The 41,341-nt window shown below is 55.2% G+C and carries 28 protein-coding genes, 1 tRNA gene and 1 rRNA gene; 16 read left to right on the top strand and 14 right to left on the bottom strand.

Annotated features, from left to right (window positions below; all coding sequences use genetic code 11):
* Positions 1–352: ribosomal RNA gene (locus VFE46_05405) — 16S ribosomal RNA — on the bottom strand; the annotation flags it as partial.
* A gap of 780 nt (positions 353–1,132) precedes the next feature.
* Between VFE46_05405 and VFE46_05410 the strand changes: the two genes are divergently transcribed.
* Positions 1,133–1,366, top strand: coding sequence for a hypothetical protein (locus VFE46_05410; protein ID HZZ27427.1), 234 nt, complete (start codon positions 1,133–1,135; stop codon positions 1,364–1,366).
* A 222-nt stretch (positions 1,367–1,588) separates the two neighbouring features.
* Here the strand turns inward: VFE46_05410 and VFE46_05415 are convergent, their stop codons facing one another.
* On the bottom strand, positions 1,589–2,044 hold the full coding sequence (locus VFE46_05415) for a DoxX family protein (GenBank protein HZZ27428.1): 456 nt from the start codon (positions 2,042–2,044) through the stop codon (positions 1,589–1,591).
* 443 nt (positions 2,045–2,487) lie between these two features.
* Here VFE46_05415 and fusA point away from each other — a divergent pair, with 443 nt between their 5' ends.
* Positions 2,488–4,593, top strand: a complete 2,106-nt coding sequence (gene fusA, locus VFE46_05420; protein ID HZZ27429.1) for an elongation factor G — start codon at positions 2,488–2,490, stop codon at positions 4,591–4,593.
* Positions 4,594–4,698: 105 nt separating this feature from the next.
* Here fusA and VFE46_05425 read toward each other — a convergent pair whose 3' ends face one another.
* Positions 4,699–5,853 carry a DNA-binding transcriptional regulator gene (locus VFE46_05425; protein ID HZZ27430.1) on the bottom strand — a complete coding sequence of 385 codons (1,155 nt, stop codon included), beginning with the start codon at positions 5,851–5,853 and terminating at the stop codon, positions 4,699–4,701.
* A 330-nt stretch (positions 5,854–6,183) separates the two neighbouring features.
* Between VFE46_05425 and VFE46_05430 the strand changes: the two genes are divergently transcribed.
* The 5 genes from VFE46_05430 to VFE46_05450 all read left to right on the top strand — a co-directional run bounded on the left by VFE46_05430 (position 6,184) and on the right by VFE46_05450 (position 13,120).
* Positions 6,184–6,678, top strand: coding sequence for a hypothetical protein (locus VFE46_05430; GenBank protein HZZ27431.1), 495 nt, complete (start codon positions 6,184–6,186; stop codon positions 6,676–6,678).
* Positions 6,679–6,989: 311 nt separating this feature from the next.
* Positions 6,990–7,694: a hypothetical protein gene (locus VFE46_05435; GenBank protein ID HZZ27432.1), complete on the top strand. Its 705-nt coding sequence runs from the start codon at positions 6,990–6,992 to the stop codon at positions 7,692–7,694.
* 416 nt (positions 7,695–8,110) lie between these two features.
* Positions 8,111–9,166, top strand: a complete 1,056-nt coding sequence (locus tag VFE46_05440; GenBank protein HZZ27433.1) for a hypothetical protein — start codon at positions 8,111–8,113, stop codon at positions 9,164–9,166.
* 215 nt (positions 9,167–9,381) lie between these two features.
* Entirely contained in the window at positions 9,382–11,034 is a 1,653-nt protein-coding gene (locus tag VFE46_05445) for a hypothetical protein (GenBank protein HZZ27434.1), read from the top strand.
* 106 nt (positions 11,035–11,140) lie between these two features.
* A complete protein-coding gene (locus tag VFE46_05450) occupies positions 11,141–13,120 on the top strand; it encodes a HEAT repeat domain-containing protein (protein HZZ27435.1) in 1,980 nt (659 codons plus the stop codon).
* A gap of 49 nt (positions 13,121–13,169) precedes the next feature.
* On the opposite strand, the gene sdhB is transcribed toward VFE46_05450, so the two are convergent.
* From sdhB to VFE46_05465, 3 genes are all read right to left on the bottom strand, one after another.
* Positions 13,170–14,033 (bottom strand): succinate dehydrogenase iron-sulfur subunit, encoded by an 864-nt coding sequence (gene sdhB, locus VFE46_05455; GenBank protein HZZ27436.1) that lies wholly within the window; start codon positions 14,031–14,033, stop codon positions 13,170–13,172.
* A gap of 218 nt (positions 14,034–14,251) precedes the next feature.
* Complete coding sequence (gene sdhA, locus VFE46_05460; protein HZZ27437.1) at positions 14,252–16,309, bottom strand: succinate dehydrogenase flavoprotein subunit; 2,058 nt, start codon at positions 16,307–16,309, stop codon at positions 14,252–14,254.
* 14 nt (positions 16,310–16,323) lie between these two features.
* Complete coding sequence (locus VFE46_05465) at positions 16,324–17,160, bottom strand: succinate dehydrogenase (protein HZZ27438.1); 837 nt, start codon at positions 17,158–17,160, stop codon at positions 16,324–16,326.
* Between the two features lie 499 nt (positions 17,161–17,659).
* On the opposite strand from VFE46_05465, the gene VFE46_05470 reads away from it, so the two are divergent.
* The 7 genes from VFE46_05470 (at position 17,660) to VFE46_05500 (ending at position 25,411) form a co-directional block, all read left to right on the top strand.
* Positions 17,660–18,046: a response regulator gene (locus tag VFE46_05470; GenBank protein ID HZZ27439.1), complete on the top strand. Its 387-nt coding sequence runs from the start codon at positions 17,660–17,662 to the stop codon at positions 18,044–18,046.
* A gap of 587 nt (positions 18,047–18,633) precedes the next feature.
* Positions 18,634–20,337: a response regulator gene (locus tag VFE46_05475; protein HZZ27440.1), complete on the top strand. Its 1,704-nt coding sequence runs from the start codon at positions 18,634–18,636 to the stop codon at positions 20,335–20,337.
* A 94-nt stretch (positions 20,338–20,431) separates the two neighbouring features.
* Positions 20,432–21,616 (top strand): metallophosphoesterase, encoded by a 1,185-nt coding sequence (locus VFE46_05480; GenBank protein HZZ27441.1) that lies wholly within the window; start codon positions 20,432–20,434, stop codon positions 21,614–21,616.
* A 219-nt stretch (positions 21,617–21,835) separates the two neighbouring features.
* On the top strand, positions 21,836–23,464 hold the full coding sequence (lepB, locus tag VFE46_05485; GenBank protein HZZ27442.1) for a signal peptidase I: 1,629 nt from the start codon (positions 21,836–21,838) through the stop codon (positions 23,462–23,464).
* A gap of 77 nt (positions 23,465–23,541) precedes the next feature.
* Complete coding sequence (gene lptB / locus VFE46_05490) at positions 23,542–24,279, top strand: LPS export ABC transporter ATP-binding protein (protein ID HZZ27443.1); 738 nt, start codon at positions 23,542–23,544, stop codon at positions 24,277–24,279.
* Positions 24,280–24,364: 85 nt separating this feature from the next.
* Positions 24,365–24,769 (top strand): J domain-containing protein, encoded by a 405-nt coding sequence (locus tag VFE46_05495; protein HZZ27444.1) that lies wholly within the window; start codon positions 24,365–24,367, stop codon positions 24,767–24,769.
* 345 nt (positions 24,770–25,114) lie between these two features.
* Complete coding sequence (locus VFE46_05500) at positions 25,115–25,411, top strand: hypothetical protein (protein ID HZZ27445.1); 297 nt, start codon at positions 25,115–25,117, stop codon at positions 25,409–25,411.
* Between the two features lie 86 nt (positions 25,412–25,497).
* Here the strand turns inward: VFE46_05500 and VFE46_05505 are convergent, their stop codons facing one another.
* Complete coding sequence (locus VFE46_05505) at positions 25,498–26,076, bottom strand: hypothetical protein (protein HZZ27446.1); 579 nt, start codon at positions 26,074–26,076, stop codon at positions 25,498–25,500.
* Positions 26,077–26,371: 295 nt separating this feature from the next.
* On the opposite strand from VFE46_05505, the gene VFE46_05510 reads away from it, so the two are divergent.
* The gene (locus tag VFE46_05510) at positions 26,372–26,632 is read left to right on the top strand and encodes a hypothetical protein (GenBank protein ID HZZ27447.1); all 261 of its coding nucleotides are present in this window, start codon (positions 26,372–26,374) and stop codon (positions 26,630–26,632) included.
* Between the two features lie 159 nt (positions 26,633–26,791).
* Positions 26,792–26,864: transfer RNA gene (locus tag VFE46_05515), tRNA-Lys, on the top strand.
* Positions 26,865–28,528: 1,664 nt separating this feature from the next.
* On the opposite strand, the gene VFE46_05520 is transcribed toward VFE46_05515, so the two are convergent.
* The 7 genes from VFE46_05520 to VFE46_05550 all read right to left on the bottom strand — a co-directional run bounded on the left by VFE46_05520 (position 28,529) and on the right by VFE46_05550 (position 41,166).
* Entirely contained in the window at positions 28,529–31,345 is a 2,817-nt protein-coding gene (locus tag VFE46_05520; GenBank protein ID HZZ27448.1) for a DUF5906 domain-containing protein, read from the bottom strand.
* A 1,979-nt stretch (positions 31,346–33,324) separates the two neighbouring features.
* A complete protein-coding gene (locus VFE46_05525; protein HZZ27449.1) occupies positions 33,325–33,663 on the bottom strand; it encodes a hypothetical protein in 339 nt (112 codons plus the stop codon).
* Positions 33,664–34,118: 455 nt separating this feature from the next.
* Positions 34,119–35,474, bottom strand: a complete 1,356-nt coding sequence (locus tag VFE46_05530) for a hypothetical protein (GenBank protein ID HZZ27450.1) — start codon at positions 35,472–35,474, stop codon at positions 34,119–34,121.
* Positions 35,475–35,935: 461 nt separating this feature from the next.
* Positions 35,936–37,162, bottom strand: a complete 1,227-nt coding sequence (locus VFE46_05535; protein ID HZZ27451.1) for a hypothetical protein — start codon at positions 37,160–37,162, stop codon at positions 35,936–35,938.
* Positions 37,045–39,042 (bottom strand): PHP domain-containing protein, encoded by a 1,998-nt coding sequence (locus tag VFE46_05540; protein HZZ27452.1) that lies wholly within the window; start codon positions 39,040–39,042, stop codon positions 37,045–37,047. The genes VFE46_05535 and VFE46_05540 overlap by 118 nt, the downstream gene beginning before the upstream one ends.
* Positions 39,042–40,526, bottom strand: a complete 1,485-nt coding sequence (locus tag VFE46_05545; protein HZZ27453.1) for a DNA polymerase Y family protein — start codon at positions 40,524–40,526, stop codon at positions 39,042–39,044. The genes VFE46_05540 and VFE46_05545 overlap by 1 nt, the downstream gene beginning before the upstream one ends.
* Positions 40,435–41,166 (bottom strand): hypothetical protein, encoded by a 732-nt coding sequence (locus VFE46_05550; protein HZZ27454.1) that lies wholly within the window; start codon positions 41,164–41,166, stop codon positions 40,435–40,437. Before VFE46_05550 ends, VFE46_05545 begins: the two co-directional genes overlap by 92 nt.
* Positions 41,167–41,341: the final 175 nt, after the last annotated feature.

Below are 41,341 nucleotides of genomic sequence, written 5' to 3' on the forward strand. Positions count from 1 at the left end.
GTCCATTGCCGAAGATCCTCGACTGCAGCCACCCGTAGGTGTCTGGGCAGTATCTCAGTCCCAGTGACGCGGGTCGTGCTCTCACACCCGCTACCCATCATTGCCTTGGTGGGCCATTACCCCGCCAACAAGCTAATAGGATGCAGATCGCTCCACCGGTGGAATCACACCTTTGGTCCGGAGACATTATCTGGTATTACCCCACCTTTCGATGGACTATCCCAGACCGGAGGGTACGTATCTACACATTACTGTCCCTTTCGCCACTCGTGTATTGCTACACGCGTTCGACTTGCATGCCTAATCCACGCCGCCAACGTTCATTCTGAGCCAGAATCAAACCCTTCAATTTATTTGCTTTGCCGGACGCCGCGGCCGAAGCCGAAACGCCCGGGTTATTAGCCAAATAACCAAACGGTCTGAATAGAGTTTTGGCAATTGGGGCCTAGCGAACGCCCTTCCGGAAAAAATCCGCAAGGAAAAGCTCGCCCAACCTTCAATCGCCCGATCGCAACCTCTTGCGAAGCTGCGACCGACACAATCGCTTGTGCTGGCTACAAAGAAGTCAACTACTGAATTGTCAAAGATCTGTTTCCGAATACGCAGAAACCGCATTCGGCCCCAAACGCAGATCAGGCTCTGTTTCCGACGTCCGAAAACAAACTCGATCCACGAACGCAGTCGGCAAAAGCCCGACCAATAAGGGGAATAAAAAACCCGAAGCTGGCCGACGCACCAAAATGAGCCGTCCAACTGCCGGGATTTAAGATTCTAATGGTTGCCAAGCAGCTGTCAACAGCTACCAACAAATATTTCAACCTTCGATCAACTTGGCCATCTGCCGATCCTCCCAGGCGGTTCAATTTGCCCACTTGCCCACCCGCCTACCCAAATGAAGCGGTGCCGGGCATGCCATGCCCGGCTTTATGAATGGATAGGACCGCAAGCAAAATGCCACCTGCTCGGGCACAAAAGTTGCATCTTTGGGGCGCGAGGAATTTGAGATTCAGGCAATGGAATGCATGCGCGCGAAGCAGCGGCCTGAAAGAAAAACTAAGTAGGAAGTGGCTGCTCGTTAGGATTTTAATCTCAGGATGAGGTTTTCGATTACCTCAGTTCAGGAGACCGGATCATGAGACCGTATTCTACCGGCGGGTTAATTCTGATTGTGCTGGGCGTGCTGATGTTGGCCGTGCATAGCTTCACGTACTTCACGACCGATCAGGTGAGCGGACCGTTGGGCTACTTCGCATGGGATGTGTCCAGGCCGCACACGATTTTTATCAATCCGATTGCCGGGCTGGTGGCGCTGGTCATTGGCATTGTGCTAATGACGATGGCCCGGCGGCGCGGGACGAGCGGGTGAGGCGTTGAGCGGGTGATCAGGAATGTTTGCCGCAAGACGCGGGTGTGCTCATAAAGCCGGCGATGGTATCGCCGGTGGCGGACCACGGCGGACGGCAGCAAGCGCCGATGCACCGGGCATACCATGCCCGGCTTTATGAACCGGCGCGGATTTGTGAACGCATGGCGGCGCACCGGGTATACCATACCCGGCTTTATGACGACCAAATTTATTGGCGACCAATTACTTTTGCGGCGGTGGGGATTCGGTGGCTTGGCTGCGGTTGCGCCACAGGGCGTCGAAGCTGAAGCTGCCGGCGCCCAAAAACATAATCGACAGTGCGCCGAGGAAGTAGAGCGCTTGCAACTCAATCGCCCACCCGCCTCCGTCGTTCAATGTCCACAACATGTTTTGGTGCGCCAGCCATACCGCCACCGCCATGTTGATGGCAATGACAGCCGAGGCGATGCGTGTGAACAGGCCGACAATTACCAGAATCGGGGCCACTGCTTCCCCCACGTAAACGCCGTAGGCCAAAAAATCGGGAAGGTTATGGAACCGAACGGCGCCGAGAATTTTGTCAAAATCTTGCGGGTGCATAATCTTGTCGAGCCCGTGCAGTAGGAGCAGCCCGCCAATGGTTAAGCGCAACAGTAATTTGCCAACGTCGTGGCACCAGTTGGTCGTTGAGGAGTCCATGGATAAATCCGCCTTTCGTGGAATTAGGGTGTGGTGGGGTCTGGTGGTCTTGTGTCTGGTAACGTGATCTGGTGTTTGGGCAAGTTACCAGCACTAGCCAAAAGACACCTTGCTTTCGGACAGATTCTAGCGAAAAACACATGAAAAACGCACCCCAAGTGGCCGAAATCGGCCTTTTCTCGGGCAGGTCATTGGAATAACATAGATGGATACGTCGGTTCCCACCCCACACGCATGGCCGCTTGTTGGCAGTTCGGTGGCGGCTTGTGGAAGCATGTCAATCGGCCTCAGTTTTGCTGTCGCTGTTTGATGTCTGGGTGAATCGCCAGTGCCTATTGTTTCGGCGTTGGCTGCCCTGGATGGTTGTTGATCGCTCCGTTTGTCTGCTTTGAGTGTTTACCAGCTCTGGCAAGGCGGCCGGGCCCAAGAACGAGGTTTTCGTCATGGATTTGCAACATCTTCGCAATATTGGAATTTCCGCGCACATTGACTCGGGCAAAACCACCCTGAGCGAGCGGATATTGTTCTACGCCGGCCGCATTCACCGCATTCAGGAAGTGAAGGGGGGCGCAGGCGAAGGCGCCACCATGGACTACATGGACCTGGAGCGCGAACGGGGAATTACCATTACCAGCGCCGCCACTACGGTGAACTGGGACAACAACCTAGGGAACGACATTCAAATCAACCTCATCGATACGCCCGGCCACGTCGATTTCACCGTGGAAGTGGAACGCAGCCTGCGCGTATTAGATGGCGCCATTCTCGTGCTGTGTGCCGTGGGTGGCGTACAAAGCCAATCGATGACCGTCGACCGGCAAATGAAGCGCTATCATGTGCCCCGGTTGGCGTTCATCAACAAGATGGACCGCATTGGGGCCAACCCCTTGCGCGTGGTGCAGCAAGTGAAGGAAAAGCTGGAGTGCGACGCCATTTTAATGCAATTGCCCATTGGCAAAGAGGACGATTATGCTGGGGTGATTGATTTAATCAGCATGCAGGCGGTGTACTTCGACGGCGCCAACGGCGAAAAAGTCCGCCGCGAAGCCATTCCGGCCGAGCTCTTGGAAGACGCCAAAAAGCATCGCCACGCCATGTTGGAAAGCTTGTCGATGTACAGCGACCAACTAATGGAGCTATTGTTGGGCGAGCAAGAGGTGCCCGAGGATTTGATTCATGCCACGGTGAAGGATGCCGTGCAAAATCAGGATGCCACGGCGGTGTTCATGGGCTCCGCGTACAAGAACAAAGGCGTGCAGCCGCTATTGGACGCCATCGTGCGGTATTTGCCCTCGCCGCTGGCGCACAAAATTACGGCCAAGAAGTGGGACAATCCCGAAGAAAAAATTGAGTTGGCGGCCGATCCGGCCAAGCCGTTCGTGGGCATGGCGTTTAAGTTGGTGGACGATCCGTACGGCCAACTGACGTTCATGCGGATTTATCAAGGCACGGTGAAAAAGGGAGACCAAATGGTCAACCAGCGCACCAGCCAACGGCAACGGTTCAGCCGCATTGTGCGCATGCACGCCGATAAGCGGGAAGAAATGGACAGCGCCAGCGCCGGCGACATTGTGGCCATCATTGGCATTGATGCCGCCAGCGGCGACACCTACGCTCCCGAACACAAATTCTGCACGCTGGAAAGCATGTTCATTGCCGAGCCGGTCATCAAAATGGCCATTAGTGTTCCGAATCGCGAAGCTAGTGATAAGTTGGCCAAGGCTCTGCAACGTTTCAGCCGCGAAGATCCTACCTTCCGCGTAACCACCGATGAAGAAACCGGAGACAACCTCATTGCCGGCATGGGTGAATTGCACCTGGATATTTACGTGGAGCGCATTCGCCGCGAATACAAGGTGCAGGTGGAAGTGGGCGCGCCCAAGGTCAGTTACCGCGAAGCGCCCATGCAGTTGGCGCCTTTCAATTTCAAGCATAAAAAACAAACCGGGGGTTCCGGCCAGTACGCCCACATTGTGGGCAAATTGGAGCCGCTGCCCGAAGATGCTCCCGAAACCTTCGAATTTGAAAACGATGTGATTCAAGGCCGCATTCCCAAGGAATACATTCCCTCGGTGGAAAAAGGCTTTCGCGCCTCGTTGCAAAAGGGCCCCATCGCCGGCTTCCCCATTGTCGGCGTGAAAGCGACTTTGGAAGACGGCTCCTATCACGAAGTCGACAGCTCCGACATGGCCTTCCAAATTTGCGCCCAAAACTGCTTCCGCGAAACGTTCATGCAAACCAAGCCGGTGCTGTTGGAGCCGGTCATGAAGGTGGAAATTGAAGTCCCCACCACGTTCCAAGGCCCGGTGGCGGGCAATCTGACCAGCCGGCGCGGCATGATTCTTTCCTCAGAAGTCCACGGCAACACGGCGGTGATTGAAGGCGAAGTGCCGCTGGCCGAAACCTTTGGTTACTCCACCGATTTACGCAGCCTGACGCAAGGGCAGGGGACATTCACGATGGAATTTTCCAAATACCGCCGCGTGCCCAACAGCATTCAGCAGGAAATTATCGAAGAAAAGAAAAAGCAGTTGGTGGGCGCGAAGTAACCGCACAATCGCTTGGTTGAAAGACGATTCACGCAAAATTACGATTCACACAAAATTACGATTCACACCTAGCCCCGGCCTCCAGGCCGGGGTTTTTTGTTGCGGTCAGCGCCGGTGATCGTTGCGGTATTCGCCGGGCGGGCTGCCGAAGCGGCGTTTGAAGGCTACGCTCAAATATTCAGCGTGGCGGAAGCCCACGCGCTCGGCAATGGTGGAAAGCGGCAGCGAAGTTTCGGTCAGCAATTGCTTGGCGCGCTCGAATTGCAGCTTCAAAATTTCGTCGTGCGGCGTGCGGCCCAGCAGCTTTTTGAACCGGTGCTCCAGCATGCGGCGCGACAGCGGCACCACTTCCAAAATTTGGTCCACGTTGATGCCGTCGCAGGCATGGTCGCGAATGAACTGCATGGCCCGCGAAACCAAGGGATCGTTCACGGCAAACCCGTCGGACGATTGCCGCGTGACAATGCCCAAGGGATCGATTTCCATTCCCTGCTGCGGCCGCTTGCCGGCCATCCACTGCTCGAGCAAGCGGGCGGCTTCGTAACCAATGCGGTAAGTATCTTGCGCCACGCTGGACATGGGCGGAGTGGAAAGGCTGCACAAAATTTCATCGTTATCCACGCCCAGCACGGCAATTTCGTCGGGCACGGCAATTTCTACTCGTCGGCAAACTTGCAGCACTTGCAGGCCGCGCAAATCGTGGCAGGCCATCACGCCGGCCGGCTTGGGGAGTTTTTTTAGCCAGGCGGCCAATTGTTTTTCTTCTTTGTCCCAGCTCGGCTGAGAGCGGGCCAATTTTTGCGTGCCGTACAGGTCACAGGAAAATCCCCTTTCCTTCACGATCTGCTCGAATTGCTTGCCGCGCAACAACGACCAGCGGAAGCGGTTGTCGCCGCAAAAGCCAAAATGCTCCAGGCCGCGGCCGCTCAAATGTTCCACCGCCAGCCGGGCCACCGCTTCGCCCTTGGTGACCACGCTGGGAATTTCGCTCACCAACTGCGAGGAGCTGACATTGATTACCGGCAAGCCAGATTGCTTGACAACCTGCGCAATGCGCCGGTTTTCGATACGGGCAATGATGCCGTCGCCTTGCCAATTTTGGTTCAGCCAGGCCGGTGGGGCTTCGCCGCGGGCCAATTCTGGCAGGTAAGTTGACCAGGATTCATGCTCGCGAATGAATGCATGAATGCCGCGCAGCAATCCGCGCGCGTATGAATTGGAAGTTTCGATTAACAGCGCCACGCGGGGCCGATTCTTCACAACCTTGCTCCTGGACGTTGCGGGGCGGAATGCAGTTGCCACGAAAGGCTATATATTTTTACAAACCACTTAGATAATTTACACGCCTAATTTGACCTCTGCCAGCACTTCCAGCACGGTTTTGTTTGAAAATTGTTGCTCGCCGGGTCGCGGTGGATGGAAAAGTAGGGCTGGAACGGCGTTCGGCGTGCTAGCGCTGGCGGCAGGGGCAGAAATCTCTCTCGCCGCCGCAAGGAAAAATGGCTAAAAACACGCCGCGAAATTGCGCACCCCGGCGATGGTGATTATCACCTGGCCAATCTGCCGAAATTGAGTATGGAGGCTTTTTCGATGAACACAAAATGGACCGGTCGGTTAGTTGCGATCTTGGCTGTGGGCGCGCTTTTGGTCACCAACGTTCAAGCCGGCGGAGTGCGCGTCGGAATTGGCGTTGGCATCGGCGTGCCGGCGTATCGCCCATATCCTTATTACGGATACCCATATTACTATCCGTATTATGCGCCGCCGCCAGTATACGTGGTGCCGGGCCCAACCTACGTTCAAGCGCCTCCCACATACGTGCAAGGCCCAGCTTCGTATGTGCAGACAGTTCCCCCGCAGCAACCAGGCTACGCTCCCAGTTCGGCCACCTATGCCCCAAGCCCGGCCAATTATGCGCCGAATGCGGGAGGCTATGCTCCGAACTCCAATACGTACGCATATCCGAGTACGGCTACCCCGGCGGCTACGAACTCTGCGCCGCACTATTTGCCGCCGCCGCCCATGCCGAACACTTCTTCGCAACCGGGAGCTCCGCCTCCTTATCCGGTCCCTTCCGGCTCGTAAACGCTTGCCGCGCACGTAACTCCTGAATTGCGGCACAGACAGTCTTAAGCCGTGCCTTTAGGCCCTGGTTCTTTTGCGACCAACCAGCGGCGCGGGCATTCAAGTTTAGGCTCGGCCAGGACATTCGCGCTTTCCACGTGAATTTCCCCAAGCCTCGGTAGTGCTGTCGGTTAGGGCCGATCGCACCCCCATTTCTTTAGCACCTTTCGACAGTCTCTTGCGCGTATGGCATGCCGGTTGCCGTGGTTAGGTTGGCGGATCAGCGTATAACACAAACAACCGAGAAGAAGACGAAACAGAGGAGCGCGATCATGAGTAAGGCTTTAGGATCATTCGCTGTGGTGCTAAGTATGTTTATGTTTGCAACGGCGCTGCGCGCCGATGAACGAGGCGAACGCGGTGGCGGAGGCGGGGGCGGCGGGGATGGCGTGCATGTGAACGCGCCGGCTGCCCATGTGGATGCCGGGCCTGCCCATGTGAACACCGGCACGGCACATGTCGACGGCAATGCCGCGCATGTCGATGCCGGCCCGGCCCACGTCAATGCCAACGGCGGCAATGCGAACGTAAATGTCGATGGCCGTGTGAATGCGAACGTCGATCAATCTGTACGCGGCCCGAACATTGGTCGGGAAGCTTACGTGGCCCGCAATTCCCATTTAGGCGACCAGAATTTCGATCGCCGCGGCGTGGGGGCGTTGGATGCCAACCGCTTCGCCAATGCCCGAGACAACAATTGGCGCTATCGTCGCTGGGGCAATGAGTGGTGGTATTGGCTGCCAACCGGCTCCTGGATGTATTATCGGGATGGTCGGTGGAACAACTACGCTTACGATTCGTACGTTGACTATAACCAATATCAAAATCAGCCAGTCGCCGGCGCTAGTTCAAATGGCCCGTACTACGAAGATCAAAACGGTTTCTATTATTTCAATGGAAATCAGAAGGTGTACGATCCGGGCATCATTCGGCAAGGATCCAGTGTTGGAGCGGTTCCGGGTAATTCGCCACGTTGAGGATGAGTGATCTTTTAAAATTGACAAGCGGACCAACTTTCACCGGCAAGCACGCCGGAGACTAGAGGTTTGAAACGGATCAAGAAACACCAGGCCTTCGGAACAGAGACTTGGCGATTTTATAGCGACTGCCAACGCAGAAGCCTTGATTAAAGTCAAACCGATAAATTGTGGTCCGCTAAGCCGCCCGGCCGACGATCGTTGGCCGGGCGGTATTTTTTTGCGCGGTACTCGTTTTGCTTGCTGTGCTGCGACCTGTTTGTAGAAGTATTGCCTCGCGGGCGCTTGCAAATGGTAAGTGTGCGGCTTACTGTGAGACGGGAAATGCGGCGTTTTTCGAGTATCGACCCCGGCAGCGTGTGTAGGCCTTTGTGGCCCACAGTCGCCCCCCAATTTTTATTCCAGGGAGTGTCAATGTGATGAAAGCCTTAATCAGTTCGATGACAATCATGGCGGCACTCGCCATGGGCGCAAGCGCTGTGTTTGGCGCTGGCGAAGGTCGCAAGAGCGGCGGCGGCAACAACGCAACGGGAAATCAGAATCAGGGAAATCAAAATCAGGGGAACCAAGGCCTGTTCAATCAGGGACAACAAAATCAAGGAAATCAAGCACAAGGAAATCAAGCACAGGGAAATCAAGCACAGGGAAATCAATCGCAGAATAACGCGGGCAATCCCAATAAAAATCAACTCGAAAAGGGACCGGCGAAAAACAATTTGAATTCGGTTCTAAACAAGAATGCCGGAAACACGAGCGGCAACAAACTGAAATTAGGCGACGGCAATTTCGACAAAAACGGAATTGGCCCCCTGGATGAAAGCAAACACGCCGGCGACCAAGGCCTTGGCTGGCGCTACCAAAAGGTCGGAAACGAATGGTGGTTTTGGACCGCTTCCGGCCATTGGTGCTACAACCGCGGCGGGCAGTGGTGCAACTACGATCAAAATACCTTCGTCAACATGAACGGCGCCAAGGGACCCTACTACGAAGATCAACAAGGTTTCTTCACGACGCAAAACGGCCAGAAGGCTTACGATTCGACTATTCACCGCGATGCCAGCGCGACCGCCGCCACCACCGCCGCAACTACCGCGACAACAGCAACAACGACTGACGCAACCAGCACAAACAGCGGTACGCCGGCCGATGCCACAGCTGCCGGAACGACAGGGACAGGAACGACGCCAACTACCGGCGCTACAGGAACTCCGGCTGATTCCGGAGCAACGGGAACACCGGCCGATGCCGGCGCTACAGGCACGCCGGCGGATGCCTCGAAAGGGGCCAGTTCATCGGGAGGAGCAACCGGAACACCGGCCGATGCCTCGAAAGGAGCGAGTTCATCATCTGGAGCCACCGGCACCCCCGCCGACGCCTCGAAAAGCTCCAGCACACCCGCAAACACAAGCGGCGGTACTACCGGCACGCCAAGCGGTATTCCTGCCGGAGCTCCTAGTCCCCCGCCCAATTAAAAAATCTTTGTAACAACACGCCAGAAGATTCGCTCTTATTAACAACCCACAGTGACTACCGCCAAAGAGGAGCAACCCATAATAAGGGGGGATACTTGACAACTTGCATCAGCAGGGGCGATTATTTAGCCTCTTTCCCGCAGTTTATCTAAACCATTTTGAAACGACCAAATTTGCAGCCAACCTTCACTTTTTCTTGTACAAGGACCAGGACTATGAAATCGGGGAACCCAAAGCCGTTGAGTTTGTTTGTCGGTGGAATTGCGTTAGTTGCATTCATGTTTTCCGTGGTGGTGGCGCAGCAACAAAAAAAGGCTGCCGCACCTCCCAATGCCAAAGCGCCGGTCGCAAAAGCTCCTACCGCGGCAGGCCCCCAGTCGGGAACTGTCAGCTTGGCGAGCCTCAACGCGCCGCTGAAGGCTAAGATACCGGCGAACTACGTGATTAAGTTGGCCCCGCCCGTGGCGGCCCCCGCCGCGTTGACGCTGGCGGATCTGAAATCCAAAACCGGCGCGGTGCCGGCTGCGACGGACACCATTACTTTGCCCAACGGAACAAAAGTGGTTGCCCAAACTTTGCTGACGAAGTTGAACTCGTTAAATCAACAGTTCGCCGCAGCGGGTGCTCCACTGTTGCGTTCGCCGAGCGGGCAAAAGACCATCGTCCAGGAGTTGGCATTCAACAAGCCACTGCTAGATAAACAAGCGGCGGCCATTAAAGCGTTGCCCGCCGTGGACGCCAAAGCGCAATCACTTTCTGTGGCGTCGCTGCAGAAGGAGTACCAGACCGCGGTTGCCGCGCAGAAAGCAACGGCGACCGCAAATAAAGCGCCCCCGACGACGACCGCCAAGGGCGCCAAGGGGACACAGGCGGGAGGCACAAATACCGCCGGGCAAAAAAGCGCAAAAGGAGCCAAGGGGGCCGAAGGCGCTACCGCCAGCGGCACTACCGGCAGCGCCACTACCGGCAGCGGCACGAAGCAAAGCCAAAGAGCAGTCGGGAAAGTTCCCCCGGGAGAAGTCGGTCCTGTTCTAGGAACCGTCCAACCCTACACGGTCACCAAAACGTACAACGGATCTTGGGGAGATAACTCGATTTTTGGCGTCGGGGTGAACTGCTCGTTATCTTTGTCGGCCAGCGGCACGGGAGCCAGTATGACCGGTTCGGCCAAGGCCACGGGTTCTATTTTTGGAAATGCTGAAGACCTGGCGGTGGCGACGGCCTCGCTGAATGCTCCCACGAGCGGCGTCCTCACTGCGAATTTGAAGGTTACGGTCCTGGGCGTCGATGAAGTGGCTTACAACGCGAGCCAATCGGTGAACTTCGATAAGTCAGACACTTATTCCAAATCGTTGCCTGATTCGCTCAAAGTGTCCTACAATTTCTCGATTTGTGGCATCCCGATAACCGCCGTAGTGGGCGCCAAGGGAAGCATTTCGATGCCTTACTATATTGCCGAGACGCCGGGGGATACCATTGCCTACATCATTCCGGACGTGCAATCCAGCGTGTATGCCCAAGTGGGCATCGGCGGTGAATGGGACAACATTGGCGGGTCAGTCGGAGTGGAGGTTAACCTGACCCTGCTGAATAACAAGTTAACGTTGGCCGGCGGCGGCAGCGAAGGAACCGATACTACCGGAACCTTTCTTCAATACTGGTTAACTTCGCGCGACGATTTGGACGCCCTGGCGGGCACCGTGGATGTGTACTTGAACATCGATTTGGGCATTTGGTCGCACACTTACGATGAACCGTTCTACAACTACACCACCGGGTTCATCAAAACGTTCACGCCGGTGGCGGCCGACGGCAAGCAATACCTGGCGACCAGCGGCGGATTGTTACACTCTCCGGCGGCGAAATGAGTGCGGTTTACCGTGAAGGGTAAACCTGTGTAATCACCCCTATGCAACCTATTTCCGCTTGCGGCCTCATCCGGCCGCAAGCGGTTTTTTCTTGATGAAGTGATTTATGACTGCGAACGCCCCCGAGTCTGCGAGTCCGTCGTTGGGTTCCCGCCGCGCTTGGACATTGATCGTGGCGACGGTGCTGATCGTTATGGCAGCCGTCATTGCCGGACTGGCAGTGGGACATCGGTTGGCAGGGGAAACAAAGCAGGCCGGGCCGGCCAGTACAACGGTCATTCGCTTCACTGCTGACCAGCAGTTGGTTTACAGGCTCAATTTTTCCAGCGCTGGTGTTTCCAATGTCGGCGCAATTTTTTCCGATGCAAATCCGCAAGCGGCGACGCCGTCGCTATTGGAATTGGGCAATGTGTTTGAGACCACCGTGCAAGGCGAACTGGCGATCACCGTTTTGGAAGCGGATGCAAAACACACGCTGCTGGCGATTGAATTTCACAATCCTAAAGTGGAGTTTCAATCTTACGGCGTGGAAGATGCCGCTCAGTCGCAGCGCATTCAAAGCGGTTTGGCCCAGCCGTTATTTTGCGCGCTAAACGCCCAGGGCGCAGTGCAATTGGTGTGGTTCAACTCGGCGGCACATGCCGTCGCCCAACCCATGATCTGCTCGTTGCTGGCCACCATGCAAATGGTGAAGCCGGAATCGGAAGCGGCTGCTGCCGACACGTGGGAAGCCGAAGAGGAAGATCCCAACGGCAAATTGGTTGCTCATTACGAGATGCAGCCGGATGGAACCATTCACAAAACGAAGCTCCACTATTTGCCGCCCAAGCCTGCCAAGAAAACGACCACCACGCAGTTGACTCCGACAATTCAATCCACAGGAGAAGATGTGGCGGAGCTCGATGCCGAGGGCAATTTGGCAGTTTTGGCGGCCACCGAAGCCCAGTCAATCAGCTTTCAAAACAAGGACGTTGGTCATGGAATTCTCAAAATAGATTTGCGTTTGGAGCGGAAAAACGAAGCAGCAGCCAGCGACTTAACGCGGTTGCGCACCTCCGCAAACGAACTGCTGAAAACCGACCATGCGATTTCATTGTATGCTCCGCTTTCGCCGGAAGAATCGAACCGGGTGGTTCAGCGCGAGGCGTTGGGCAGCGCCACCTTGGAAAGCTTGCTGGCGGAGTTGGCAGCCGCCGAACGGGAAACCCCCAGTGAGAAACAGATCACTCAGTTGTTTTTGAAATTGAAAGCTTTGGCGGTTGTGCACCCGGAAGCATGCGATCGCTTGGGAAAACTGCTGACCGGCGCGAAAACCGGGAGCCTGCGGATGCAAATCCTGACCGATGCGTTGGAAACCGCCGGCAACGCCCCGGCGCAGGCCGCGCTGTGCGCCGCGATTCTCACTCGTTCGGCGGACGTGAACGCCATGCGGCTGTTGATTCCCGCACTGGGATCGGTCGAAACGCCCACGCCACAAACGGCAGAAACGCTGGAGCTGTTGGCCTTCGGCGATGTCGATAACATGGTTAAAGCGGCGGCGCGGCTGGCGCTTGGAGCCGTGGCGCGCAGTGTGGCCGGGGATTCGCCAGCGATTACCGTGAAAATTGTCGATCGCCTCGTCCAGGAATTAAAAACCGCGCCTCCGGCACGCGCCTGGGAGCTGCTTTTAGCCCTGGGCAATGCCGGTTCCAGCGAATCACTGCCGACATTAAAAGAGTTCCAAAAAAATCCCGAGCCGAACTTGCGCGGCACAGCCGCCTGGGCCACGCGCTGGATCGATTCGCCCGAGGTCGTTCCGCTGCTGGCAAAAGTGCTTCAGGAAGAACCTGAGGCGGCCGTGCGGTTGGAAGCGGTCCGGGCACTGCAGTACCGCCAGAAAACGCCAGCGAATATTGCCGTCGAGGAAAAATCGCTGGCTGATTCCGACGCTCAAGTGCGAATGGAATTGCTTACCAATTTGTGGACAGCGCGCGAAGCATATCCGGAAACCAAACAGCTTGTTGAGAAAGCCGCCCGAAACGATCCGTCGGAAGACGTTCGCAAAGCCGCCACTAAATTGCTGAAAGATGCGCAAGCCCAGCAGTGAACTTGCAAGCGGCTGGCGTTTCTGAAAAAACGAACGCGGCCTGATCCTCTCAAAAATCAAACAGCTTTTTGAGGGCGTGCACCGTGGTCGCCCGGCCGGCGCGGGCAATGGAGCGGGTGAGCGGAATGCTCTTGGGGCACACCGCCACGCAATTTTGGGCATTGCCGCACATTTGCAGGCCGCCTTCGGTCATCAGGGCATCGAGCCGTTCGTCAGCGTTCATTTGTCCCGTGGGGTGCAAGTTAAAGAGCATGGCCTGGCTGATGGCCGCCGCACCGATAAAGCCTTTGTTGTAGGCCGCCTGTTTGCGCGCGGCGAAATGCGCATCGGTTTCCCCGTCATGCTCCACCAGTTCAATCTTCGTATATTGCGGACAGGCTTCCAAACAGCAGCCGCAGCTCATGCACTCGCTTAATGGGTAGGCCTGCTGTTGCACTTCCGGCGAAACTTTCGGGCCCGGCCCGTGATCGAAGTAACCATCCACCGGAATCCAACCCTTGATGCGTTTCAGCGCCTGAAACATCCGGGAGCGATCGACAAACAAATCGCGAACTACAGGAAACTTGCTGGCGGGCCGCAGCTCGATTTCCGCCGGATTATCTTCCAGCAGCCGATCGACCAAGGCCGAACAGGCTTGCCGCACCCGACCGTTAATCACCATGGTGCAAGCGCCGCAGACTTCTTCCAGGCAGTTGCAATCCCAGGCGACTGGGGCCACATGCTCGCCATCGGCAGTGGTGGCCAGGGAGGCAATTCGCTGCAACGCGCTGATGACGTTCATGTCTTTTTCGTACGGCACTTCAAACCGCTGCCAATAACTGCCTTGGCCGGGGCCATCTTGCCGGAGCACGCGAACTTCGAAGGAAGTGGGTTGCGAATCGTGACCGTTATGAGAATCTTGAAGTGTTGTCATTTTATAAACCGCTGAGACGCCGAGGCGCGGAGAAGAAGTTTTTTAATGGAATGGTTAAAGGGCTAAGCAATTTCGATTGCGCGTTACTTTGATGATATTTTCAGGTGAGATTGTACTTTTCGTTTATGTTCCCGGTCGAATAGGCATCGGAGGGCTATCCATTCGCCGATTAAAGCCAGGATTTCAACAATGAGTTCCATGCCGAGCATTCCTTGGCACTACTTGCTGCTCTGCGTCTCCGCGCCTCTGCGGTTCATGTCGGGTTGGCCATTGCCGTTTGACCCACCGCCGTTGGACCCGCCAGGGGCGGGAGCTTTCTTCGCCTGGCGTTCTTTCCAAACTTGTTCGATGATCTCGGCGCCCACCAATCCGTACAACCGGGGCCGCGGCGGAATGAGCGAAGTATCGACTTCTTCGTAACTCAACTGCGGCTCGCCTTCGGGCGATAACTTGGCGATGGTGGTTTTTAGCCAGCGGCGAGTGTTTTCCTCAAATCGGTCGCACCACTGCTCTGCTTCTCGGCGGTGCCCAGCCGGGTCGGTCGCGCTTAAGCCCGGCATGCAGAAATCGGGCTTGAAGTGCGCCCCACGGCATTCGTCCCGCAAAAGCGCGCCGCGCAAAATGGTTTTGGCCACCGGGAACATGTCGCGCAAGGCTTTGGTGAACACCACGTTCTGATTCGTCCACTGGCCGGTATCGGAAAGCGAGGCTCGCTTTGCCCGCGCTTCCAGCTCGCACACCTTGTCGTATGCTTCGGCCAACTGATTGTTGTACCGGACCACCGTGGCGGCCTTAGTCATCACGCGGCCCAGTTCGTCATGGATGAGATACGGATTTTCCCCGCTGGCGGAACTGCTGACCGGGCGATGCAAAAGCTTGTCATGAATTTCCTGCTCGCGCTTGCGGGCCATGTCGCACAGCGACGAATGCTGCTCTTTCGCCGTGCCCCCCTGGAGCGAACCGAGCACCGTTTCCACCGCTGGGGCGACCATTAAACCGCTGAAAATGCAACTCAACAGCGAATTGGCGCCCAGCCGGTTGGCGCCGTGATATTGATAGTCGCACTCGCCAATGGCATACAGGCCGGGGATGTTGGTTTGTTGATTGCGCGGCGAACCCATTTTCAATCCGCCGGCGGCCGTCCGTTCGTAATCGACCCACAAGCCGCCCATGGAATAGTGAACGGCGGGGAAAATTTTCATCGGCACTTCGCGGGGATCAACGCCTTGAAACTTCTCGTAAATGCTGAGAATGCCGCCGAGCTTTTTATCGAGTACTTCGCGCGGAATGTGCGTCAGATCCAAATACACCGCCAGGCGATCTTGCTCGACGCTCAAGCCCTCGTTCGTGCAAACGTTGAAAATTTCGCGGGTGGCAATGTCGCGCGGCACCAGGTTGCCGTACTTCGGATAGCGCTCCTCGAGGAAGTAATACCGCTCGGCTTCTGGAATGCTGCGCGGATCGCGGGTATCCTGTGGTTTGCGCGGGACCCATACGCGGCCCCCTTCGCCGCGGGCGCTTTCGCTCATGAGCCGCAATTTATCGGCTCCCGGCACGGCGGTGGGATGCACCTGAATAAACTCGCCGTTGGCGTAAATCGCGCCGGCCTGAAAGCAACGGCTGGCCGCGCTGCCGGTGCAGACCATCGACATCGTGGAGCGGCCGTAAATTAGCCCACAACCGCCGGAGCCCACAATGACCGCATCAGCCGGGAACGCGCGAATTTCCATCGTAACTAAATCTTGCGCCACGGCTCCGCGGCAATGACCGTGGGAATCTAAAATCGGGGAGAGAAAATCCCAGAACTCGTACTTCGTTACTTTGCCGGCCACTTCCCAGCGGCGCACTTGTTCATCCAAGGCATACAGCAACTGCTGTCCGGTGGTGGCGCCTGCGAATGCCGTGCGTTTATATAGCGTGCCGCCGAAACGGCGCTGATCGCGGAAACCTTCCGGCGTGCGGTTGAAGGGAACGCCCAACCGATCCATGAGGTCGATAATGCGAGGCCCCCAATCGCACATTTCCTTCACGGGCGGCTGATGCTGCAAGAAATCGCCGCCGTATACCGTGTCGTCAAAGTGCTTCCACTCGTTATCCCCCTGTTGCCGAGTGAGATCGTTCACGCTGTTAATGCCTCCCTGCGCGCACACGCTGTGAGAGCGTTTGACCGGAACCAGGCTCATCAGGTCGACATCGATGCCCAACTCGGCCAGCTTCATGGTTGCTGCCAAGCCGGCCAAACCGCCGCCAACCACCAACACGCGCTGCTTTGCCATGCCTGGATACTCCCTCAGTTGTTCTTCGGTGGTTGGGGGTCGGTGCGATCCATGGTTACGCCGACAAGTGCATCGCGATTTGCCTCCGTGCCCGCCGCCATTTGCCCATCGAGCATTTCTTGGGCATGTTGGATGCGATCTTCAATCGCCCTGGCCTGTGGAACATTCACCCGCGACATCCCGTATAGTGAACCCATCCCCAGGGTCGCCACCACAATTCCGACGGCGGCGCAAACGTAACCTGCCCGGCGCTGAGCGGCTTCGCTGGTCCAAATGCCCCAGGTAATTCCGAACGTCCAAATGCCATTGGCTAGGTGATACACAGCGCACAGCGTGCCCACGGTGTAAATGATCGTCATCAACACGGGACTTAACACAATGGCCGCCGACGAAGCCGCATGCTCTGCATCAAAGTTTCCGCCCCCCAGGTGCTTTCCCAAGTGATGCATTTGCCACAGGTGAAACACAATGAACGCCGCCACCAACATTCCGGTGGCGCGCTGCAACGTGTAGCGCACGTTGCTTCCATAAGGATAAGAGCCCACATTCGGCAGGCCGCCGCTGATAATCCAAAACCCGACCAGGGCATGAAAGCCAATCGGAATAAAAATAAAGCCCCATTCCAAAATGCCGACCATGGTGTCGCCCAGGGCGTGAATTTGGTCGACCTGTTTCTGATACATCGCCGGGCCGGCCAACACCGAGGCATTCACGGCCAGGTGCATCACCACATACGCACCAATGGGCAGCAATCCGGCCAGCGAAAACAGGCGATAAATCAAAAATTGATGCCGCGCCAGGAATCCGGGCCCGGACGTTTCTGCCACCGCGGATGGTTTGACGGCCTCCACGCGAAACTCCCCAAAAGCGGGCGATGCCCCAAGTGAATCAACGGCTCAAAACCTGATTTTCGGGCTTAAGTTGCTGGAGCAAAACAACCTGCGAGCCTGATGTAGTATAGAAATCGACGCCCCGGATACAAGGCGAGCCGTGCGAGTGGCGCGATCGCTGCACGCAGGTGAATTCATGGTTCAAAACGGCGCGTGTGGCACGCGCCAAAAGTTGGGTGGCCCGCTGACTGCGACAGGCTTGCGACGGGGAGGTGCTGCGGTTGCCAGAGAGGAGCGGCAGTCTCAACAATATCAAATTAAGAATTCGCTGCCCGATTGGCAGCAATTTTTGCCTCTAAATGTCATTTCGACGACACCGGAAAGTCCCGATTTGGCCTCCGCCAGGGTCAGTGATTATGCTACAAGTTGGCACCGCATATTTAGTTGTGTCGACAACGCTTACGTCAGGTTAGCTGGCGGTTAAATCCTTGGCATTGAAGTTGCGTCAAGTTTTTCCGTTATGTTGATTGAAACCCCATCCATTCTGGTTACCGACGACGATTCCGCGTTTCGGGAAACGGTGCGCGAAATGCTTGAGCCGCGCGGCTTCCGCATGCTCACCGCGGGCGACGGAGAGGAAGCGCTGAAAATAGTCAGCCGCGAGCCAATTCATTTGCTGCTGCTGGACATGCACATGCCGCGGCTCACCGGGTTGGAAACGGTGCAGCGCATCCGCCAAATTCGTTGGCAATTGCCATGCGTGTTGCTGTCGGCGGCGCTGGATGAAACGATCGTTCAACAGGCCCGGCAGGCCGACGTGTTCTCGATTCTGCCCAAGCCGGTCAGCCGGTGTGATATTACGAACACGGTCGATCAGGTGTTCCGCCATATTTATGGCTGGCCTTGAAATGCTGGATACAGCAAAAAATTTCCCGCTGACCTTGAAACCAATCGGACGAACACATTACCTTAAAGCACAGCATTCCTTCGATTCCAAGCAGCGACTGCTAGTTTCCCCACCACGCATTTGCGGTTTCGAGCCACGAATCCGCTCTCTCGATGCCCAAATTCAACCTTGTTTCGACACCTGCAGTAAAAAAATCCACCGGCTAAGCACGCCTTCGGCCCGACAGATCCAAGTAGCGCTGCACTCCGTATCAGAAATAACGGCGGTAGCGACTAATCGGAAAAACACGCCGCGCGTCGTCTCGGGGGAACCAACGACGATTATTTTTTCTCGATTCGGCGCAATCGATTGCCGCACGAACTCAGGCGACGAATATGACGAGCAATCCGGCAATGCTGGCTTTAAGATTATTTTTATGGCGGAAGCCAGTGAAAGTTAGGTAAACCGTACCATGCGGTCAATGAACGAAATGTCCCTGTCCGATGCAACTATGAGGCGGCACAACCGGCGGCGTGCGGTTGTTCGGCCCCAAAACCACTCCTATAATAACGTGGTGAATTAGCGGTCCCCCCTGGGAGCAGGCAAGCTTGACGGCTAAACCGAAAATTCTGGTTGTCCGCGATTCGGCGGAAAAAGACGCTCCGCTCCCCTTCCAGGCTGAGGGGTACGAGGTGGAGCAGGTTCGCAGTCCGCTGCGGGCCTTGGCACGCATGGTGCATGAGCAGTATGCCGGCATTTTTGTTTCGGCCGGACATATTGGCGAAGCCATCCGGATGGGGAAGCTCTTACAGAACGAGCGGATTTTGGAGGGCATGCCCGACGGCATTGTCTTATTGGGGACCGACAACACGATCATTTGGGGCAATGGCCGGCTGGGCGAATGGACCGGCAAAGAAGTTGTCAGCGGGCAGAATTTTTACTCGGTGCTGAATAGCCCGGAAATTTTGGGGCCCGATTTTTGCCCCTTCCACACGGCGCTGACAACCGGCAAAGCCAGCAGCAGCGTGCTGCGTTCCGGCGAGAATCAATATTATCACGTGCATGCCGCGCCGATCAGCGAGGGAAGCAAATCGCCCGAGCATTTAATTGTCACCGTGCACGACGTGACGAAGGAAGTCTTGCAGCAGCAAAAGCTCGCGGCGATTCATCAGGCGGGGCAGGAGCTTTCCGACTTGACGGCCGAAGAGCTGTCGCACATGTCGATCGACGAGCGCATCAAGCTGTTAAAATCGAATATTTTGCATTACACCAAAGATTTGCTGCACTTCGACGTCGTGGAAATTCGCCTGCTGGATCAAAAAACCAATCGCCTGGAGCCGTTGTTGGCCCTAGGCATGGAGCCGGAAGCAGCCCAACGCGTGTTGTGCGCCTTGCCGCAAAATAACGGCGTGACCGGTTATGTGGCCGCGAACGGAAAAAGTTATTTGTGCGATGACACGACCGAAGACCCCCTGTATTTGCAAGGGTGTAAAGGGGGGCGCAGCTCGTTGACGGTGCCGTTGGTCTTGCACGACCAGGTCATCGGCACCTTCAACGTGGAAAGCCCCGAGCCCCACGCGTTCAGCGAAAGCGACTTGCAGTTTTTGGAAATCTTCAGCCGTGACGTGGCCGCCGCTTTGAATACGCTGGAGCTGCTGGCGGTGCAAAAAGTAAATGCCGCGCAGGAAAGCGTGGAGGCCATTCACGGCGCCGTGGCCTTGCCGGTGGATGAAATCCTGAACGATGCGGTCAACGTCATGCAGCGCTACATTGGCCACGATGCCGCCGTGGTGGAGCGCTTGCAGCGCATTCTTCGCCACGCCCGCGACATCAAGCAAGTCATCCAAAAAATCGGGCAATCGATGGCGCCGGTCAAGGCGCTGGCGCCCGATCAAGACACGACCCAGCGCCCGGCGCTGAAAAACCGCCGCATTTTAGTGGTCGATGCGGACGAAAAAGTACGCAGCGCCGCCCACAACCTGCTGGAGCGGTATGGCTGCATCGTGGAAACCGCCCACGATGGCGCGGAGGCCGTGTGCATGGTTCGCAATATGCTGCGCGAAGACGCGTACGATGTCATCATTGCCGATCGCGACTTGCCCGACATGACCGGCTATGGGTTATTGCTGGAGCTGCAAAAAGTGATCGATCCCGTGCCGTTGGTCTTGATGGCAGAGTACGGGTACGATCGGAACCACACCATCGTGAAAGCCCGGCAGGCCGGGGTGGAGCTGGTGTTATACAAGCCGTTTTTATTGGATCAATTGCTGACTACGCTCGAAAAAGCGGTTTCGAAAAAGGAATTGGTGTAAGCTCCGGCGGCCTCGCGCAGCAAGCGCCAACCGGGCTGTGGCATTCATTGCGTCCAGTTGCGGACGCCTCGACTAATTAACGTCGCCGCGTCCCATGCTTGTTGTCACTTTCGCGCTGGTTCTGCTTGCACTGTTAGGCCATGCCGCGCTGTGGATCGGCTTTGTCAACCGCGCCCATGCAGTGGGTTTTTCGCGCGGCGTGACCAAATTGTTTTCCGCCATCGGATATGCGCTGCTGGTGTTACCCCCTGTGGCGGCATGTTGGGCATGGGCCAAATCTGGCGAAGCGTGGGAGCAGTTGCCGTCGTGGGTGAAGGGTGAGCCAGGATTGGCAATTTACCTGCTGCTGTGCTGGGCTGTGGCTTTGATCATCATTGGGTTATGGATTCGCCGCTACTGGCTAACGGCAAAATTACCGGCGGTTCGCAGCTGGCAAGTCACCGTGGTCGATGTGGCTGCAAAACTGGGGCACAAGCCATTGCACGGGTGGCGGCCCCGGCTGCTTTCATTCGTGCCGGGCAACCAGCTGTTGCAATTGGCGGTGGAGCAGCGGGAGTTTGTGCTGGAGCGGCTTCCGGCGGCGCTAGATGGCCTGTCGATTACGCATCTTTCCGATTTGCATTTTACCGGCCACGTGGGCAGGGAGTTTTTTCAGGAAGTGATCGCGCAAGCCAATGCTTTGCGATCGGACTTGATTGCCATTACCGGCGATATTCTGGACGACATCCGCTTAGTGGATTGGATTCCGAAAATTCTTTCCGACTTGGCCGCGCCGCTGGGAACTTATTTCGTACTCGGCAATCACGACGAATTCACTCGCGACGCTCCTAAAGTGCGGCAGGCTCTGGTCGCGGCCGGCTTAGTGGATGTGGGCAATCAGTGGCGCCACTTGGAAGCGGCCGGGGTAGAAATTATTCTGGCCGGCAACGAAGTGCCTTGGTTTCGGCCCGCGCCCGATTTGCGGCAATGCCCGTCGCGAACTTCCGAACATCCGCAACTGCGTTTGCTCCTGGCGCACACGCCCGATCAGCTTGGCTGGGCTCGCCGGTACGAGTTCGATTTAATGCTCGCCGGCCACGTGCACGGCGGCCAAGTTCGCTTTCCGCTAGTGGGCCCAGTTCTAGCGCCCAGTTGGCACGGCGTGAAATATGCCAGCGGCACGTTTTACGCAGCTTCCACGTTGATGCACGTCAGCCGCGGCATTTCTTCCGAATTGCCCTTGCGCATTAACTGCCGCCCGGAATTGACAAAAATTGTGCTGCGCGCGATGAATGGTTAAGGCTGCAGCATGCGCTGGCGGGTTTTCGCTCCGCGTGAGCGAAAACTACGGCATTTTGCTCGAAAAGATCGAATTCGCACTAGTGTTTGCCCCTATGCTATCACCTAGTTTCAAGTTCCTGTCGGCGGGTGGTTTCGCTATATTTCGGTTTGGCAGGCGAATACCTAGTATCGCCGCTATTCCTACCGCCGTTGCCTCCCCATTTGAATCTGCATTTTTATGAGCCAATCCCCAACGGTCAGCAAGAAATCGAATGCCCAATCGAGCTCCGCCGACGCCAACTGGGCTCGCACGCTGAGGGAGACTGTAGAATCGGTGGCGATTGCCTTCATTCTGGCGTTCATGTTTCGCACGTTTGAGGCGGAGGCGTTTGTCATTCCCACCGGCTCCATGGCCCCCACGCTGCAAGGCCGGCATAAAGATATTGTCTGCCCACAATGCGGCTACGAGTATCGCACGGGGGCCAGCGAAGAGGTTGATCGAGACAGCAGCGCTCCCAAAACAAACTGCCGCATGAAGTCGGCCACTTGCCCGATGTGCCGCTACACGGTGGATGTTGACGATCCGAAAGATCGGGACGAATTTCCGTCGTACAATGGCGACCGAATTATCGTCAATAAATTCGCGTACGACATTTTCGAGCCGCAGCGTTGGGACGTGGTGGTGTTCAAGTATCCGGAAAACGCAAAAGAAAACTACATCAAGCGGCTGATCGGGCTACCCAACGAACGCATTCAGCTCGAGCACGGCGATGTATACACTGCCCCGTTGGACAGCAAAGATTTTCAAATTGCCCGTAAGTCGTCGGAAAAACTGCGGTCGATCATGCAGCCAGTCTACGACAACGATTATGTGCTGCCGCGTCTCATTCAAGCCGGCATGCCGCCGCGTTGGCAACCGTGGGCAGCGCCAACCACCAGCAGCCCATGGAAGACGAGCGAAGATTTCAAGTCGTTCCAAACCGACGGCTCGACGCCGGGACGCGCCTGGCTGCGCTATGAGCACATTTTGCCGAGCGATACGATTTGGGACGATGTCATTGCTGGCAAGCCGTTCCGGGTGCCAGCGCCGGGCTTGATCAGAGATTTTTACGCCTACAACGATGGCGATTTTCCAGATCGTTGCGATTCGCGCGGCCCCGAGCCTGTTTGGGTGGGCGATATTGCCGTGGAATGCACTTTGACGGCGAAAAATGCGGCCGGCGACCTGACTTTGGAGTTGGTAAAAGGCGGCCGGCAGTTTCAATGCCATATCGATTTGGCCACCGGCGAGGCCAAGCTTTCGATTTCCGGCAAGGCCGATTTCACCCCAACAGCAAGCACTGCGGTTCGCGGTCCGGGAACCTATACGCTGCGCTTCTCAAATGTTGACGAGCAATTACTGCTGTGGGTGAACGATACGCTGGTCGAATTCAACGCGCCGACAACCTATCCGTCGCTGAATAATTATGAAGCGGTCCAATCGCGTCCCGTGCCAGGTTCCGAAGAACCCACGGATTTATCTCCCGTAGGCATTGCGGCCGAAGGGGACACGGCGGTCGAAATTAGCCATTTAAAGATTCGCCGCGACGTGTATTATTTGTCGCGGGACGATAACGCCTACCGCGGCGGTCCAATTCGTTCTTCCATCGATTTGCAAGCCGATCAGTTCTTTATGCTGGGCGATAACAGCCCCAAGAGCAGCGATGGTCGATTCTGGCCATCGCAAAACTATGTTGACCGTCGCCTGCTGATTGGCAAGGCATTGCTTATTTACTGGCCGCATTCGTTCAACTATGTGGGCATTGCGGATCACAAAATACCGTTCCCATTCTGGCCGAATTTTAGCCGCATGAGATTTGTGCACTAAACATCGCAGGCGGCTGGCAGCAGGCAGCCCTGCCTGCTGTCGGCCATCTGCTGCCCGCTCTGAAAAGGATTGTTTTGATGCCGCTTTTGGAAGTTGCTGGCCTGGTGAAAATCTACGGATCGCGCCGAGTGGTGGACGGCGTGGATTTCGAGGTTGATGCGGGCGAAATCGTCGGGCTATTGGGTCCCAACGGAGCGGGAAAAACCACCAGCTTTCGCATGGCCTGCGGGATTATCGAGCCCGATGCTGGGAAAGTCATGCTCGGCGGCCGCGATGTCACCAACTGGCCCATGTTCCTGCGGGCGCGCGATGGCGGCATGGGCTATTTGGCCCAAGAGCAAAGCGTGTTTCGGAAGTTATCGGTCGAAAGCAATTTATTGGCCGTGATGGAAATGCTCGGGATGAATCGGCCGACGCGCAAAAAGCTTTGCGAAAGCTTGCTGGAGCAATTCGACATCAAGCACATTCGCAAATCGAAAGCGATGTTAATTTCCGGAGGCGAAAAGCGGCGATTGGAAATCGCTCGCTGCTTGATTTCGGAGCCGAAAATCATTCTCCTGGACGAGCCGTTCACCGGGATTGATCCGGTGACCATTAACAGCATTCAAAAAATCATTCGGCGGCTGCGTGACGAGGGCATCGCCATTTTGATTACCGACCACCGCGAGCGCGAAACCTTGGCCATTACCGACCGCAGCTACGTCATTCGCAGCGGAAAAGTTCTGTGCCATGGCACTGCCGAGGAAGTGCTCAATCACCCGGACGCCAAAAAATATTATTTTGGCGAGGGTCCGACGCTGGGCGCCGTGGCTTGAATGCACGTGCTGGCGGAAGCCTGCCGCCGCGTGTAAGATCATGGAGAACCTAATGCTCCAGCGCCCTGCCTAATTCCAGTGCCGCATGTCCTTCGCCACGCACCATCACTGGCCCGACGCACTCGATTTGGCAGCCACTTGCCTGCTGTTGGGCGGGCTGCTGGCGCTGACGTTGTCCGGACATGTGCTCCTGGTCCTCGATGTGCGCGTGTGGCTGCGTACGTTCCGCCGGGCGCTGATTGTCGTGACCAATCATTTGCCCACGATTCCGCATTGGGCGCGGATGCAAACTCCGCGCTGCTTGACGGCGCTAGGCTTGAGGCTTCCCTGCGACGAAGAACAGCTGATGCGCACCTATCGTCAGCAGGTGAAGCAATTGCATCCGGACCGGGGGGGCGATCGCAAGCGCTTCATGCGGCTGCAGGCGAATTTTGAAGAAGCGCTGGCATTTCTCCGCAATCAGGCCGGAGAAAGCGTGACCCTGGGTTAGCGCGCATCCCAAGCAGTGCCACATCACACTCCCGTGGCCGCGAATGTTCTCCAAGGAACGAATTTGCCGGCTGTAGCGGAGAGCGGATAATTCGGCCAGCGCGACCATCGGGGATATGACATTCCGCTTGTGTCGCGCAAATGCCGTGTAGCGGTCGCTGGGAAATGCTTGCCTTGCGGCGTGCTAGCATCCGATAGATTCGCATGCCACGGCGAGCAGTCGTCGTGATTTTGCTTTTGGGGTCAAGGATGGCCTGTCGTAGACAGCCACCGACGTCGCCGGCCAAGGTCGAAGGCCGCGGATCCGTCGCATCATCCCAGACAACCACTAAGCAGGTTCCCGACGATGGCCAAAGACACGTTCCGCGTGGTGACTCGTGGTCCGGACGGTAAAATTCGCATGCGTGATTACGACGCCCCCGATTCGCTGTTGCGCGTGCATACTCAAATTGGCGTCGACGATTGCAGCACCGATCTCGATTTACGCGGGCTGCCCGTGTTCCGGGGCCTGATTGGTCCCATGCCCGAGGGCAAGAACATCATTCGTTATGAATCGCCCGAGGTGTTTGAAACGCTCACCAAAGAGTGGAGCGCTGTCAAAACGGGCCGCCGCCGCCGCCGCGCGAACGCGGACGAATGCTAACATATTCCGTGCAATAATTCCCGCAATTCCCGCCGCGGCGGGAATTGCAGTTGCTTCTGCAGTGGAATGTGCCGTGGCTTCGATCTTTATCGAATGCCGACGTTGGCAGGCGCCTTGGGCGGATCTTGCTGCAATGCCACGCCGCCAATTTGCGAGCTGCCGTTGGCAACCGTTCGATTTGTGAACGGATCCGTGCCACTGCCTCCCGACAGTGCCACACGCGTAATGTGCTCCTCGTCGACCAGGCGCTGAGTGGTCACAGGAACCTGGGCCATGTGCTGCTCAGGAACGAAGTCGTGCCGAGTGAGCGGAACTTGCGTCACTTCGGTGCGCGTATCCCAGCGAGTGTGCGCCACGTAGTGATAGCCCACCGTAGGCGAAGAAAACGGATTCCAGCGGTTAGCCATATATGGCTCCCAAGAGTATTCGGTCACCGGCGTATAAACCGTGTGATACGAAGGCTGGTACTCTATGGATTGCTGTTCGCTGTACGCAACATACGGCCGCTGCTCGATGTGGGTTTCCGAGACGGGCCGCTTGTACACCTGGCGCGTGACTTGATATTGCACGCCAGTTTGCGGATCGGTTTCGATTTGCTGCGCCCAGGCAACCTGGGCGAGTGCCAACGAGGCAAACAATACACCGAGAATGTTCCGGTGGATCATTCCTTCGGTCCTCCGGTTAACGGGCCTACCTGCTGTTCGAACGCTGGCCTATCGCGGAATTCGTTTCCCTGCCGGCGTATTCGAAGCACTTTCAGTTGCAGACCCTAACGCCCCTAACATCATACTTGGATCGGCACTGGCAATGCAGGCACTTTAGACTGTTGCCCGGGGCGGAAAATTTGCTGTGAGAGTAAGATTTCTCAGCAACTCCTTGCCAGGACGTGGCTTTTTACGCGTTGCTGTCTGGCCTATACTCAGATGAATGAAATTTATTCTTTCGGAAAGAGCGTAATTTATGCTCAGCACCGAACTGCTAGCACTTCTGCGTTGTCCTGAAGATCACAGTAAACTATCGGCCGCCGATCGCCCGCTGGTCGCACGTTTGAACGATGCCGTTGCGGCGGGCCGGCTGAAAACGCGCAGTGGGCAGAAAGTTGAGAAACCACTGGATGACGCCCTAATTCGCGCCGATGGACGGCTGATTTACCCCATCGTCGATGGCATTCCCGTGTTGCTGGTCGACGATGCAATTTGGATCAGCGAGCTAGATGGTTAATTAGCCCAAGGGGCGACGGCCTTGTGAAAATGCGGCAATTTGCAAATGGCTCGACGGTGTCAGTCGAGTGATTCTGTCAAAGAAAATTCAAATTGCCTCGCGTCCCTTGTGAAGAGACACTTGCGGACTGGCGCAACTTTTTTTACTGTAAGCAGTTTCGCCCCCTTAGCTCAATTGGCAGAGCAATTGACTCTTAATCAATAGGTTGTCAGTTCGATTCTGACAGGGGGCACTTTTGACAGGGAGTGACAGTGGATCGCGGACGGTGACAAAATCGTTGTCATTCTTGGAGTTAGATTCGTTCGCAGCATCATCGAGGGCCGTTGTCGTTATGGCAGCCAATGGCGTCGATTGACCCGAAATGCCATCGTCGATGGTCCAACTTTTGGTCCAATTTTTTGGGTCCATATTTGGCATGTCCGGTAGCGCTTCAACGCCGCCTTCCATATCATCCATTCTGAGCTTGGCGTAGCGGTCCATTGTTAGCGTGATTGTCGAGTGACGCGCTAGTTTTTGAACGATCTTCGGATGGACCCCGGCCAGCACCAAATTTGTGATGTATTGGCCGCGCAGCGCATGAAAATCGAACACCATGCCTTGCTTGTCTTTTTGGGCCAACGAATCGCTTTTTTCACGTGCTTCACGTTCCTGCGGGTCAATCGCTCCCTCAATCCAAGCCGTCCGGGCTGCATCCAAATCTTTGTGCAACATTTTGGCGGCGCGTTCGCACCACGTTCCCGGCCATAACTTGCCCTTTGGCATCCACTCTTTCAAAGCGGTTGCCAACGACCGTTGAAGTGGGAGGGTGGCCGGCTTGCCGTTCTTCGTGTAAGCGCCTTTAACCGTGACGGTCGGCTTCTGGCCATCCAACCTGAAATTGGCGTCGGTCAGACTGGCCATTTCTTCTTTGCGGAAGCCTGTACCGGCAGCCACGATGTAGAGCATGGCGCGGTCTGGGCCTGACGTTCCGCGAAATGGCTTCTGCTTGCGGGTGGACTCGATAAGCAAGTTGAATTCATCCTGCGAAAGTGCGCGGCGGTCGCGGCGAATATCCTCTTGCTGGTTGCGCTCTTTGACACTCTTCATCGGGTTCGATGGTGCGCCGCGTTTCTCAATCAACCAATTCAGGAAACACTTGAACGCTTTGACGTAGGAATTAAAGGAACGTAGCCCGAAACGTGGACCACGTCGCTCCTCCAGCCACTTTTCCACCTTGGTTGCGTCAATGTCCCCAAATAGCTGAATTTCGCAGCCCTCAATCATGCGCTCGATTGACGAAACGGTGGTCGATATGTAATCGCTGTCGAGCGATTGAACTTGCATGTACTCTTTGAAATCTTGAAGATGCTTTGACAACAGTGTGCTGCGATGCCGCGCAAATGGGTCTGGTCCCTCAGCGGCTTTGCCTTCCAATTGTTTCGCAAGAGTGCTCGTTTTTTCCTTGCTCTTATAGCCGCGAACACGCTGCGGCTTGCCGTCGCCATCGGTGTATTTTATGTAATAGACGCGACTTTCGCTGCGAACTCGCTTGCCTTGCTTGTCGGTTCGCCAATATCCACGCTTGAAAATGCTGGCCATAAGTTTGTCTCCGGTTGTTCCATTCTAGTTTCGACCTGCGTTCCGATACCACTGCTCCCAATCATCTCGGTCCCAAATCACTTTTTTTCCGAACCTCCGAGCTTCGGGAATTTGGCCTCGTCCCTCCATTCGCCAAATCGTGCGGGGATGGCAGCGGAGTCGCGCGGCAATATCCTTAACATCCAATGGCCGTGAAGTTTCAGTGTCCATTTCATCATTCCTTGTAAAAATATTTATGGTTCCTCAGATGCTGTGCGATCACCTTGCATAGCGCGTCCGTAGTAGCCGCTTATGAGCAACGGCATCCCAAGCAATTGATTAAGATGCCAGCCGATGATCGAAAGTGTCACCGGAAGAGTTTGAGGCGCAGAGCGAGATCGCATCTGACTTTATAATGTTCACCTGGCCGGCTTTTTCCGAAGATTGCAGAGTGATTCCAAGGAAGCAGGGAATCCTTTTGTGATTTCTACTCTTCTTATTGGAAGTTATTCTGTCTCGGAAAAGATTTAGTAAATCTTTGGAAAACTGGCCTTTGCCAGTTTTTCCTCCATATCCGTGCTGCGATTTGGATCGCAGCCAGTCATTACAAGCTCGAAAAATTTTATTCTTTGAAACGCAACGATTTGGGATAAGGCGACACTTCGTCTCGACAAACGCTTTCAGGTTAATGGTCCGCACCGCCGAATTCTTGAAAGATGCTTCTTCTACGAGCATCTCCTGTTTTGTATGGATCAGACGATCCTTATTGGGCGTCCAAAGAACAGGCAGTCGTAAGCGTCCCACAATAGGGGGCAATTCCAGATCGAGCAGCGTCCGCATGAACGCCGGTGCTTCTTCCCGCAGCCGATCCATCAGGATCATCTTGGGAATTTCTTGATCCGGCTCTAGGTCGTAGACGTAGATCGAGGTGATCCGTGTGTCTCCCGGCAGGATCGGGCAAGCTCCAGGATCATTTGCACATTGAATCCAGTGCGTGGTGTTGGGCTGTTCATAGCTGTCCGTTCGCATCTTGCGAATCGAGATCATTCGGCTCGTTACCCAATCCTTGATCTTGTTGTACGCGCCGCTGGATTTGCTGATGTCCTTCTCTTCCACGACACAGATGATTGCGTTGGCAAGTTCGCCACAGAAATCACCTTGGTTTGTGAGCGCCCTGTCTGCCCTCACCACTCCTTTTGTGATTAGCGCAGAAAGTGATTCGTGAAAGATCGACTTCCCGCAGTTCTGCGACCCATAAAAGAATAGATATGGCAACGGCTCGAACGGACAGCGGAAAGCGCAGGCGATCCATGACTTCAAATAATCCTCGCCCGTCTGAACGCCAGCATTCTGTGCCCAGTCGAGCGTTTTGAGTGTGGCGGTAAGGTCATTCCCACAATGCTTGAGAATCTTATCCCAATGTGGATGATGAAGAGGTGTTTCATCCTCAATCGGGATGGGCTTGTAAACGAACTGCGCAGCGCCGAGATTCCATTGTCGATCGCCAGGATATTCATCTTGGAACGGCAGATTCACTAGCGTCCAAGCCTCACCGATTGCGCCGCCCAGAAGTGCTTTGACTTCCGATTCAGGAATGCTCAGGTTGATAAGTCGCATCTTCACCTTTTCAGTCGAGAAGCGTTGCCAAATTCCTTTCTTTGAACGCAGCATCCAGCCTGCATCCTCTTCTGCCGGCGTTACAAGTTGTCGAATGACTTTGTCGTACTGATCGAATTGCGTTTCGTTGTGATTCTCTACGTCTAGCATCTTGAACACTTTCTCCCACCAGCCGCCGCGCTTCGATGCCCAGCCCTTCGGACGAGCTTCTTCCTTATCTTTGCGCTTGACAGCGAGAACGACTTGGCCGTCCTTGTTCTTGATGACGTGAGCTTCGCGGTCCTCCAGTTCTTCTGGCAACCGTACCGCCTCACCCATTGCCTCGATCACTTTGACGGCTTCTTTCGCGGTGTCGAACTCGAAGCCTCCCGCAGATCGTTCAGCGCCGCCCAGGGCGGACGCAGCTTCATCGAGGCTGGGCTTACGATTGAAATAGCAAGTGGTCCAGCCTTCTTTATCTTGCTGCCAAGACGGATGCTCGATTGAGCCTTTCGAGTAGCGATAAACTTTCCATGCTCCGTTGTCCAACGGATACATGAAACAGTTCTGTTCGCCAGGATTGCGGCCTTGCGAGTTGGTATTGAACATGCCTTCGATCTTGATCTCTTCAACGATCTTCTTCAACGCACAAGTGTGCGTTTGCAGCATGTGATGGTCGGGCACCCAAAATGTGGAATAGCCTGAACGTAGAAGTGCATCAATGACTGCTTTGTGTTTCTTATCTAGCGATGTCTTTTGCCTGCAAGATACGAGCGATTCAAACGCATCAATGTCCTCGGCATCTATGCCTTCCACGCGAACCCTCGTTCTACTACGACTTACAACTTCAACATGATCCCGCCAGTTCGCGGGCAAGTCGGCTACGTTAAGCTTCTGTGTCGCGGCCTTGATGAGCATCAGCCCTTCATTGGCTGCTGACATCTTCCGATGCCAAATCCACATATTCCCACCGCAGGCATCAATCTGCGAAGCAAAGTCAAATCCTGTCTCGGTGGACATCAGACCCAACACCGCTCGGCCCAAGGCCGCGTGAACTGTGTGGTTCTCGGTCGGCACGCCCGCTTCATCGAAGTAGACGTAGAGATGCAGCCCTTTCCCACCCGTGCTCTTGCGCACTTCCACCCAGGGAATCTTGCAGGCGTTCTTCTTCACCGTATCCAGGTCGTCTCTGCTGATACCAATACCAGCAGCGTGTCCTGTAATGCTGTCGAAGTCGAAGCCAAGATGGCGCGACACGCGCTTCTTCCAATCCCAGCCGGTCATGCCGATACCTTCGGCGTGCAGGTCAAACGGGTACTTCAACGGATAGTCGCTGAACTCCGGTTCGCTGTAAGCGTTCTTCGGGATACGGATTGAATGCCACTCGTAGGTGCCATCCGTCCAGGTATTCTTCCGGTTCTCTACCGGTTCACCATTGCCAGGTGAAGCGTTCACCTGTGTTTCCATGTGCGGACCCCACAGCGCCAATAGCTCCGGCGCATTGTGCGTCGCTGAGCGAGCAGTGAGGAAATTGCTGAGACCTTCTAAGACTGTAGGCATAAACTCTCTCCTAAAAAGTAACTAAAGTGGCCAGTTGTTGTTCCTTGATGTCCAGCATGGCCATGCTGGCTGGGTATTCAGATTTACTTAGTTAGATTGTGAAAAGTACGCTTGATAGCAAATACTTTTGTATAAATGTTTTCGGGAATGTGCCGTCCAGCGTGGCCAGCCAGGCCGGACACACGAGCGCCCCAAACAATTGTCTGGGAACCTGCGGCACGGGAGACAGCTTTGATCTATGCCTACCTGTCCCTAAATAAGGCACGGCATAGCGAGCTGAAGCGGGAACAAGACTGCTTGTCGCGTGATACACAAACTACGTCTAGTTATTTGCCGCACTCTGAACATTCGACAGTAGGTTCTCGTAGCATTCTGTATGTTTGCCCAAATCGTTCGGGCATTGAATGTGCTTCCAAATTCTCCTGGCACGTATGGACCGTATCGTTGACTCGCTAACGCCAAACGTGCTCGCTAGCACATCTGCCGTAAGAGGAGAGGCAAGTATGAAACGGACATCTTTAGTGTTAAGAATTGCACTTACGTGCTGCTCGCCTCTGCACGATCGACCGCGCTCCACACGGTCGCGCACATTCTGTGCTGAATTACCAGCATACAAATGATTTGGATTAACACACTTGGGGTTATCGCATTTATGCAACACACATAAATGTCCTGGGTCCACACTGTGTTGTAGGAAATAAGCAATTCTGGGCGCACGGAATATCTTCCGTTTAATGCTCACCATTCCATATCCGCTTTGATATGTGGCTCCCTTCCAGGGCCAACATTCATTTGGAGAGCCTTGTTGCGTTTTCATATTGAAGCGGTCAATATCTATTTGTCGAAGTGCTGGAAGTGGAATGTTCATGTTAGCTTTCAAAGGAATAATTGTGAAAAGGCGCGTTGTGGATTGAGTGTTCGGAAATACGCAAGCGCAACCACGATGCCAGTCTGGTCAAAAAGCGAGTTGCTCGTTTACGCGCGAGTGTCTTCTTGAGATGAAGCCCGAGAGCTTCATGACCTACGCCAAATAAGTCAGCCGGGTAGAAGGGCATCCCTGCCGAGCGGAAACACTTCTATTGGACGTGGATGAATGCAGTGATTCGGTCGGATTGGTAAAGCTCGTCCGTGCGTGAGATGTGTATACCCACGGCGACAAAGCGAGCAGCGACACCGAACTCTCTTAGGGGTCTATCCCATCAAAGCTCTTTTTTGCCGTATCCGCTAGAAGTTTTCTCACATATCGCTGATCTGAATACCGGATGTGTCGAAAGCTCCGCTTGCACCGGCTTCTGATCTCTCAATTCGGAACCCGACCGTCGTTGATCCGGCGATCAGAAACCAAACACGTCTGTGCAGCCCAGCGATTGTCTGGCTAGGCGATGCACATCCAGGTCGGCCTCTAACAGGGTCTAACCGGATCGCACCCCAATCCGCCACAATCCGAGTGAGAGCTTTTCATTCCTACTGAAATAAACTGACGGATACTCCGAACGTAGCGAAAACAATGCCGATTACGAATTTGACTGCAATTCAGAGGGAAAGCAGTCAAACCCGTGTTGTATTTTGCCTAGTTTGAACTAGGCTTACAGTAAAGCAGTTAAATTCGTTAGGGAGGCCCCATTATGGGCAGTTGGACAGTCAACCGCAGCAAAGTGCTGACTAAGGCAGAAATCCTGGCCGTTTTAGGCGATCTGAAGCGCAAATCTCGCCGATCTGCAAACACGCACATGAACCTTGTGCTGTTCCGTCTCGCCTGCTGTTGCGGCTTGCGGGCGAGCGAGCTAATTCGTCTGGCTATGGATCACGTGCGAGTGGGCAGCACTAGCCCCAGCATCCGGGTCCCGAAAACCATCGGAAAGGGTGCCAAAGCGCGGGTGGTGCCGCTCTCGTTCGATCAAGGGACTCTCGACGATCTGAGGGCATGGAAGCAGCTTCGCACCGAGCAGGGAGCCACTGGAAGCGACCTTTTTATCTGCTCATTGAGCAAGGGCAGTATCGGGAAACAGATCGACCGGCGAAATGCCCGCAAGCGATTCAAAGCCAGTTGCCGAATCCTGGGGCGTGAACGGCAGGATGAAATTACGATTCATCATGGGCGACACTCTTTCATTTCCCACGCGCTCCACGCGGGTCGCAGCATCGTTGAAGTAAAAGAAGCCGCCGGTCACTCGTCGCTTGGTACGACTAGCCTTTACAGTCACTTGGTGAGCGATGACGACGGAATCGTCGGAAATCTTTTCGCATGATGGGTGCGCATCCGCTATGGCCTGGGAGAGTCTACGTTTCGTGAGTGCATCAGGAATCTGCGGAACCACGGCAAAATCATAACTATTGGGACCAATTGTTCGAGGCTTGTGATGACCAACGCGACTGGTTGAAGAATTGGGTCGCGGAAGCCATCAACCGTCCCACTACGAGAACTCCCGCCGTAATCCTGACGGGTCGAGAGTCCGCGCAGGGGACATTGATTCATCAAGCTATTGCGAAGCTGTTGACTCCAAGCATAGCGTCGCATCGTTGGGCCTCTTGCCTTCAAGCAGCAGAGGTTCCAGAGATGCGCTTAGTATCATGGGAAGCAGGAGCCGGCTGGCGCGTTCCCCGAAGCGACCGTGTGCGCCTTAACTTGAGACTCTTTCGGGAACGTATTGAAGTTGTGGAAGGTCCGTTTGCCTACCAAGTAAATGGGCCGCGTGAGCCTGAATATGGCGGCTGGACTGGACGTAGTCGTCTGCACGTATGTAGTTTAATCAGCGCCTAGGAGCGACCGTAGCTATAAGCCAGATTGAGCCTTGGAAACAAGTTTGTCGCTGCTGAATGTAGCAGTAATAATCTTAGACCCATCTTTCCAGCAATACACAACCAGGTTCCCGCTGCGCGATCGCTCAACGCCAGTGGAATTCAAAATTACATCGGCTTCCCATTTTTCGATGCCATCTCGCAGGAAATTGTAACCCTCCATCGTTACTCCTACCCCGTAGCCAAGATCGCGTGCGCTCTGCGTTGCCAACTGGCGTCTCCGCACGTCTCTTTCAGTCGCTTCATCTACCGCTCGTATCAGCCTATCATTTGCAGCGCTAAGCGCATGACCGTACCAAAGTGCAACTCTGGCGCTGAGAGTGACACCATCCTTTGCCTCATCCGAGGTGTCCCCATCAGCGGCTCGTTGAACAATCGCACGAATGGTCGCCGTCTTTTGCTCGGCATTGCTCGCTATCTCGCGGAATCGTTCATAAGTATACTTGACTTTATCGGACGTATTGCTCTGACCGAGCTTTTCTCCATTACGGAGCAATACGATTATGCTCTTCTCGAATTTGTCAAAGCCTGTATTCATGGCTCGCGCACGTTCGACGAGTTCCTGTTTGGCGGCGTCGGGAGTAGGCGGCGGATGAATTTCATGCTCGGCCTGTGTGTCGAGAACGACGAGGACTGCGGCCTCCGCGAAAATAGCAAATTCAGCCCGTCGTTTAAGAGACATCGGAGTCCAAATCGAAATCGTTCCGAGGTCTGGAACCTCTGTCGTCCGATCGGGCAGGCCGAAATCGGCGGCGAGCATTTTCGAGATTTCTTTGACGCCGCCAAATTTAGCAATTTGTTCACGAGTAAAAGTAACTTCGATGCCGAAAACTTGGTTATTGTAAAAAGAGAATCGAGCTTGACTGACTTGGCCAAGATTAGTCAAAGCATAGCAATCTATCCCGTTACTACGTTCTGCATCCGATGTGTCGAGCTTAGTATCAGGATGCCGGTGCTTGAATTCGGACAGCGGGGTGGAAATTTGATCGCCAAGAACATTGAAATCTTCCAGCTTGTGTACACCGACGGGTGCTTCATCCGCGATTGCTGCGTTTGGCAAGAGCCAAATCAATACAGACGAACATGAAATGACGAAAACAGTAAATCGTGCCGCGAATCGTCGGAAATCGTAATTAGCATTTTTCTCAGACGCGATTTCGTCTCGCTTTACCGTCGTTGATGTACGATTTGCCGTGAGGAAGCGATAACGAGATGTGTCCCATGAGCCTGGAAACGAAAACCTCATTTGCACTAGGCAGGGACGAGGGTCTGCATCATCACAGGTGTCGTAGACGCGATCATTTGGGTCAAAGGGTTCTTGTGTTTTCATGGTTAATTGCGCAAAAAAAGAGGAGCGCCGAACTAGGCCGCTCCCTCAAGCCCCGCCAGGGGCCGCAGAAGAACAGCACTAGCCGACGCTCCCTTACGGGAGCGCGGTCAGCACTGCTTCTTCTGCTAGAGTCGTGAGACTCTATCTGGCGGTTTTTGAGGGAAGCAGATTTAACGCACGCGCGTCAATCAAGTTGTATTCAGAGCCTAATCGTGGCTTGTTTTTGGTTCTCCGAGGACTGGGAAATTGACTCACTTGGAAGTCTAGCTCATTGCCGGCAGTCCTGCTACTTTGGATCGGGTGATCGCCGACGGAGTGTCGTTCATCCGGCTAAGTTAGTGGGAGCGAGCCTGGATGGCCGTGAATTTTTCGAGTATGACGGCTGAGGTTCTGAGATCAGGGCTGTTCGGTTCTGGGGTGCTCTGGGGCCAATGGTTCGGCAGCCAGTCTAACTTGCGGCACTATTGAAAATCCCGCGATTGTGAGCGAAGTTCATTCAGCCGCTCGTTCATGTTTTCCAAGCGTGAAACGAGAACATGAATGACGCCTTGTTGGTTCTGCAATCGGCCACTGGCGATGAAGGCCGGCGCAGTGCGGGCTACGGAATAGAATTTCTCCCAAACATCCATCCGAATGATGAGATTCGCTTCCTTGGTTTCATCTTCAATCGTGACGAAAGTTATCCCCTTGGCTGTGCCGGGCCGCTGACGGACCAAAACCAATCCAGCGACCCGCACAAATCTGCCATCTTGCAGCGCTGCTAACTGCGCAGCCGGCACTACACCCAACTGGTCCAACTCTCGACGGAAGAATGAAACCGGATGCGCTTTGAGTGACAAACCCGCAGTGCGATAATCGGCAAACACTTCCGACCGCGCGTCCATCACAGGTAAGTCGATTGGCGCTTCGCCATCATACAAACCGTCGAACAAGGGGCAGACCCCCTTTGTCGTTGCCGGCAATAACGCCTGCCACAACGAAGCTCGACGATTCAGTTTCAACGATCCGAACGCATCGGCTCTTGCCAGCCGTTCAACGATACTCGCAGGCACATTCCCTTTGAATTCATCCATCGACCGGAACGGTTGTTGTTGTTCGATCCGCGATGCTTGCGATTGCGAAAGGCCAACGACCATTCGCAGCCCCAAACGGATTGCGTTGCCTTCCAGTGTGCAATCCCATCGACTGTAGTTCACGTCCACGGGTTGAACATCAACGCAATGCTCCTGTGCATTTCGCACGAGTTGCGCTGTACCATAAAAGCCCATCGGCTGACTGTTGAGTAGCGCCACGCAGAACGCCGCCGGATAATGGAACTTCAACCAAGCCGAAACATAAGCGATCAGCGCAAACGACGTGGCATGGCTTTCCGGGAAACCATATTCGCCAAAGCCACGAATTTGACGAAACACCGTTTCGGCGAATTGATCTGATAACCCTTTCTCCTTCATTCCTGCGATTAACCGCTGATGAAACTGCTCGATTTCTCCCGGTCGTCGCCAGCCAGCCATCGCTCGTCGCAATTGATCGGCTTCGCCTGGCGTGAATCCAGCCGCGACAATCGCAAGTTTCATCGCTTGCTCTTGAAATAGCGGCACGCCCAAAGTTTTGTGCAACACTTCGCGGATTTCATCGTTGGGATATTCAACCGTTTCGCCACTAGCCCGTCGTCGCAGATACGGATGCACCATATCGCCTTGAATCGGCCCGGTCTAACGATGGCAACCTCAATTACGAGGTCGTAAAATTTGCGCGGTCGCAGTCGCGGCAACATACTCATTTGCGCCCGACTTTCGATTTGAAACACTCCCATCGTGTCGGCGCGGCAGATCATGTCGTACACGCCGTTGTCTCCTTCGGGAATATCTGCCATTGAAAGTTTGCGATGGTGATACTGCTCCACAAGGTCGAAGCATTTATGAATCGCGGTGAGCATCCCAAGCGCAAGACAATCCACTTTCAAGATGCCAAGTTCGTCCAGATCGTCCTTGTCCCACTGGATCACCGTGCGTCCATCCATCGCGGCATTCTCAATCGGCACCAGCTCACAGAGTGGACCTTGCGTAATCACCAGTCCCCCGACGTGTTGTCCCAAGTGGCGGGGAAAGCCGAGTAGTTCGCCTACCAAGCCCAACAGTTGCCTGCCGACTTGCGATTGCGGATCAATCCCGGCAGCGGCGCAGCGCTGTTCGGGCAACGTACTGTGCCTATCGAGAGTTTTTGCCAGCGCATCGACTCGATCCAACGACAGTCCTAATGCCTTGCCTACGTCTCGCACGGCGGAGCGGGGCCGGTATGTAATGGCTTCGGCGGTCATGCCCGCTCGTTCGCGGCCATACTTTTGGTAAACGTATTGAATGACCTCCTCTCGGCGCTCGTGTTCAAAATCCACGTCGATGTCGGGCGCTTCGTTGCGTTCGCGCGAAATAAATCTTTCAAATAAAACGTCGATCCGTTCGGGATCAACGGAGGTCACACCCAGGCAATAGCAAACCGCTGAGTTGGCTGCTGATCCCCGACCTTGGCAGAGAATGTTCCGCGAACGCGCGAAGCGCACCAAATCCCACACGGTCAGGAAATACGCTTCATACCGCAATTCGACGATCAGCGCCAGTTCGTGTTCCAGAAGTTGTCGAACCTTCGCTGGAATGTCATTGGGATACCTCTGCCGAGCGCCGTCCCAAGTGAGCTTGGTCAAATGTTCCAGCGGCGTCTGCCCGGCTGGTGCCAATTCTTCCGGGTATTCGTAGCGCAGCTCGTCCAATGAAAACGTGCATCGGCTGGCGACTTCGATGGTTCGCCGCATCGCGTCGGGCGCACGAGCGAACAACTCCTGTATTTCTTCCGGCGCTTTCAAGTGCCTAGCGGCATTGGGGTACAAGAGTTCGCCGGCGTCAGCCACAGTGCAACCGTGGCACGTGGCAGTCAGTACATCAGCCAGCGCCCGCCGCGAAGGATGATGAAAATGCACATCGTTGGCCGCGACCAAGGGCACACGAGCTTGTTTGGCCAAGTGCATCCGCTGTTCTAGCTCGCGCTCGTCGTTTGGCCCCCGATGCAATTCAGCTAATAAGTAACAGCGATCCGCAAACAATTCACGGTAACGGAAAAGATCGTGCCGACTGACTTCGCCAGCGACAGTGGCGAGCAACCCTTCCGCATGACCGGCAAGCTCATCGAACGACAGCCGGAATTCACCTTTGGGAGCATTGCGCCGGCCAATGGTTATCAAGCGGGAAAGCCGACCGTAGGCTTTGCGATCAGTGGCTAGCAGAACAACCGTAGAGGCATCGACAAGAGTGAGTTCAGTGCCGAACAGCAATTTTAATTGTGCTTGCTTGGCCGCTCCGTGCGCTCGCACGATTCCGGCCAAACTGTTGCGGTCCGTAATCGCCAGCGCCCTGTATCCAAGTTCGGCGGCACGACAGACAAGTTCGTCAGGATGCGAAGCACCTTCCAGAAATGAGAAATTGGTTTTGCAATGGAGTTCGGCGTAGGGAATCGCCGCAGGTGCGCTTGTTGTGGCAGCTTCGAGCGGCCTACGTTTGCTTTCTGGTTTGTCAGGCATCAGTCGAATACCCCATGCAAGAACCATTTGGCATCCGATAGCCGGCGAAACAACCAGAAGCGTCTGCCCGTCGTCGTCTCGATCCGGTAGTAATCGCGCTGGACGTAACGGCCGCGCCACCACCCAGTTTGGATTCGCTCTGGTCCCCAAGTGCGAGCGACTCGTTGCAGACCGTGGAAATGAAATTGGATGGGCGGACCATCGGGCACGACCGACAGCACTTCCAGCGGAATGGGTTCGGCTTCCAGCCACAATGGTCGCGGCAACTGCTTCCAGCGCTGCTGTTTTGATTTGCGTGGCGGCACGCCAGCCAGCGGTTCGTAGCGAAACGCCAATTCCGGCTGGGCCTCGGATTGTGGCACCGCGCGAATGACCGATTCGCGCCCGAGCCGATTGCTGAGTCGATCCACAAGCAAGCCAACTTGCCGCCTCCCTTCACGCCGCGACGGCTCGAAAAGTTCCGGTTGCCAGGTTTGCAAACGAGCGGCGAGCGGCACTGATAATTTGACTGCGGTTACGGGACCACCGAGTACAACTCGTTCCAATCGCATTCGCAACAGGTCGAGCAAATGTTTTGGATCGGCACTAGCCCGGAACAAACCCGCTTGTATTTTGAGTGGCTCGGCATCTTCGCATCGGAATTGACATTCCAACTGGATTGCTCCCTGCTGTCGCTGCGCCAATGGTTGTGCGACACGCTCCACAAGTTCTCGGAGAATAATGTCAACCGTCTGTCGATCTTCGGTAGGATATTCCAACTCGATTTCTGTTGTGATTTCTGGCAGGGACCGATGTGATACAATTGTTTCGGGAATTAAGCCTGTGAATTGGTCCAGCCGACGTAAAAGCAGCGGATCAAAACGGGAGGCTATCGCATTGCGTGGCAGTTTCAACAGTTGGCCGATTCTCTCAACACCTAACTCAGCGAGAATCTCTGTTTCTTCAATGCGCAGGGAGGCAATGGGCAAATCGACCAGTGCGTTCATTTCGCCGTGCGGCACAATGCCGGGACACTCGCCATAGTGTGCTACGGCCCATGCGGCCCCAAGTGTGTCCGCAATTGCAACTCGAATCGAAAGACCACGACGATGCGATGTTTTGACGATTTGTTGGGCAAGCAACGGCTCCCCGCCGAACAGTGACCCCAAGCCTGTCACGTCCATACAAAGATTGTCCGGCTGTTCAATGCCGACAATCGGGCTGAACTGTTCGCACCATGCGGCCAGCAATAAGAGCGTCGCCTGATCGGCCAGCGGATCATGCTGTTCAAAGTGAGCGGCAGCCAGCGCCGTCGCTTCGGCCAATGGCATTCCTAGCGGAATGTTTCGCTTGCTGCTGGCGACTACTCGCAGGCAACCACGGTGCAGTGCATACAAAATCAGTTCGCGGTGCCTAAGCTCTGGCCGTGCTAGGCGCAATCGCTGCAATGGCCATTGAGGGAGCCAGAGACACAGTGCGCGATTCTTGGAGCGTTCCCGTTTCATCGTCCAGTTCCAATTCCACCGTTGCCCCTGCATGACCGTTTCGACAGCGAACGACTTCGATTCGTAATCGACGAGTTGTATTGAGAGCAGGCCGAGCTTCCACCAAAAGTTGCATGTCGGACCAAGTTGGATGTCCGCGCACGCAGAGGGAGCGAATGAATACCCCGACGCTACCGCTCGATTCTGCCGCCAACTGCAAGGCACGAAATGCTCGTCCGTCTAATTTGTCTGGCCAGCATAAGACAGCCCCGACCCCCTTGCAGGACAGCGATTGGTGCAAAGCCCAAAGCTCGTCCTTGCGAGTTCGCGGGCGAATGAATATCGTGGAACCCAAGTCGATGCCGAACGTGTTGGCTGCTGGCGGATAAAATGACCATCCGCGATCAACCACCACCAAGGTTGCGCCATCCAGGCAGGCTTGCCGTGCGGCAATCAACCCCAATGCAGTTGCAGCGATTCCGGTATCGGCGAGGAATTCAGTCAGCGTGCCGCGCTGAAAGGCGCGGCCGGGCAACAGACGATCCAACGCTTCGCATCCGCTTGAAAACGGTGGAAGTGTTGGACGTCGAGCAACTTCCCAAAAATGAAGCTGCTGCCGCAAGGCGTCGATGGTCTCGCGTTGTGTTGACAGTGCTAGCATCGCAACATAGTATACAGACGTACACACGAACGTCGGCTTTGCCTAAAAAAGACGACTTGCCTCAAAAGTCGAGTGTCTGCCTCAAAAGTCAATGTCGAATTGTTCTAACTCGCAGCCCCAATTCCATATTGACTTTCTTCAAAGCCTTTGCTCGTCCACTTTTCTCGGTAATCTT

The organism is Pirellulales bacterium (assembly GCA_035656635.1).
Classification (GTDB): domain Bacteria; phylum Planctomycetota; class Planctomycetia; order Pirellulales; family JADZDJ01; genus DATJYL01.

What these genes read in the sequence shown, in the direction of transcription:
- VFE46_05410 (HZZ27427.1), top strand. Translation starts at nt 1,133, where the DNA reads ATGAGACCGTATTCTACCGGCGGGTTAATTCTGATTGTGCTGGGCGTG.
- VFE46_05415 (HZZ27428.1), bottom strand. Translation starts at nt 2,044, where the DNA reads ATGGACTCCTCAACGACCAACTGGTGCCACGACGTTGGCAAATTACTG.
- fusA (HZZ27429.1), top strand. Translation starts at nt 2,488, where the DNA reads ATGGATTTGCAACATCTTCGCAATATTGGAATTTCCGCGCACATTGAC.
- VFE46_05430 (HZZ27431.1), top strand. Translation starts at nt 6,184, where the DNA reads ATGAACACAAAATGGACCGGTCGGTTAGTTGCGATCTTGGCTGTGGGC.
- VFE46_05435 (HZZ27432.1), top strand. Translation starts at nt 6,990, where the DNA reads ATGAGTAAGGCTTTAGGATCATTCGCTGTGGTGCTAAGTATGTTTATG.
- VFE46_05445 (HZZ27434.1), top strand. Translation starts at nt 9,382, where the DNA reads ATGAAATCGGGGAACCCAAAGCCGTTGAGTTTGTTTGTCGGTGGAATT.
- VFE46_05450 (HZZ27435.1), top strand. Translation starts at nt 11,141, where the DNA reads ATGACTGCGAACGCCCCCGAGTCTGCGAGTCCGTCGTTGGGTTCCCGC.
- sdhB (HZZ27436.1), bottom strand. Translation starts at nt 14,033, where the DNA reads ATGACAACACTTCAAGATTCTCATAACGGTCACGATTCGCAACCCACT.
- sdhA (HZZ27437.1), bottom strand. Translation starts at nt 16,309, where the DNA reads ATGGCAAAGCAGCGCGTGTTGGTGGTTGGCGGCGGTTTGGCCGGCTTG.
- VFE46_05470 (HZZ27439.1), top strand. Translation starts at nt 17,660, where the DNA reads ATGTTGATTGAAACCCCATCCATTCTGGTTACCGACGACGATTCCGCG.
- VFE46_05480 (HZZ27441.1), top strand. Translation starts at nt 20,432, where the DNA reads ATGCTTGTTGTCACTTTCGCGCTGGTTCTGCTTGCACTGTTAGGCCAT.
- lepB (HZZ27442.1), top strand. Translation starts at nt 21,836, where the DNA reads ATGAGCCAATCCCCAACGGTCAGCAAGAAATCGAATGCCCAATCGAGC.
- lptB (HZZ27443.1), top strand. Translation starts at nt 23,542, where the DNA reads ATGCCGCTTTTGGAAGTTGCTGGCCTGGTGAAAATCTACGGATCGCGC.
- VFE46_05495 (HZZ27444.1), top strand. Translation starts at nt 24,365, where the DNA reads ATGTCCTTCGCCACGCACCATCACTGGCCCGACGCACTCGATTTGGCA.
- VFE46_05500 (HZZ27445.1), top strand. Translation starts at nt 25,115, where the DNA reads ATGGCCAAAGACACGTTCCGCGTGGTGACTCGTGGTCCGGACGGTAAA.
- VFE46_05505 (HZZ27446.1), bottom strand. Translation starts at nt 26,076, where the DNA reads ATGATCCACCGGAACATTCTCGGTGTATTGTTTGCCTCGTTGGCACTC.
- VFE46_05510 (HZZ27447.1), top strand. Translation starts at nt 26,372, where the DNA reads ATGCTCAGCACCGAACTGCTAGCACTTCTGCGTTGTCCTGAAGATCAC.
- VFE46_05520 (HZZ27448.1), bottom strand. Translation starts at nt 31,345, where the DNA reads ATGCCTACAGTCTTAGAAGGTCTCAGCAATTTCCTCACTGCTCGCTCA.
- VFE46_05530 (HZZ27450.1), bottom strand. Translation starts at nt 35,474, where the DNA reads ATGAAAACACAAGAACCCTTTGACCCAAATGATCGCGTCTACGACACC.
- VFE46_05540 (HZZ27452.1), bottom strand. Translation starts at nt 39,042, where the DNA reads ATGCCTGACAAACCAGAAAGCAAACGTAGGCCGCTCGAAGCTGCCACA.
- VFE46_05545 (HZZ27453.1), bottom strand. Translation starts at nt 40,526, where the DNA reads ATGAAACGGGAACGCTCCAAGAATCGCGCACTGTGTCTCTGGCTCCCT.
- VFE46_05550 (HZZ27454.1), bottom strand. Translation starts at nt 41,166, where the DNA reads ATGCTAGCACTGTCAACACAACGCGAGACCATCGACGCCTTGCGGCAG.